The organism is Pseudomonas sp. GW458-11-26-14-LB4, assembly GCF_059423925.1.
Window position 1 is genome coordinate 53,653 of the sequence record NZ_JBWKYU010000004.1, and the last position, 56,606, is coordinate 110,258.

At 60.5% G+C, this 56,606-nt stretch carries 52 protein-coding genes (2 of these 52 only partly in view); 24 read left to right on the forward strand and 28 right to left on the reverse strand.

Features of this window, described 5'->3' with window-relative positions; all coding sequences use genetic code 11:
- The 9 genes from ribBA to AC07XZ_RS07000 all read left to right on the forward strand — a co-directional run.
- On the forward strand, positions 1–331 hold the 3' portion of the coding sequence (gene ribBA / locus AC07XZ_RS06960) for a bifunctional 3,4-dihydroxy-2-butanone-4-phosphate synthase/GTP cyclohydrolase II (protein ID WP_007955569.1). The gene continues 761 nt to the left of window position 1, outside the view; the window shows 331 of its 1,092 coding nt (coding positions 762–1,092); the start codon falls outside the window, past its left edge; its stop codon occupies positions 329–331.
- A 91-nt stretch (positions 332–422) separates the two neighbouring features.
- Positions 423–899, forward strand: a complete 477-nt coding sequence (gene ribH, locus AC07XZ_RS06965; protein ID WP_003228649.1) for a 6,7-dimethyl-8-ribityllumazine synthase — start codon at positions 423–425, stop codon at positions 897–899.
- On the forward strand, positions 896–1,396 hold the full coding sequence (gene nusB, locus AC07XZ_RS06970) for a transcription antitermination factor NusB (protein WP_024014489.1): 501 nt from the start codon (positions 896–898) through the stop codon (positions 1,394–1,396). Before ribH ends, nusB begins: the two co-directional genes overlap by 4 nt.
- Positions 1,397–1,423: 27 nt before the next feature.
- On the forward strand, positions 1,424–2,389 hold the full coding sequence (thiL, locus tag AC07XZ_RS06975; RefSeq protein WP_085747615.1) for a thiamine-phosphate kinase: 966 nt from the start codon (positions 1,424–1,426) through the stop codon (positions 2,387–2,389).
- On the forward strand, positions 2,386–2,889 hold the full coding sequence (locus AC07XZ_RS06980; RefSeq protein ID WP_085697647.1) for a phosphatidylglycerophosphatase A family protein: 504 nt from the start codon (positions 2,386–2,388) through the stop codon (positions 2,887–2,889). Before thiL ends, AC07XZ_RS06980 begins: the two co-directional genes overlap by 4 nt.
- 28 nt (positions 2,890–2,917) lie before the next feature.
- Entirely contained in the window at positions 2,918–3,643 is a 726-nt protein-coding gene (locus AC07XZ_RS06985) for a substrate-binding periplasmic protein (RefSeq protein WP_102686391.1), read from the forward strand.
- Positions 3,644–3,776: 133 nt separating this feature from the next.
- Positions 3,777–4,394: a GTP cyclohydrolase II gene (ribA, locus tag AC07XZ_RS06990; RefSeq protein ID WP_007955551.1), complete on the forward strand. Its 618-nt coding sequence runs from the start codon at positions 3,777–3,779 to the stop codon at positions 4,392–4,394.
- Positions 4,391–4,810, forward strand: a complete 420-nt coding sequence (locus AC07XZ_RS06995; RefSeq protein WP_102686390.1) for an MFS transporter — start codon at positions 4,391–4,393, stop codon at positions 4,808–4,810. The genes ribA and AC07XZ_RS06995 overlap by 4 nt, the downstream gene beginning before the upstream one ends.
- Entirely contained in the window at positions 4,810–5,610 is an 801-nt protein-coding gene (locus AC07XZ_RS07000) for a cobalamin-binding protein (RefSeq protein WP_102686389.1), read from the forward strand. Before AC07XZ_RS06995 ends, AC07XZ_RS07000 begins: the two co-directional genes overlap by 1 nt.
- Here AC07XZ_RS07000 and AC07XZ_RS07005 read toward each other — a convergent pair.
- The 5 genes from AC07XZ_RS07005 to AC07XZ_RS07025 form a co-directional block, all read right to left on the reverse strand.
- Positions 5,607–7,490 carry a TonB-dependent receptor domain-containing protein gene (locus AC07XZ_RS07005; protein WP_102686388.1) on the reverse strand — a complete coding sequence of 628 codons (1,884 nt, stop codon included), beginning with the start codon at positions 7,488–7,490 and terminating at the stop codon, positions 5,607–5,609. The two genes, AC07XZ_RS07000 and AC07XZ_RS07005, sit on opposite strands and share 4 nt — an antisense overlap.
- Before the next feature lie 154 nt (positions 7,491–7,644).
- Positions 7,645–9,543, reverse strand: a complete 1,899-nt coding sequence (gene dxs / locus AC07XZ_RS07010) for a 1-deoxy-D-xylulose-5-phosphate synthase (protein ID WP_102686387.1) — start codon at positions 9,541–9,543, stop codon at positions 7,645–7,647.
- Between the two features lie 91 nt (positions 9,544–9,634).
- On the reverse strand, positions 9,635–10,522 hold the full coding sequence (gene ispA, locus AC07XZ_RS07015) for a (2E,6E)-farnesyl diphosphate synthase (protein WP_102686386.1): 888 nt from the start codon (positions 10,520–10,522) through the stop codon (positions 9,635–9,637).
- Positions 10,519–10,761, reverse strand: a complete 243-nt coding sequence (locus AC07XZ_RS07020) for an exodeoxyribonuclease VII small subunit (protein WP_007894317.1) — start codon at positions 10,759–10,761, stop codon at positions 10,519–10,521. Before AC07XZ_RS07020 ends, ispA begins: the two co-directional genes overlap by 4 nt.
- A gap of 88 nt (positions 10,762–10,849) precedes the next feature.
- Positions 10,850–11,995 (reverse strand): Fic family protein, encoded by a 1,146-nt coding sequence (locus AC07XZ_RS07025; protein ID WP_085747623.1) that lies wholly within the window; start codon positions 11,993–11,995, stop codon positions 10,850–10,852.
- 277 nt (positions 11,996–12,272) lie between these two features.
- Between AC07XZ_RS07025 and AC07XZ_RS07030 the strand changes: the two genes are divergently transcribed.
- Genes AC07XZ_RS07030 through AC07XZ_RS07055 form a run of 6 tightly spaced genes read left to right on the forward strand, consistent with a single transcriptional unit; the run spans position 12,273 to position 22,462 of the window.
- Positions 12,273–13,064: a YfaP family protein gene (locus AC07XZ_RS07030; RefSeq protein ID WP_102686385.1), complete on the forward strand. Its 792-nt coding sequence runs from the start codon at positions 12,273–12,275 to the stop codon at positions 13,062–13,064.
- Positions 13,065–13,115: 51 nt separating this feature from the next.
- Positions 13,116–14,828, forward strand: a complete 1,713-nt coding sequence (locus AC07XZ_RS07035) for a DUF2138 domain-containing protein (protein WP_102686384.1) — start codon at positions 13,116–13,118, stop codon at positions 14,826–14,828.
- Positions 14,798–15,463, forward strand: a complete 666-nt coding sequence (locus tag AC07XZ_RS07040; RefSeq protein ID WP_173892709.1) for a DUF1175 domain-containing protein — start codon at positions 14,798–14,800, stop codon at positions 15,461–15,463. Before AC07XZ_RS07035 ends, AC07XZ_RS07040 begins: the two co-directional genes overlap by 31 nt.
- Positions 15,460–20,025, forward strand: a complete 4,566-nt coding sequence (locus AC07XZ_RS07045) for an alpha-2-macroglobulin family protein (protein WP_102686382.1) — start codon at positions 15,460–15,462, stop codon at positions 20,023–20,025. Before AC07XZ_RS07040 ends, AC07XZ_RS07045 begins: the two co-directional genes overlap by 4 nt.
- A gap of 1 nt (position 20,026) precedes the next feature.
- Positions 20,027–21,646: a DUF2300 domain-containing protein gene (locus AC07XZ_RS07050; protein WP_102686381.1), complete on the forward strand. Its 1,620-nt coding sequence runs from the start codon at positions 20,027–20,029 to the stop codon at positions 21,644–21,646.
- A 3-nt stretch (positions 21,647–21,649) separates the two neighbouring features.
- Positions 21,650–22,462: a YfaP family protein gene (locus AC07XZ_RS07055; protein WP_102686380.1), complete on the forward strand. Its 813-nt coding sequence runs from the start codon at positions 21,650–21,652 to the stop codon at positions 22,460–22,462.
- 23 nt (positions 22,463–22,485) lie between these two features.
- Here AC07XZ_RS07055 and AC07XZ_RS07060 read toward each other — a convergent pair whose 3' ends face one another.
- The 16 genes from AC07XZ_RS07060 to exaC form a co-directional block, all read right to left on the reverse strand.
- Entirely contained in the window at positions 22,486–22,920 is a 435-nt protein-coding gene (locus AC07XZ_RS07060) for a hypothetical protein (RefSeq protein ID WP_039772002.1), read from the reverse strand.
- Between the two features lie 15 nt (positions 22,921–22,935).
- Positions 22,936–23,496, reverse strand: a complete 561-nt coding sequence (locus AC07XZ_RS07065) for a hypothetical protein (RefSeq protein ID WP_102686379.1) — start codon at positions 23,494–23,496, stop codon at positions 22,936–22,938.
- A gap of 187 nt (positions 23,497–23,683) precedes the next feature.
- Positions 23,684–24,769, reverse strand: a complete 1,086-nt coding sequence (gene darG / locus AC07XZ_RS07070; RefSeq protein ID WP_085747631.1) for a type II toxin-antitoxin system antitoxin DNA ADP-ribosyl glycohydrolase DarG — start codon at positions 24,767–24,769, stop codon at positions 23,684–23,686.
- The gene (gene darT, locus AC07XZ_RS07075; protein WP_074691609.1) at positions 24,766–25,410 is read right to left on the reverse strand and encodes a type II toxin-antitoxin system toxin DNA ADP-ribosyl transferase DarT; all 645 of its coding nucleotides are present in this window, start codon (positions 25,408–25,410) and stop codon (positions 24,766–24,768) included. Before darT ends, darG begins: the two co-directional genes overlap by 4 nt.
- On the reverse strand, positions 25,407–25,988 hold the full coding sequence (locus AC07XZ_RS07080) for a DarT ssDNA thymidine ADP-ribosyltransferase family protein (RefSeq protein ID WP_085747632.1): 582 nt from the start codon (positions 25,986–25,988) through the stop codon (positions 25,407–25,409). The genes darT and AC07XZ_RS07080 overlap by 4 nt, the downstream gene beginning before the upstream one ends.
- Before the next feature lie 185 nt (positions 25,989–26,173).
- Positions 26,174–27,094, reverse strand: a complete 921-nt coding sequence (locus tag AC07XZ_RS07085; RefSeq protein ID WP_085747633.1) for a restriction endonuclease — start codon at positions 27,092–27,094, stop codon at positions 26,174–26,176.
- Between the two features lie 130 nt (positions 27,095–27,224).
- Positions 27,225–27,656 (reverse strand): hypothetical protein, encoded by a 432-nt coding sequence (locus AC07XZ_RS07090; protein WP_080770657.1) that lies wholly within the window; start codon positions 27,654–27,656, stop codon positions 27,225–27,227.
- A 453-nt stretch (positions 27,657–28,109) separates the two neighbouring features.
- A complete protein-coding gene (locus AC07XZ_RS07095; RefSeq protein WP_085747634.1) occupies positions 28,110–28,850 on the reverse strand; it encodes a S24 family peptidase in 741 nt (246 codons plus the stop codon).
- 221 nt (positions 28,851–29,071) lie between these two features.
- The gene (ppa, locus tag AC07XZ_RS07100; protein ID WP_007933577.1) at positions 29,072–29,599 is read right to left on the reverse strand and encodes an inorganic diphosphatase; all 528 of its coding nucleotides are present in this window, start codon (positions 29,597–29,599) and stop codon (positions 29,072–29,074) included.
- Between the two features lie 114 nt (positions 29,600–29,713).
- Complete coding sequence (locus AC07XZ_RS07105) at positions 29,714–30,526, reverse strand: M90 family metallopeptidase (protein ID WP_085747635.1); 813 nt, start codon at positions 30,524–30,526, stop codon at positions 29,714–29,716.
- 4 nt (positions 30,527–30,530) lie between these two features.
- Positions 30,531–31,181: a DedA family protein gene (locus tag AC07XZ_RS07110; RefSeq protein ID WP_011336118.1), complete on the reverse strand. Its 651-nt coding sequence runs from the start codon at positions 31,179–31,181 to the stop codon at positions 30,531–30,533.
- 227 nt (positions 31,182–31,408) lie between these two features.
- Entirely contained in the window at positions 31,409–31,870 is a 462-nt protein-coding gene (locus AC07XZ_RS07115; protein WP_074691599.1) for a GNAT family N-acetyltransferase, read from the reverse strand.
- A 118-nt stretch (positions 31,871–31,988) separates the two neighbouring features.
- Positions 31,989–32,822: an ethanolamine ammonia-lyase subunit EutC gene (gene eutC / locus AC07XZ_RS07120; protein ID WP_371921023.1), complete on the reverse strand. Its 834-nt coding sequence runs from the start codon at positions 32,820–32,822 to the stop codon at positions 31,989–31,991.
- Entirely contained in the window at positions 32,819–34,213 is a 1,395-nt protein-coding gene (locus tag AC07XZ_RS07125; RefSeq protein WP_102686377.1) for an ethanolamine ammonia-lyase subunit EutB, read from the reverse strand. The genes eutC and AC07XZ_RS07125 overlap by 4 nt, the downstream gene beginning before the upstream one ends.
- A gap of 80 nt (positions 34,214–34,293) precedes the next feature.
- Entirely contained in the window at positions 34,294–35,664 is a 1,371-nt protein-coding gene (gene eat, locus AC07XZ_RS07130) for an ethanolamine permease (RefSeq protein WP_102686376.1), read from the reverse strand.
- Positions 35,665–35,866: 202 nt separating this feature from the next.
- Complete coding sequence (exaC, locus tag AC07XZ_RS07135; RefSeq protein WP_007958625.1) at positions 35,867–37,387, reverse strand: acetaldehyde dehydrogenase ExaC; 1,521 nt, start codon at positions 37,385–37,387, stop codon at positions 35,867–35,869.
- A 301-nt stretch (positions 37,388–37,688) separates the two neighbouring features.
- On the opposite strand from exaC, the gene AC07XZ_RS07140 reads away from it, so the two are divergent.
- From AC07XZ_RS07140 to AC07XZ_RS07155, 4 genes are all read left to right on the forward strand, one after another.
- Positions 37,689–39,608 (forward strand): sigma-54-dependent Fis family transcriptional regulator, encoded by a 1,920-nt coding sequence (locus AC07XZ_RS07140; RefSeq protein ID WP_102686375.1) that lies wholly within the window; start codon positions 37,689–37,691, stop codon positions 39,606–39,608.
- Positions 39,609–39,906: 298 nt separating this feature from the next.
- On the forward strand, positions 39,907–41,256 hold the full coding sequence (gene mpl, locus AC07XZ_RS07145; protein ID WP_102686374.1) for a UDP-N-acetylmuramate:L-alanyl-gamma-D-glutamyl-meso-diaminopimelate ligase: 1,350 nt from the start codon (positions 39,907–39,909) through the stop codon (positions 41,254–41,256).
- Complete coding sequence (gene ubiX / locus AC07XZ_RS07150; protein ID WP_007958630.1) at positions 41,253–41,900, forward strand: flavin prenyltransferase UbiX; 648 nt, start codon at positions 41,253–41,255, stop codon at positions 41,898–41,900. The genes mpl and ubiX overlap by 4 nt, the downstream gene beginning before the upstream one ends.
- Positions 41,893–42,177, forward strand: coding sequence for a YceK/YidQ family lipoprotein (locus AC07XZ_RS07155; protein WP_102686373.1), 285 nt, complete (start codon positions 41,893–41,895; stop codon positions 42,175–42,177). The genes ubiX and AC07XZ_RS07155 overlap by 8 nt, the downstream gene beginning before the upstream one ends.
- A 43-nt stretch (positions 42,178–42,220) precedes the next feature.
- Here the strand turns inward: AC07XZ_RS07155 and AC07XZ_RS07160 are convergent, their stop codons facing one another.
- The 4 genes from AC07XZ_RS07160 to AC07XZ_RS07175 all read right to left on the reverse strand — a co-directional run bounded on the left by AC07XZ_RS07160 (position 42,221) and on the right by AC07XZ_RS07175 (position 48,013).
- Positions 42,221–44,806 (reverse strand): hypothetical protein, encoded by a 2,586-nt coding sequence (locus AC07XZ_RS07160; RefSeq protein WP_146024012.1) that lies wholly within the window; start codon positions 44,804–44,806, stop codon positions 42,221–42,223.
- 244 nt (positions 44,807–45,050) lie between these two features.
- The gene (locus AC07XZ_RS07165; RefSeq protein WP_007958634.1) at positions 45,051–45,692 is read right to left on the reverse strand and encodes an oxidoreductase; all 642 of its coding nucleotides are present in this window, start codon (positions 45,690–45,692) and stop codon (positions 45,051–45,053) included.
- Positions 45,693–45,719: 27 nt separating this feature from the next.
- Complete coding sequence (locus tag AC07XZ_RS07170; RefSeq protein WP_102686371.1) at positions 45,720–47,447, reverse strand: C13 family peptidase; 1,728 nt, start codon at positions 47,445–47,447, stop codon at positions 45,720–45,722.
- 110 nt (positions 47,448–47,557) lie between these two features.
- Positions 47,558–48,013 carry a MaoC family dehydratase gene (locus tag AC07XZ_RS07175; protein ID WP_085747645.1) on the reverse strand — a complete coding sequence of 152 codons (456 nt, stop codon included), beginning with the start codon at positions 48,011–48,013 and terminating at the stop codon, positions 47,558–47,560.
- 193 nt (positions 48,014–48,206) lie between these two features.
- Between AC07XZ_RS07175 and AC07XZ_RS07180 the strand changes: the two genes are divergently transcribed.
- The 3 genes from AC07XZ_RS07180 to AC07XZ_RS07190 are packed head-to-tail and all read left to right on the forward strand — an operon-like array spanning position 48,207 to position 49,886.
- Positions 48,207–48,569 (forward strand): CidA/LrgA family protein, encoded by a 363-nt coding sequence (locus AC07XZ_RS07180; protein ID WP_007958636.1) that lies wholly within the window; start codon positions 48,207–48,209, stop codon positions 48,567–48,569.
- Entirely contained in the window at positions 48,569–49,285 is a 717-nt protein-coding gene (locus tag AC07XZ_RS07185; protein ID WP_007958637.1) for an LrgB family protein, read from the forward strand. The genes AC07XZ_RS07180 and AC07XZ_RS07185 overlap by 1 nt, the downstream gene beginning before the upstream one ends.
- Positions 49,286–49,295: 10 nt before the next feature.
- A complete protein-coding gene (locus tag AC07XZ_RS07190; protein WP_085747646.1) occupies positions 49,296–49,886 on the forward strand; it encodes an LON peptidase substrate-binding domain-containing protein in 591 nt (196 codons plus the stop codon).
- A gap of 12 nt (positions 49,887–49,898) precedes the next feature.
- Here the strand turns inward: AC07XZ_RS07190 and AC07XZ_RS07195 are convergent, their stop codons facing one another.
- Positions 49,899–51,377, reverse strand: a complete 1,479-nt coding sequence (locus AC07XZ_RS07195; protein WP_256590511.1) for a hypothetical protein — start codon at positions 51,375–51,377, stop codon at positions 49,899–49,901.
- 196 nt (positions 51,378–51,573) lie between these two features.
- Positions 51,574–55,191 (reverse strand): calcium-binding protein, encoded by a 3,618-nt coding sequence (locus tag AC07XZ_RS07200; RefSeq protein WP_256590510.1) that lies wholly within the window; start codon positions 55,189–55,191, stop codon positions 51,574–51,576.
- On the opposite strand from AC07XZ_RS07200, the gene AC07XZ_RS07205 reads away from it, so the two are divergent.
- Positions 55,190–55,399, forward strand: a complete 210-nt coding sequence (locus AC07XZ_RS07205) for a hypothetical protein (RefSeq protein ID WP_219733473.1) — start codon at positions 55,190–55,192, stop codon at positions 55,397–55,399. The genes AC07XZ_RS07200 and AC07XZ_RS07205 overlap by 2 nt on opposite strands.
- Positions 55,400–55,447: 48 nt before the next feature.
- Positions 55,448–56,026 carry a hypothetical protein gene (locus tag AC07XZ_RS07210; protein ID WP_102686368.1) on the forward strand — a complete coding sequence of 193 codons (579 nt, stop codon included), beginning with the start codon at positions 55,448–55,450 and terminating at the stop codon, positions 56,024–56,026.
- On the opposite strand, the gene AC07XZ_RS07215 is transcribed toward AC07XZ_RS07210, so the two are convergent.
- Positions 56,023–56,606, reverse strand: the final stretch of a protein-coding gene (locus AC07XZ_RS07215) for a bifunctional DedA family/phosphatase PAP2 family protein (protein ID WP_102686367.1). It continues 733 nt past the right edge of the window; only the last 584 of its 1,317 coding nucleotides appear in the window; the start codon falls outside the window, past its right edge; the stop codon is at positions 56,023–56,025. The genes AC07XZ_RS07210 and AC07XZ_RS07215 overlap by 4 nt on opposite strands.

A 56,606-nucleotide genomic window follows, 5' to 3' on the forward strand; every position in this document is an offset into this window, starting at 1 on the left:
CAACATGGACCCGCTGCGTGACCTGCTGATGGTCAAACAACCGGGCCGCTGGAGCCTGCGCGCCGCCATGGCTGCGGTTGCCGAGGCCGGCAGCGGTGTGGTGCTGTTGCTCGGTCACCCACTGGATGGCGACGTGTTGCTGGCGCACATCCGCGAAACCGGCGATCAGGCGGCGGTGAAAAAACCGACCACCTACAGCATCGTTGGTGCCGGTTCGCAGATCCTGCGTGACCTCGGCGTGCGCAAAATGCGACTGATGTCGGCGCCGATGAAGTTCAATGCAATATCCGGTTTCGATCTGGAAGTTGTAGAATACGTGCCCTCCGAATAATGACCGGTTGTTTCCGGCTCCGAATTCGCGGCAAATAAATCACTGAGGGACGCGAAACAGACGCGTCCCGGCTCTTTAAGAGATCTGACGAATGACCCTGAAGACCATCGAAGGTACCTTCATCGCCCCTAAAGGCCGCTACGCTTTGGTAGTGGGCCGCTTCAACAGCTTCGTGGTTGAAAGCCTGGTCAGCGGTGCAGTTGATGCCCTGGTTCGCCACGGCGTGAGCGAAAGCGACATCACCATCATCCGCGCACCTGGCGCCTTCGAAATCCCGCTGGTTGCGCAGAAAGTCGCCCAGAAAGGCGAGTTCGCAGCAATCATCGCCCTGGGCGCGGTCATTCGTGGCGGTACTCCGCACTTCGAATACGTAGCGGGCGAGTGCACCAAGGGCCTGGCCCAGGTGTCCATGGAATTCGGCGTACCGGTCGCTTTCGGCGTCCTGACCGTTGATTCCATCGAGCAAGCCATCGAACGTTCCGGCACCAAGGCCGGCAACAAAGGTGCTGAAGCTGCCCTGTCCGCTCTGGAAATGGTCAGCCTGCTGGCGCAGTTGGAGGCCAAGTGATTAGCGACGAAAGCGATCGTTTCAACCCGCGCGATCCGAAACCTGCGGATGCCGGCAAGCCATCGAAAAGCGCCAAGCGCCGCGAAGCCCGTCAGCTCGCGACCCAGGCCCTGTATCAGTGGCACATGGCTCGGCAGTCGTTGAACGAGATCGAAGCGCAGTTCCGGGTCGATAACGATTTCACCGATGTCGACGGGGCTTACTTCCGCGAAATCCTGCACGGGGTTCCGCAGTTCAAGACCGAAATCGACACCGCGCTCACGCCTTGCCTGGACCTGGCGATCGAAGAGCTGGACCCGGTTGAACTGGCCGTTCTGCGCCTGTCCACCTGGGAACTGCTCAAGCGCGTCGACGTGCCGTACCGCGTTGTGATCAACGAAGGTATCGAACTGGCCAAGGTGTTCGGTTCGACCGACGGCCACAAGTTCGTCAACGGCGTGCTCGACAAGCTGGCTCCGCGCCTGCGTGAAGCTGAAGTGAAGGCGTTCAAGCGCTGATCCGCGCTTGAATACTTTTTCTCGGCCATGGGCGAGTTTGAGCTGATCCGCAATTTCTTCGCCGCCGCGCCTTGTGCGCAGGGCGGCGAAGGCGTTGCACTGGGGATCGGCGATGACTGCGCCTTGCTGGCGGTTCCTTCCGGGGAACAGCTGGCGGTTTCCACCGATACGCTGGTGGCCGGCGTGCATTTCGCCGATCCCTGCGATCCGTTTCTGCTCGGTCAGCGCTCGCTGGCCGTGGCGGTCAGCGACCTCGCTGCCATGGGCGCCACGCCCGTCGCCTTTACCCTTGCCCTGACTCTGCCGACGGTGACTGCCGATTGGCTGCAAGCCTATGCCCGCGGTTTGAACCGCATGGCGCAGGGCTGCGGCGTGGCACTGGTCGGCGGCGACACGACGCGCGGGCCGTTGAGCCTGACCGTCACCGTGTTCGGCCGCGTCTCGGCCGGCAAAGCGCTCACCCGCAGCGGCGCACAACCGGGCGATCTGCTGTGTGTCGGCGGTGAGCTGGGCAACGCAGCCGGTGCCTTGCCGCTGGTGCTGGGTCAGCGTGACGCCGAACCCCATATCGCCCAGCCGCTGCTCGATCATTACTGGTCGCCGCAACCGCAACTCGCCCTTGGTCAGGCCCTGCGTGGCAAGGCCACCTCGGCGCTGGACATCTCCGATGGCTTGCTCGCCGATTGCGGTCACATCGCACTGGCTTCGAAGGTTCGCCTCGAAGTCGAGCGCGAGCGTGTTCCGTTGTCGGACGCCTTGGTGGCGTTTCTCGGCCAGCGCGGCGCCGAGCGTGCGGCGTTGAGCGGTGGCGATGATTACGTGCTGGCCTTCACGTTGCCGTCCGACGAGTTGCCGGCGCTGCTCGCCGATGGCTGGCCGATCCATGTGATCGGCCGCGTAACGCAAGGCCAGGGCGTGGTGCTGCTGGATCGCGACGGGCACGACATCACCCCGCAAATCCGGGGTTATCAACATTTTCAGGAGTCACCGTGACAGATCACCCGAAACAGGTTCCGGCCGAATTCGTTCCGCCGTCGGTCTGGCGCAATCCCTGGCATTTCCTCGCGTTCGGCTTCGGCTCGGGCACCTTGCCCAAGGCGCCGGGCACTTGGGGCTCGTTAGTTGCGCTACCCTTTATCCCGTTGTGGCAGATGCTGCCCGACTGGGGTTACTGGCTGATGCTTGGAATCACCATGCTGTTCGGCTTCTGGCTGTGCGGCAAAGTGGCCGACGATCTGCGGGTGCACGACCACGAAGGCATCGTCTGGGACGAAATGGTCGGGATGTGGATCACCCTGTGGCTGGTGCCGGAAGGCTGGTACTGGTTGCTCGCCGGGTTCCTGGTGTTCCGCTTCTTCGACATTCTCAAGCCGTGGCCGATCCGCTGGATCGACCGGCATGTTCACGGCGGCGTCGGCATCATGCTCGACGACGTGCTGGCCGGCGTATTCGCCTGGCTGGCGATGCAGGGACTGGTGTGGCTTTTCGCCTGATTTCCAGGCGTGGATGAGGGACGCAGGGATGACTCGACGCTGGTTGGCGATAGTGGTTTTGACCTTGCTTGGCGCCATGGCCCAGGCACAGGACGCACCGCCGTCGGTCATTCACCTGGCCAGCGAAGACTGGGAAGACTACACCGCCGCCGATGGTCATGGCCTGGGCTGGGACGTGTTGCGCAAAGTCTTCGAGCCGGCCGGCGTGACCCTGGATATTCGCACCGTGCCCTACACCCGCTCGGTCGGGCTGGTGCAGTTGAAGGAAGCCGACGCACTGGTCGGTTCCTATCGCGGTGAAGCCGAACAGGTGCTGTACCCGAAATGGAATTTCGATTCCGACCACATCTACGCGCTCGGCCTGGCCAGCAATCCCTCGCCGACCCAGGCGACGCTGGGCAAATACCGACTGGCCTGGGTGCGCGGCTATCGCTACGAAACCTACCTGCCGAACGTCAAACGCTTCAACCAGATCGAGCGTCGCACCGGCATCCTGTCGATGCTCAAACAGGGGCGGGCGGATTACTACATCGATGCGCTGACGGAAATAGAAGCGGTGGTGAGAAACGCCGCCGACCCGTCGCAGTACCGTTATTCACATCTGGCGGAATTGCCGCTGTACCTCGGTTTCGCCGACACCCCGCAAGGCCGGGCGCTGATGTCGATCTATGACCAGCGCATGGAGCAACTGGTAAAGAACGGCGAGTTGAAGCCGATCTTCGAGCGCTGGAAGCAACCGTATCCCTTCGAATGAACGCGATAAGGGCGAGCCTGTTATCAAACTTTTTGATCGTTATGGCCGATAATTCAGCCTAAGCGCCTGCGGGAACCTGCTGTTACAATGCCGCCCAGCGAATCTTCAGACTTTTCAGATCAGGAGCACACCGGTGCCTGTCGTTTTTGTCGCCGCTTCCAAGCTGCCAACGCCTTTTGCGCAATTCACCATGCACGGTTTTCTCGATGAAGCCACCGGCCGCGAGCACGTCGTGCTGAGCCTGGGTGAGATTGCCGACGGTGCCCCGGTACTCGGCCGTCTGCACTCCGAATGCCTGACCGGCGATGCCTTGTTCAGCCAGCGTTGCGACTGCGGTTCGCAACTTGAGGGCGCCCTCAAAGCCATCGCTCGCGAAGGTCGTGGCGTGTTGCTGTACCTGCGTCAGGAAGGACGCGGCATCGGTCTGTTGAACAAGATCCGTGCCTACGAATTGCAGGACGGCGGCGCCGACACCGTTGAAGCCAACGAGCGTCTGGGCTTTGCCGCCGACCAGCGTGACTACGCCATGTGCCTGCCGATGCTGGAGCATCTGGGCGTCAAATCCCTGCGTCTGATGACCAACAACCCGCGCAAGGTCAAAGCCTTGACCGATATGGGTATCGTTGTTGCCGAGCGCGTGCCGCTGCACACCGGCCACAACCCGCACAACAAACTCTATCTGGCGACCAAGGCCAGCAAGCTCGACCATATGATGGGCAACGAGCATCAGGGCGAGGTAGACCGGGCGTGACCCGCGGGCAAGTGCGGCGCCGTCTGTCGATCGCCTGGTGGAAATACCTGGCGCTGGCGCTGTTGCCGCTGTTCGTGATCAACGCTGTGTTCGGCCAGGGCGAGGCGATTCTGCCGGTGCTGGCGATGCCTTTCTTTATCGCTGGCGTGGCCTCGATGTTTGTCAGCCTGAAGTTTTTCGGCCGCTACAAGCATGCGCTGATCGCCACACAAAAAGCCCTCGATACCCCTGAAGAACCCGCTGCCTGGATCGCCTTGGCGGCCTGCCTTCGCAATGCATTCATGGTCGCGGCGCTGCCGGCATGGATCGGCGCGCTGGCGGTGTTCGTCGGCCTTGAAGCAGTGCCGCTGATGTTGCTGGCGCTGTCCACGGCGGTGCTGTTCTACCTCTACCGTATCCCGCGTCAACTCGCTTGATGCGGCGTCTCTGGCTGGCGGTTCTGCTGCTGGCCGTCAGCGGTGAAACGCTGGCCGCCCTGCGTGTGGTCAGCCTCGCGCCATCCCTGTCTGAAATCGTGGTTGAACTGGATTCGGCCGACCTGCTGGTCGGCGTGCTGGATGCCGGTGAGCGTCCTTCCGCGATCAAGGACGTGCCTTCGGTGGGCCGTTACGGTCAGCTCGACATGGAACGGTTGCTCAGCCTCAAACCTGACTTGTTGCTGTTGTGGCCCGGCAGTGTCGGCCCGGTCCAGCGCGATCAGCTCAAGCGCCTGAACATCCCGACGTTCGTTGCCGAGCCTCACAGTCTCGAACAGCTGACTGCGCAGATTGAGGCCATCGCGATACAGCTCGGTCGTCCTGCGCGTGGGGTCGAAAGGGCTGGGGAGTTGCGGCGCAACCTTGATGAGCTGCGCCGGCGCTACCGGCGGGAAGCGCCGCTGCGGGTGTTTTATCAGGTCTGGGACAAGCCGCTGTACACCGTCGGTGGCGGGCAGATCATCAGCGATGCGCTTGAAGTGTGCGGCGCGCGCAATGTGTTCGCCGACCTGAGCCTGCCAGCGCCACAGGTGAGCATCGAAGCGGTTTTACAGCGTGATCCCGAAGTGATACTGGCCGGCGATCAGCCGCAACTGGAGGCGTGGAACGCCTGGCCACAAGTGGCAGCGGTGAAGCATCGGCAATTGCTGCTGGTCACCGATAAAGGCCTTGAGCGTCCGAGCGGGCAGATGATCGAGGCGACCGCCAAGCTCTGCCAGCTGATCGCGCCAGATCGTTAGAGCTGCGGCGTCCAGGTCACGCCGAACATGAACGCCCGACCTTCCTCGCGATAGCCAAACTGACTGCCGTCATGGCTGTACAGCGCCCGGCTGTAACCCTTGTCCAGCAGGTTGTCGACCTTGAAATCCAGTTTGATCTCTCGGTTCAGCGCCCAGCTGCTGCGCAATCCGAGCAGTGCATAACCGCCCAGTAGTTGCTGATTGTTCAGATCGTCATAACTGCTGCTGACGGCCTGCCAACTGGCGCCGAGGCCAAGGCGATCGAACTGTCGATCCAGATCCCAGCTCAGGGTGCGACGGGCACGCCGTGCCAAAGTGTGGCCGGTGTCGCGGTCGCGGGGATCGATGATCGCCACGCCGAGGTTGCTCTGCCAGCCGAACAGCTCCTGTTTCAGCGCTGCTTCGAAGCCGTTGATTCGCGCCGAGGCGACGTTTTCCGGGCGTGAGTTGCTGCCGAAGATGATCGCGTCTTCCAGATCGGTCCGGTACAGCGAGGCTTCGAGGCGAGTGCTGTCGCTCAACTGGCTGCGCCATTGCAGCTCGTAGCTTTTCGAGGTTTCCGGTTTCAGGTCGAGGTTGCTGAAGTCCGGGTAATACAGATCGTTGAAGGTCGGCGCGCGGAAGCCTTCGCTGTAGCTGAGCAGCAGATCGTTGTCCGGGTTGACCGGCAAGGTCAGCGTGCCGCTCCAGCTGTTCTGGCCGCCGAACTGCTGGTTGTCGTCACGGCGCAGGCCCAGTTCGGTGGAGAAACTGTCGGCCTGGAAGCGATGCTGGATGAAGGCTGCGCGGTTCCAGCGGCTGTCTTCGTCGAACGCGGTGCTGCTGTTGACGCGATCTTCGTACCAGTCGCCGCCAAGGATCAGGCTGTTGCGTGCATCGAGGGTCAGGTCGTTCTGCCAGGTCACCGAATCACGGTAGGTGTTGAACACCGAGCGCTCGTCGCTGAGCTTGTCGAAGGACTTCTCGCGGTTTTCGCTATGGCCGAGTTCCAGGCGCGACTTCCAGCGCTCGTTGATCCGCGCGTCGATGTAGCTGCTGAAACTGCTGACGGTGAAATCGCTGTACGGTTGCTGCTGCACAGAGTCGAAGGTCACCGGGTCGAAGCGTCCGAACGGGTTGTCGAACTCGCTTTTGCCACGGTTATCCAGCAGATTGGCGCCAACTTCGATGTCATCGGTCAACGCATGGCTGAGGCTCAGGCTGATGGATTTGTTGCGGTAGGCGTCGTGGTCGCTGTCGCTGGGGTAGGACTCGTGGGTGCGGTCGAGGCCGGCGGTTTCATCGAGGCTGGCGCCGAGGTTGAAGCGGGTTTTCTCGTCTCCGCCGGAGAGGCCAATACTGCGTTCCCAGGTCTGGTTGCTGCCGAATCCGAAATGCATCCGGGGCTGCAAGCCTTGTTCGCTGCCGCGCCGGGTGAAAATCTGAATTACCCCGCCAATCGCATCGCTGCCGTAAATCACCGAGCGTGAACCGCGCAGCACTTCCACGCGCTCGATCTGTTCGATGTTCAGGTGTTGCAGGTTGCTGTCGCCGGAGGTGGAATTGCCGATGCGCTGGCCGTCGACCAGCACCAGGCTCTGCGCCGATTGCGTACCACGAATGTAGATCCCCGGGAGGCTGCCACGTCCGCCGGTTTGCGCGACTTGCACGCCCGGCACCCGCTGCAGCAGATCGGTGACGCTGCGCGGTTGCAGACGCTCGATGTCTTCGCGGGTGAACACGGTGTTGGCGGCGCTGCTGTCGTTGCGTGCTTCGACCTGACGGTTGGCGCTGATCAGCATGTCCGGCAGCTTCAGGGCCTGATCGCGTTCGAAATTGTCAGCGAGGGCGTTGGCGGAGGGCAGCAGCAGGAGGGGCAGGGCGAGGCGCGAGAGGTTCATCGGTATTCCGTTGGTATTTCTGGTGTGCACTAGATTTCCAGCGACACAAAACACTGTGGGAGCGGGCTTGCCCGCGATGGCGTCGGTACATCCAACATCAATGTTGACTGTGCCGACCTCATCGCGGGCAAGCCCGCTCCCACAGGGATGGTGATTACTTGTTGAGCAGAGTCAGGCGCTCACGCACCGCCGCTTCGATCCCTACTTCATCCAGCCCGCACTCGGCCAGCATCTGCGCCGGCTTGGCGTGCTCGACGTAAACGTCCGGCAAGCCCAGGTGCAGCACCGACTTGAGGATGTTCTCGCGGGCGAGGAACTCGCTGACCGCGCCACCGGCACCGCCCATGATCGCGTTTTCTTCGATGGTCACCAGCAGGTCGTGGCTGTTGGCAATCTCGCGCACCAGCGCTTCGTCCATCGGTTTGACGAAACGCATGTCGACCACGGTTGCGTCTAGCGTTTCGGCGACTTTCAGGGCTTCGGCCATTTGCACGCCGAACACCAGCAGGGCGACCTTGCTGCCCTGACGACGCACCACGCCCTTGCCGATCTCGATCGGTTCGAGGTCTTTCTCGATGGTCGCGTTCGGGCCGGTACCGCGTGGATAACGCACCGCCGCCGGGCCGTTGTACAGGTGGCCGGTGGTGAGCATCTTGCGCAGTTCGTTTTCATCGCTCGGGGTCATGATGACCATGCCCGGGATGCAACGCAGGAACGACAGATCGAAACTGCCGGCGTGAGTCGGGCCGTCTTCGCCCACCAGACCGGCGCGGTCAATGGCGAACAGCACGTCGAGGTTCTGCACCGCGACGTCATGCACCAACTGGTCGTAACCGCGTTGCAGGAATGTCGAGTAGATCGCCACCACCGGTTTCGCGCCTTCGCAGGCCATGCCGGCGGCGAGGGTCACGGCGTGTTGCTCGGCAATCGCCACGTCGAAGTAGCGCAGCGGGAAGCGTTCGCTGAACGCCACCAGATCCGAGCCTTCCTTCATCGCCGGGGTGATGCCCACCAGACGCGGGTCGGCAGCGGCCATGTCGCACAGCCATTCACCGAACACACCGGAATACTTCGGCCCGCCGGCCTTTTTCGGCGCAGCGGCCGGGGCGTCCAGCGGTTCGAGCTTGGTGATGGCGTGGTAACCGATCGGGTCGACTTCCGCCGGGGCGAAGCCTTTGCCTTTCTTGGTGACGATGTGCAGGAATTGCGGGCCTTTCAGATCGCGCATGTTGCGCAAGGTGGCGATCAGGGTCGGCAGGTCGTGGCCGTCGATCGGGCCGATGTAGTTCCAGCCCAGTTCTTCGAACAGGGTGCCGGGGACCAGCATGCCCTTGGCATATTCTTCGGTGCGACGGGCGATTTCCCAGGCGCCGGGCAGGCGCGACAGCACTTTCTTGCTGCCTTCACGCATGCTCGCGTAAGTGCGGCTGGAAAGGATCTTCGCCAGATAGTTCGACAGCCCGCCGACGTTGCGCGAGATCGACATGTCGTTGTCGTTGAGGATCACCAGCATGTTGGCGTCGACTTCCGGCGCGTGGTTCAGCGCCTCGAACGCCATGCCGGCGGTCAGTGCGCCGTCGCCGATCACCGCAATCGCCTTGCGATCGCTGTTCTGCAGGCGGGCGGCGATGGCCATGCCCAGCGCGGCACTGATCGAGGTGCTGGAGTGACCGACGCCGAAGGTGTCGTACTCGCTCTCGGAGCGGCGCGGGAAGGCAGCGATGCCGTCCTTCTGGCGCAGGGTTTCCATGCGCTCGCGACGACCGGTGAGGATCTTGTGCGGATAGGCCTGATGACCGACGTCCCACACCAACCGGTCGTCCGGGGTGTCGAAGACGTAATGCAACGCGATGGTCAGCTCGATGACGCCCAGGCCGGCACCGAAATGCCCACCGGTCTGGCCGACCGTGTAGAGCAATTCCAGGCGCAACTCATCAGCCAGGGTTTCCAGCTCGGCTTCGCCTAACCGGCGCAGGCCGTCCGGCGTGTTAGCGCGGTCGAGCAGGGGCGTGGTCGGGCGCTTGCGGGGAATCTCATGAAACGTCGTGGGCATCAGGCGAATCGTTATAGGTATAAAAGATGCGGCAGTTTACCTGATGCATCGCCCCCTGCCCACGCGTTGGTCTTTTTTGGCTGATTAGCCTTCAGTTACGCCGATCGACGATATACCGGGCCAGATCGCGCAACGGCTCGGCAGCCGCGTCAAACGGTCGCAGCGCGTGCAGGGCCTGATCGCGCAGCTCCAGCGCATAGGTCTTGGCGGCGTCGAGGCCGAGCAGGGCCGGGTAGGTCGGCTTGTCGCGGGCGATGTCGGCGCCCTGGCGCTTGCCGAGGGTTTCGGTATCGCTTTCGACGTCGAGGATGTCGTCCTGGACCTGGAATGCCAGACCGATGGCCTGTGCATAAGTCTGCAGGGACTTGAGTTCATCCTTCTCGGCACGGCCGCTGGCCAGGGCGCCGAGCTTGACGCTGACTTCGATCAGCGCGCCGGTCTTGTGCCGGTGCATCTGTTCCAGCGCTTTCTGGTCGAGCTTGAGTCCGACCGAACCGAGGTCGATGGCCTGACCGCCGACCATGCCCGCCGGGCCCGCCGCGTGCGCCAGCGCCGTGACCTGTTGCAGGCGGATGTCCGCGCTCAGATCGCTCAGACGCGGATCGAGCAGGGCGCTGAACGCCAGACTCTGCAAGCCGTCACCGGCGAGGATTGCGCAGGCTTCGTCGAATTTCTTGTGCGTGGTTGGCTGGCCGCGGCGCAGATCGTCGTCGTCCATCGCCGGCAAATCGTCGTGCACCAGCGAATACGCGTGGATCAGCTCAACCGCAGACGCTGCGCCGTTGGCCTGTTCGGCCTTGCCGCCAAGGGCTTCGCACGCCGCGTAGGCCAGCAATGGACGCACGCGTTTGCCGCCGTTCATCACGCTGTAGCGCATGGCTTCATAAAGGCGTGCCAGTTCTGGCAGCGGGGCGTTGAACAGGGTTTCCAGTGCCGCGTTAACGCGCGCCTGGCTGGTCGCCGAATACGCTGCAATCATTCTGGCTGATCCGCGTCGAAGGGTTCCTCGGCGAGTTCGCCATCGCGCTCCAGCAACACCTGGACCTTCTGCTCGGCCTGGGCCAGCGCCGCCTGGCAGTCACGGGTCAGGCCGATGCCCTGCTCGAAAGCGGTCAGCGAGTCTTCCAGCGACAATTCACCGTTCTCCAGACGCTCCACCAGCGTTTGCAGGTCGGCGAGGGACTGTTCGAAATCCAGTGCAGCTTTTTTGCGGGCCATGGCGGCTAATTCCGGTTGACGTTAAACCGGCGCGACACTAGCAGATAGGGGGGGTATGGGCAAATGAGCGGGCCGACGGACAAGGGTGTCAGTCGGTCAATTCGCCAGGATATTGAATCTGATACCGAGTGCTGCGTCCGCCGCCCGGAAGACGTTGCAGGCAGCCCTTTTCCAGCAGTTCCGCCAGATGTCGGGTGGCCGTGGCTTTGGAGACCTTGGCCACACTCTGGTATTGCGCTGCGCTGATACCGTGCTCGAAACCGCGCTCACCACCGTCGAGCAAACGATTGAGCACTTTGATCTGCTCCGCCGACAGCCCGGATTCCCGGTGCGCCTGCCAGAAGCGTGATTTTCCCAACACACTTTCAATCCGCGCAATGGCCTGTTGCAGGCTGCGCAGCAGGGTTTGCAGGAACCATGCGAGCCAGTCGGTGATGTCCAGCGTGGCTTTCTGGCTGGATTCGAGAATCCGGTAATAGCCCGCGCGGTCGTCGAGAATGCTGGCGGACATCGCATAAAAACGAATCGCCTGCGCTTCGCCCTGAGCCAGTGCCAGATCGGTGAGCGTGCGGGTAAGACGGCCGTTGCCGTCATCGAACGGGTGCAAGGTGACGAACCAGAAGTGCGCGATGCCTGCCCGCAGTAAAGGATCGAGGCCTGCCTGGTGCTGACTGGCGTCGAACCACTTGAGAAAACTGTCGAGTTGTCGCTCAAGCCCTTGTCGCGGTGGCGCCTCGAAATGCACGGTCGGGCGGTCGATTCGCCCGGAAACCACCTGCATTGGCTCATCGCCGCGTAGAGCGCCGACATTGATTGCTCGCGAAAGGAAACCACTCTCCTGTTCTGGAAACAGCCATGAATGCCATTCCAGCAATCGTTCCAGCGTCAGCGGTTCGGCAAAACGTTGAGTGGCATCGAGCATCAGTTGCGCCAGCCCCTCGCTGCGCTTGCTGACGTTGTCGCCATCCGGTGATTCCAGCCCCAGACGTCTTGCCAATGAAGAGCGCACGGATTCAACATTCAACTGCTCCCCCTCGATGGCCGAGGAGGTCACGATGTTTTGCAGCAAAGCGTCCAGCTCTGTCTGCGCGCTCAGTGAATGGCTCACCGATCCCGCCATGCCCATCAATTGACCTTGTGCCTGAACACACTCGCGCAACAACGGTGCCAGGCATTCCGCCTGCCAGTTGAAGTCCGGCCAATCAGGCTGCTGCCAGATCCAGTGAGTCGCCATTAATTGCTGATCCTGAGTGCGTGAGCCGATTGGAAACGCTATTCGGCTCATTTCGTGAGCCGAATATGACGCCTAATCGGCTCATCGTCCACTGGTCGCCGTGATTCCCACCGCAAATCCAGATGTATCCGATTGTTAAAAAACTGCCGAATCGCTAACCTTCGCGCCTTCTACGACCCGACAGTCACGGGTCTTTCAGACGAAACGCAGTTTTCACCGCTGTGAAGTACCGAGGATCGGGTGCAAGGTTTCGTTCAGGCATGGCAGGAGGCATCACATGCGTTCACTTCTTTTGCTGCTGATCGGGTTGGCCTGCGTACCCGCGCTGCTGGCGGCGCCGAGCGCGGAGCTGTCGGAGCCGGTGGGCGGCTGGCGCTATCACGGGCTGCTCGATCGCACGGAAAACCCGCAAGTCGCCTATCCCACGCCGCCGATCGATCGCGGCATCCAGCGCAATCGCACGATGATTGAAGGCCAGCTCAAGGCGATCGGCCATTTACGTCCGCCGCACAGCCTGGCGGTGAATGGCAATCCACTGAATCTGTACACCGACGACCAGGGCCGTTTCGCCCGGCCGTATGCGTTCGGCGCCGGTTCCAACAGCGTCGAGGTGATCAGCGCCGACGGCCAGTCGCTCAAGCGCGTTCAATTCTACGAAGCCAATAACCTGCGCACGCCGGCGCGGATCCGCGTGGTGCTCGGTTGGGACGACCCTAAAGCCGAACTCGATCTGCACGTCATTACGCCTGACGGCCAGCATGCCTTCTGGGCGCGTCCGGCGATGAGCAACGGTGGTGGCCTCGATCCGGACGGCGTCGATGGCCCTGGCCCGGAAATGTTCACCATGACCGCGCCGTTGCACGGCACCTATCTGGTTTACGTCAACTATTGGGGCAACTTTGGCAACGGCGGCTATAACTTCGAGGAGACCAGCAACCAGAACGAGGTCATCACCTCGCAGATCACCCTGGTGCTGAACGAAAACACCGTCGACGAAAAACGCGAAACGTTCATCGTACCCCTGCGGGCCATCGGTGATCTGCTGCTGGTCAAGACTTTCAACTATTAAGCATCCCGCACCACGGATGAACTGCCGAGCTTTGGGAACATGAGCGAGAAGATGAGCGATAACACTGCGACCCCGGCTACCGATGCGCCCGCCGCCAAACCTTCCCGGCGCTGGCCGCTGCTGGCGGTCGGGCTGTGCCTGGTGGCCGGCGTGGCGGGCGGGCTCGGCTGGCTGATGCACAAACCGAAGGCGCCGCCGGCGGAACTGGCCAGCGACAAGCTTGGCTTGAGCCGCCCGGACGCACTGCTGGAAACCCGCTCCCTGAGCCAGTTGCCCAAGGACTTGCTGACGGTGCCGTTCCTCAAGGCCACGCTCACCGAGGATTTCGTCTTCTATTACGAAACCCACGCCGACCGTCTCGGGTTGATCGGCAGTCTGCGGCGGATCATCTACGAGCATGACCTGAAGCTGCAGGACAGCCTGATCGAGCAGCTCTTCGATCAACCGGCAGACGTGGCGTTGTGGCGCGGCGCCGATGGCCGGCTGAAGGATTTCCTGCTGGTGATGGATCGCGGCGGGCTGGCCAAGGTGCTGGAGCCGCTGGCGAAAGTCGCCCTGGATGATTCGCAACTGAGCGTGCTCAGCACCCTGAAAGTCGGCGGCGATGAAGTACCGCTCTATCAGCTGACCTACAACGCCGGCAAATCCCTGTTGTTCGCCTCCCGTGGCGACAAACTGGTGGTGCTGTCCAACCCGACCAAATTCTACGACCCGGAAAGTGGCGCTTCCGAAGAGTCCGGCCACGTCTCGCCGCAAGCGCTGGCGGCGCTGCTCAACGGCGAAAAACTGTTCCCCGAAGCATTCGGGCTCACGGCCAAGACACCTGAAACCAAACAGCGCCTGTCGGTCAATTCCAGCGTCTTGGCCATGGGTTACCAGCGTTTCATCCCGAACTTCGCCGGCCTGCGTTTCGACATGGACGACAAGGGCTGGCACAGCTATCTGGCCATGGATGAGCTGGAGAACCAGCCGGACTTCGATTTCAAACCGGTCTGGCAAGCCATGCCGCTGGGCGCCAGCGCCTGCGTGGCCTTGCCGGTGGCGGCCGAGCCGCAGAAGCCGCTGCTGGTGAAACTCGGCGCCGAAGAAGCCGTGGCGCAGAAACTCACCGAACACGTGGCCGGCGCGGCGGGCCTGTGCTGGTACGCCGATTCGCGGCTGTACACGCCGTTGCTGGTGGCCAGTCTGAACGACGAAGACAACGGCAAACTCGACGCTGATATCGGCACGCTGTTCGATTCGATGGTCGGCGCTTACGAAGGCAAGGTCGACGAGCACGCGTTCCCGGTGGTGGAAAAACAGGAAGGCCAGAGCCACCTCTGGCAGCGTCAGGTCAGTTCCAACTTCGGCCCTTACGCGGCCAAGGATGCCGAGAACCCGGACGCGATCACCGGCCGTGCCTTCATGAAAGTCAGCCTGGCGCGCCACGGTTCGACGCTGCTGTTTTCCCTCGACGACAAACTGGTCGACAAGGCCCTCGGCACCCTCGACAAGCGCTTCCCGCCGATGGCCGACGTGCTGCCCAAAGACGTGCTGATGCCGATCTACTTCGGCCCGGATTCGATGGCGCAACTGATCCAGCAGGAAACCCTCGACAGCCTGCCGCAGGACATGGAGCCGGTGTTCTACAACGCCGCGCAAACCTACCTGATCCCGAAACTGCGCACCCTCGGCGGCATGGGCAAATACGCCCTGACGTTGCCGGAAGGCAGCGAGCCTGACGGTCACTGGCAATGGCTGCCGCTGGAGTGGAAAGCGCTGTGACCGGACTCATTCGCAGCCTTGGCCTTCTGGCGCTGTTGCTCAGCGCCGGTGCCCGAGCCGTTGAGACTCCAGCCCTTGATCCGCAGCAATCCCAGGTGTTTCGCGCCTGGTTCGTGCGCATCGCTCAGGAGCAGTTGAGCAAAGGCCCGAGCCCGCGCTGGTATCAGCAGGACTGCGCGGGGCTGGTGCGTTTCGCCGCCAACGAAGCGCTGAAAGTCCACGACGATAAATGGCTGCGCAGCAATGGCGTGTCCAACCGCTACCTGCCGCCGGAGCTGGACCTGAGCGCCGATCAGCGCAAGTTCGCCCAGCAATGGCAGCAGGGCGGCGGCAAGGTCGGGCCCTACGTCAACGCGATCAAACTGATTCAGTTCAACAGCCATCTGATCGGCCGCGACGTGTCCCAGGCACGGCCCGGCGATCTGATGTTTTTCGATCAGGGCGACGACCAGCACCTGATGATCTGGATGGGCCGCTACATCGCCTATCACACCGGCACGACCACCCCAACCGACAACGGCATGCGTTCGGCAAGCCTGCAGCAACTCATGACATGGAAGGACACCCGATGGATACCCGACGCAGCCAACCCCAACTTCATCGGCGTCTATCGACTGAATTTTCTCTCCCAATGACCGGTGCCCGCATGCTGCGTTTACTGCCTTTTCTGTTGCTGTTGACCCTACCGTTTTCGGCCGTGAATGCCGAAGACACCGTGGAGCCAAGCGGCTATACGCCGGTGTCCGGTGAGAGCTTTTTCCTGCTGGCCGACAGCAGTTTCGCCGCCGACGAACAGGCGGTGGTGCGCCTCGAAGCACCGGGTCGCGACTATCGCCGTTTCCGCATGGAACCGTACGGCGGCGCCGATATCCGGGTGTACAAGATCGACAAGCCGCTGGACTTCCTCAAGCGCCAGAAGAACCTGCACCGCGTGGTCAGTGACGGCCAGTTCAAGGGCGAAGGCCTGTCGAACACCCTCGCGTACCTGTGGGATAACTGGTACCGCAAATCCCGTCGGGTGATGCAGCGTGCGTTCTCTTACGAGTCGCGCCAGCAAGTCACCGAGGAGGTGCCGGAGCTGAAGATGGGCAATGCCATCGCCGCGCCGACGCCGTACGACGCGCAACCGCAGTTCGCCCTGATTCCGGGCCTGCCGGTGGTCAGCCAGTTCCGTTATCCGCTGTGGCAAGCGAAGCCGATCCAGCCGCCGACCGGCGTCAATCTGGCCGGGTCTTCCAGCGAGTTCGTCAGCGTCGCGCCGGGTAACGTCTACATCCCGTTGGGCAATCTGAAACCTGGCCTGTATCTGGTCGAAGCGCTGATCGGCAAGTACCGCGCGACCACCATGGTGTTCGTTTCCAACACCGTGGCGGTGAGCAAGATTGCCGGTGATGAATTGCTGGTGTGGGCCGCACGCAAACACGAAGGCAGCTCGGTGCCGAAGGTCAATGTGCTGTGGACAGACGGCCTCGGCGTGATGAGCAGCGGCGCCACCGACACCGATGGTCTGCTCCGCCTGAAACACGTCAGCCCGGAGCGTTCGTTCGTGATTGGCGAGGACGAAGAGGGTGGCGTATTCGTCTCGGAAAACTTCTATTACGACAGCGAAATCTACGACACCAAACTCTACGCCTTCACCGACCGGCCGCTGTATCGTCCGGGTGATTGGGTGTCGCTGAAAATCGTCGGCCGTGAATTCAGGAACGCGCGGGATTCGGTATTGCCGGGCGCGGCGGACGTCAATGTCAGCGTGCTCGATGCTACCGGCACCGAGTTGCAGCGGCTCGATCTCAAACTCGATTCCAAGGCTGGCACCCAGGGCCGTTTCCAGTTGCCGGACAATGCGGTGGCCGGTGGTTACGAGCTGCGTTTCAACTACAAGGATCAGGCCTACAGCAGCGCGTTCCGGGTGGCGGAGTACATCAAGCCGCACTTCGAAATCTCGCTGAATCTGGCCAAGCAGGATTACCGCACCGGCGAACCGGTGAAGGGCAGCCTGGTGCTGCTTTACCCGGACGGCAAACCGGTGGCGAACGCCAAACTGACCCTGAGCCTGCGCGCCCAGCAACTGTCGATGGTCGACAACGAGCTGCAATACCTCGGTCAATTCCCGGTGGAGCTGACCAGCACCGAACTGACCACCGACAGCAAGGGCAACGCGACCCTAGACCTGCCTGCCGCCGACAAACCGAGCCGCTACATGCTCACCGTGTTTGCCAGCGATGGCGCAGCGTATCGGGTCAAAACCACCAAGGAAATCCTCATCGACCGCGGTGCCGCCAGCTTCCGCCTGACTGCGCCGCAGCGCTTCAGCGCGGTGGGTGACAAGGTCGCGTTCAGCTACGCCAACGAGGGCGGCAGCCAACAGGCCCAGGCCGTTGTGCCGAGCAGCTACAGCTGGGTTCGCCTGGAAGACCAGACCACCGGCGAAGGCAAACTGGCGGCGAAAGACAAAGGCTTCAGCGTGGCGTTCGATCGCCCGGGCACCTACAACCTGTCGCTGAAAGATCAGCACGGCCGAGTGCTCGGTGCGACTGGTCATTCCGTCACTGGTGACGGCGTCAAGGCTGTGCCGGGCACCGTGGAAATCGTCTTCGACAAACCCGAGTACAAGGCAGGCGACGAAGCGCTGGCGCTGATCACTTTCCCGGAACCGGTCAGCGATGCGCTGCTGTCGCTGGAGCGTGACAAGGTCGAAGCCACCGCGCTGCTGACCAAGGGCGGCGACTGGCTGAAACTGGAAAAACTCAGCAACACCCAATACCGCGCACGCATCCCGGTGAAGGACAACTTCGCGCCGAACCTGACGTTCTCCGTGCTCTACACCAAGGGCGGTCAGTACAGCTTCCAGAACGCCGGGATCAAGGTTGTTGCGCCGCAGATCGACGTGGCAATCAAAACCGACAAAGAGACCTATCAGCCGGGCGATACCGTGACGGTCGACCTGACCACGCAGTTCGCTGGCAAGGCAGTGCCGGCGCATCTGACGGTCAGCGTCGTGGATGAAATGGTCTACGCGCTGCAACCGGAAGTCGCGCCGACCATCGACCAGTTCTTCTACCACCCGCGCCGCAACAACGTGCGCACCAGCGCCAGCCTGTCGTTCATCAGCTACGACGTGGCGTTGCCGGGCAGCCCGGGCGCACCGGGCAAAGCCAACCGCAGCGAGCGTGGGGTGAAAGTGCTGGAGCGGCCGCGTCGCGAAGATGTCGACACCGCTGCATGGCAACCGGAATTGCTGACCGACGCTGATGGCAAAACCCGTTTCACCTTCAAGATGCCGGACTCGCTGACCCGCTGGCGCATCACCGCGCGAGCGATTGCCGATGACGGTCAGGTCGGGCAGAAGAAGCAGTTTGTCCGCTCGGAAAAACCGCTGTACCTGAAGTGGAGCGGCCCGAGCAAATTCCGCAAGGGCGATCAGCCGCAACTCGGCGTGTTCGCCTTCAGTCAGGCCGAAAAACCGGTCAAGGCTGAGCTGGTGACGCATTACGCCGGCGCCGAACAGCGCCTGCCGGTGACCCTCAACAACGGCATCAACTACCTGCCGCTACCGGCCTTCGCATTGGCCTCCGGCGAATGGACCGCCGAACTGGTGCAGGACGGCAAGACCGCCGACGCCCTCGCGGTACGCCTGACCGCCACCGGCGAAGGCTGGCAAGTGACGCAGACCCAGAGCCTCGATGTGGCCAGCGGTGACACACCGCTGAGCCTGCCGGCAGACGCCACCGACATTCGCCTGCGTCTGGATGACAGCCCGCAAGCGCTGTTCCGTTCGGCCCTCGACGATCTGCTCAGCTATCCGTACGGCGGCGTCGAACAGACCGCCAGCCGCTTGCTGCCGCTGAGCATCGCCTATCCGTCGCTGGCGTCGAGCCCGCAGATCCGCGACCGCTTGCGTCTGATCATGCAGAACAGCCGTCTGCGCCTGGTGCAAATGGCCGGGCCGTCGGCGAGTTTCACCTGGTGGGGCTTTGATGGTGAGCCGGATGCGTTCCTCACCGCTTACGCCTATTACGCCGACTGGAACGCCAGTCAGGTGCTGGATCTGACCTTGCCGCCGGAGCACTGGCAGCGGGTGCTGGAGGTCTACGCCAAGCAGGCGCCGAACACGCCGTTGCTGCAACGGGCACTGATCCTGTCGTTCGCCAAGCAGATGCATCTGCCGGTCAACACGCTGCTCAGCGGTTTGATGGACGATCTGGCGAAGGCCGGGGAAGGCAATGCCGAAAACCTGATGGACGACGGCGAAGACAGTCTGGTGATGGGCGATCCGGATTCGGCGCTCGGTCTGGCGGCGGCGCGGGTCTTGACCGCATCGCTGGCCACCCAGTCGAAAGTTGCTCTGCCGGATGCGTTCAATCGTCAGTTGGGCGCTGCGCAACAGCGCTTGTCCGTCAGTTCGCAGCCGTTTGCCGAAGCGCTGAACCTGTCGCTGCAACCGTTCGATCAGGCTCGTGCCACGGCGTTGTTGCAACGCCTGTTGCCGCAGCAATCGACCCTCGAACGTGCGCTGGCGCTGACCTGGCTGCAACGCAGCATCGCCCAGGCATCGCCGACCATCGCGCTGGCCCCGGGCGAAGGCTGGAAGAAAAACTACGGCGCGACCGGCGAGATGTATTGGACGTGGCAGGGTGCTGCGCCGGTGCCGAGCGTGTTGTCGGTGTCGGGCACTCAGGAGCGTCCGTTGCGTGCCGCGCTGAGCTTCCAGACCCAACAACCGGCGGTCGATCCGATGGCGGTGACCATCACTCGTCGCCTGTCGCGTCTGGTGCCGGGTGACGAAGCCTTCACTTTCAAACTGGAGCCGGTCGGCACCAAGCCGTTGTCCAGCGACAGTCTGTATCTGGACGAGGTGATCCTCACCAGCAAGGCACCAAAACCGTTGCGCTACGGCATGCTCGAAGTGCCGTTGCCGCCGGGCGCCGATGTCGAGCGCACCACGTGGGGCATCAAGTTGCAGGGCAAGGACGGCACCGAGCCGACCGCGCTGGAGAAGGCGCGGTTCGAACCGGGCCAACTGGCCTACGCGGTTCCGGTGGATGCACTGAGCGGTGAATTGCGTCTGCGCCATCTGGTTCGGTTCTCGCAGAAGGGCCAGTTCAACCTGCCGCCGGTGCGTTTCACTCAGGTCTACGCGCCGCAGCATCAGGCCCGCGAAGCGAAAGCGGCCCTCGGTCAGGTCACGGTCAACTGACATGACCCGGCCGCTGGTCTGGCTGCTGATGTGTGTGATTCCTGCGCTGGCGACGGCGCAGGATGAACCGTTGCGCGTAGCCTACAAGGGCGAATTGCTGTCGCTGAACACCACGCAACTGACCGCCCGCGAGCCATTGCCTTCGTCGCTTGATACGCCGCTGGGCAGTTTGTGGAAGATGTTCGTCTACGCGTGGCTGGTGGATACCGGCGCGCAGGAACCGGCTTATGAATGTCGCGGGCAGTCGAAGGAAGAAGTCTATTGCTGCACGGCGGGCGGGAAGATCGAGCGTGATCAGGCGCTGGTAAAATCCTGCGGGCTGTATTTCGAGCCGGCGCGGTTGGGCATAACCGCTGGCGATTGGAGAACCTATTGGCAGGCGCGACAGGCGCCGTCGTGGTTGCTGGATTTGCCATCGGTGCAACCGGCTACTCGGGTGTCCGTGGCTGACCTGCTGAAGGTTTTGTCTCTGCTGCCGGCTCAGGATCAGATGCGCCGTGTGCTGCTCGACGTGGTGCTGAATGCGGCGGACGGCAATGTCGTCGGTGAACTCGGCGGGCGCTTGCGGGTGAAAACCTGGAGCTGGCTCGGCGATCAGGACCCGCAATCACGTCAGGGTGGATTCGCTGGGTGGACGGCGGATGGCTCGCCGATCTGGGCCGGTGGCCGGGGCTCCAGTCAGATGGTTCTGCGGCATTACGGTTCGGCGTTGGCGACGGTGTTGCCCGCATCATGGCCAGCGGAAGCGGGGCGATGCGTTGAGGTCGGACTGTTCTCGCGTTATCCGGTTTCGCGGGTTCTGGTCGGTGATCGAGTGGTGAGCTCCGGCCCGTTGCAGGGCGATTACCGCGTCGAATTCGTTAATGGCAATACGCTGGATATCCACAGCGATGGCGAGCTGTTTCTGCTCAACGACAAGCTTGTGGCTCGGCTGGATCGCGAAGAGTACGTCGCCCGTGTGCTGGAGCGTGAAGCCAAACCCGAGCCGGCCGAAGCCGCCAAAGCGTTGGCCGTGGCGATCCGCACGTATCTGCTGCAAAACGCCACGCGCAACGGCGAATGCCTGAGCATCGACGACAGCAGCACCCGCCAACGCGTCGCCCCGCGCCCGGCTTCCGCCGAATCCCGCAACATCGCCGCATGGACGTCGGATCTGGTATTGGCCGGCAGCACCGTCACCTATCACTCCGATCAACCTGGCCCCGACAAACTGGCCTGGCAACAAGCCGTCGAGCAAGCCAATGCCGGGCAGCGTTACGACGCGATCCTGCTGCACGCCTATCCACGAGCGAGCCTTAGCCGCTGGGACAACCCGGTGGCGTCCTGCGAAGCACTGCCCGCCGCGCAGGACTGGCTGCAAAAACAGCGGCGCGGCTGGCGTCCCAGGCTGGAAAGCGAAACCGGCTACAACGAAGTCAGCACGTTCGCCGTCTGCAAACTCGCCTTCGGCCGCCCCTTCGTCGACCGCGAACGCCAGCGCATCTATGTGCGCGGCGTGCTGTCCTTGCAGGACCGCCTCGACCTGACTCACGAATACCTGCACCTGGCCTTTGAAGCACATCCCAACGGCCAGGATGAAACCTATATCGAAGGGCTCGCCCGTCACCTTTTGCTGGAATAGACCATGACACTCCGTTATCCACAGGTCTTGCTGTTGCTCTGCGCGCTTAATGCATTGCCAATGGCGATGGCCGCCGACAGCGTCAAACTCGACACCCCGGTCGGCGGCTGGCGCAGCGGCGCACCCGAGGGCGAAGGCGAAAACTTCCGCCAGACCGTCAACTATCCGGCCTCCTCGGTGAATACTCCGCTCGGCCAGGCCAACACCGCGCGCATCAGTGGCGAAATCAAAGCCACCCCGAAAAACAAAGAGCCCGGCCGCCTGATCGTCAACGGCGTCAGCATGCCGCTGAAAATCGACGACAGCGGCCGCTTCGACCGCCCGTTCTCCTTCCCCAACGGCAGCAACAGCGTCGAAGTCCGTAGCCCCGACGGCCAGCAACGGCACCGCACGCAATTTCTCAACACCAGCGGCGGCGCTACTCCGGCGAAACTGCGGGTGTTGCTGGCGTGGGACAGTGACGGCACCGACCTCGACCTGCACCTGATCACACCCGACGGCGCGCACATCTGGTACGGCGATCGCGTCGCGCCCAATGGCGCTGCTCTGGATGTCGACGTGACCACCGGTTACGGCCCGGAAATCTTCGCCATGCCGGCGCCGATCAAGGGTCAGTATCTGGTGTATGTGAATTATTTTGGCGGTGGGTATCGCGGGGATGATGAGGGTGGAGAAGAGGCGGTGCAGCCGTTGACTACCGCGCAGGTGACGGTGATTACGGAGGAGGGGACGCCTAGCGAGAAGATGGAGACTTTCATCGTGCCGATGCGGGCGGTGGGGGAGTTGACGTTGGTGAAGTCGTTTAGTTATCCCTGAGCAGGAGCCTGCTCAGGGTTGCATTAGAAGCCGGGTGGAATGTAGCCGGGCACGAACGGAACGTTGATGCACTTCCCGTGAATGATCTTCCCGTCTTCAATCCTGAACAGCACGATCTTCTTGGCCTTATTGACGGTGGCCTCCAGTTTGCAATCCGAACTGTGACCGACTGTCTCGTAGTACTCGGTGTAAACCATGCCGTTGCCGGTATGGTTCATTGAAGTCCCGGCCGCTTCTGTAGTGGTCCAGCTGGAGGATTTGAACCAGGTGAGAACCGCCAGATTCTCACCGTTGGCACCGGTCTGTTTTTTCATCGAGTCGGGTTTGCCGAACAGGTCGAGTGCTTCCTGGACATCGCGTCCTTCCCATCGAGACTGAGCAATCAGGTGGCAGCCATGCAGCAGCAATAGTGTGGGTGTCAGCAGCACCGCCAGTAACGTTTTAGTCCATTGATTCATCATGCGTTCCGCCGCTTACTTGTTACCGAGGATCGAATCCAGGTTGTCCATCATCTGCCCCTTCTCCTGAATCGGTGCCAGCTTGAAGAACATCTGTTGCATGCCCTGAATCATCTGCAAGGGCTCCATCTTGCCCAGCGCGATCATGTCCTTTTTAGCGGGGGAGCAAACAAACTCGGCGGCGCGCTGTACCCAGAACTCCTTCGGCTGCTGCCATTGGTCGTTAACTTTCAGGTGCCGCATCATGTAGGCAATGCGATCTATGGATTGCCCATTAAGAAAGCGGACCTTGTTCGTCGAGCACTGCACTTCGAGGTTGTAGGCATCGATCATCGGTTTGCCGGGTTCTTCATACACCAGCGTCACGGCCACCAACTTCGCACCCTTGGTATGGTTCGACGGCACCACTGAAGTGCTGTCGGCTACATACATGATGTTCTTGTTGGGAATGCCGTTGCCGTAAATGATCCACCAGTCACCGACGGGGTTCGGTTCTTCTGCCTGCGCGCAAATAGTGGCGGTCAGAAGTGCGGTTGCTAGAACAAGGGATTGATTGAGTTTGAAAAACGACGACATGGTGTTGCTCCATTCCTTGGTGCTTTTGCAATGCACAAAAACAGAATGGAAATTTAGTGGCGAGGTTGGGTGAGGGGCAATTAGGGCAGATGTGCTAATGGCTTATTGCGATGGTTCAATAATCGCCTGAGCCGTCTACTCATTGCACGTGCCAAGCGGACAGGCAAACTCGCATTTATTGTCTGCGTCAGGCCGCTATTTTCGGGCTGAAACTGCTGGAGATCAGGCGATTAATCGCGATTTCAAGAGCTTGATCATCGAATAGTTTATTTTTGCGCACCGCAGCTCCACCCCCGCCGTCCCAGTTTCTCAGTGCTTCACGTACCGCAGAAACGGTCGGAACAACCCCTTCCTTAATCAGCAACCAATCGACGGTCGCGAGTAATTCCATTCCGAAGGGGGATTCAAAGCCATCGATTAATTCAGCTGTGCGCTCTAAAGCTTGGGAATATTCCCTGGCTTCAGTCTTTAGGTAGGTCTGCAAAAAAGCCTTGCGATCTTGATCAAACCAAATCACATCGGTGATTTCCGCATCACTGATACGCTTGTCGCAATGTAGATAGCTACCATCCAGATTGTTGAGCAGATGCTCCAGTCGATTGGCGTATGGCCCGAATTTATGAGCGATAAATTTCAGGTTTAGCGGGTTCTCTGTACTTGGAAGTTTTTCAATTGCCCGCTCAAGAAACCAAGCCAGTTTTTGAATCTCGAGCAGACTGCATTCCATGCCCAACACCCAATAGCGTCGAACCAGTTCAGCGATAAGGGCACGGGCCGGCGTGAGCGTCTCTACACCGTTGCGCTTGGCGACATTCAGATATTGATTGGTCGGCTCGAACACCAGCACGTCGACATCCAGATCCCCCAAAACCTCAACGATCTGTTCGCGGACTTCAGGCCACTTCAATCCACCGTTACCAGCACCCAGTGGCGGGATAGCGACTGATTTCACGTCATTCTCAATTAGAAACCGACGCAGGTCGTGCAGACCTTCTGTTATCCAGGCCATTTGCGAAGGTGAACGCCAGTGACGTTTGGTCGGGAAATTGACGATCCAGCGAGGTCCTTCAAGTTCGTTGGTGGCGGTCACGTGCATCTTGCCGGTTTCAACTTCCTTGGCCTTGCACGCCGCTGCGTACAGACGATAGTTCTGCGCAAAGCGTTCTTTGAACATCAGCGCGATGCCTTTTCCCATCACGCCCACGGTGTTCACCGTGTTGACGAGGGCTTCGGTCTTGGCTTCCAGCAGGTTGCCTTGGGTAAATCTGATCATTGGAAATACCATTTGGGACGCGCATGGACAGACAACGTCAGGCCTCGAGCGGCGACGTCTTGTTCTATGCGTTCTTTCATTGCATCGGTGTGGCACATGATGCCCAGTAGTCCCGTAATCGGTAAGTGATGGTGGATCAGCGCTTCCGCTTGATAACGCTCAATTTTACGAGGGTCATCAGGATCGCGCTTGAAGTCGCGCCGTTGAAGGATAGTCCAATCGATCTGGTCGAGATTCGCCAGATCGCTGTAATAGTCTGTCCAACTCGGATAGGCATGTGCGTTTGTAAAGACAAACGGTAGGCCGAGCTCTTCAACGCGATGGAGGCTTGAGACCAGAATGACGATCTCGTCATTGCTGCGTTGCTGCACGCTCCACCCGGAGTGGATGTTCTGCATCATCACCGAGAAGGGCGTGAAATAGAAGGGCACGTAGTCGGCCAGGACGCCTTCGGGTGCGATAGGCACCTGACGGGAACGGCGCTTGTCGATCAAGTCGACGTTGCCGATGTTCACGTAATGAGGTGCCTGTACTTCCGAGTTTGCGCAATGCAGGCCGTTGTCCAGAATCCAGGGCAGGTTATCGCGATGGACGATACGCCAAATCAGAGCTTTCTCTGGATTCAGGCTGGTGTAGTTCATTGATAAAACATTCTCTGATTCACGCTGGTCTGCACATTAACATCCGCTGCCTGCAATTTAGCTACGCAAAGTGCATCGACTTCTTCGCTGGGGGTAAAGATTTTGAAGAAGGCCTCAGGTTTAACAACCCCCGGTGCGAGACACTCGGCCATGCAGATGCTTTTGCAATGAGGGTCCAGGTAATCGCGACTGCTCATGACATCCCACTCGATGGCTTCGAAACCCTGTTCGTAATCAAGTAGCTGTATTGAGTCGCCTGCTAACGGGTGGCGTGGAATGATTTTCCAGCCGTATTGCCTGGCCGTTGATCTGTAGACCGAGATCAGTACAAATTGGGCCTCTGGCCTGTTGCGCTGGACGCTTCCGTCAAATGGATTCTTCGCAAACCAGTGGAAGGGCACGTAATTGTCGAGCTGCAGAGCCTGCCGCTTTTTCAGGATTTCAGCATCTGCGACGTCTTTGAAACCCGAGAGGCCAGCGCGAGGTTTCAAACCATCCTTGAAAATTCCATCCAGGTTTTCAACTGAAGTGAGATGGTAGAGAAGCTTCTGATCCTTGATGCTTTTAACGTCCGACATAGTGGTCTCCTTGACCTGCACATCAACCTAAACTGGATTCAGTTCCGGCCTCGCCCCGTGCTGATGTAACCCTCGATCCGTAGGGGTTGGTAGAACAATCGCTGCGATTCTAGTGTGCCATCACTTTTGGCCACAAGCCCACTAAGGAAATTGGTTAGCAGGGTCAAGCAGCAACACGCCCGAACTCACTCTTCATCAAAATAATCGCGATCCAGCGTCGGCAACCGCAACAAACGCGATGTCACGCCCACCTCATGATCCATCATCAGATGCACCAGTCGCGTCCCGTCTACCAGCACAATACCGTCCACCGATTTGGCGAAGTCGACGGCGTGCGCCGTAAAACCAGAGGTGGTAATGAACACACCGCGCTTGGCCTTTTGTCCTGCGAGCGCGCCATAGAACGCCTGTAACTCAGGTCGGCCAACCGTGTTCTGCCAACGCTTGGCCTGTACGTAAACCTTCTCCAACCCCAATTTATCGAGCGAGATAATGCCGTCGATGCCGGCATCACCGGAACCTCCGACACGTTGCAAGTCGTTGCGACTGGCGCCGTAACCCAAGCGATGAAGAACATCCAGCACGATTACTTCAAAACGGTTAGGGCTTACTTGCAGCAAGTTGTCCAAAAGGTCGGCCGCCGTGGCATCGCGTAATTCCTTAAGCGCTCGCTCCAGTCGGTCGTCGGGGCTCTCGGTGGCGGAGGCTAGATCGGGCTCCACATTTGGTTGGTCATCCAGTGGCTCGGCGTCAGGCGCGACTTTCAGCTTCACATTCATGTAGCCGATTGCTAAGTGCTCCACATCCGTGGTCGACAGTGGAAATGCATGCTCCTTGGCGTACTGCACGCCTGCGTCGGTCAACTTCCAATAACCGCGTTTGGCACTGCTGGAAAGACCTGCGCGCTTGAGTCGATCGTGTGCCCAGCCTGATCGGTTCTTGTAGGTAGCCTGACCACTGGCGATCAGTTCTTCGCGCTGAGCTTCACTCAGTTGCAGCATTTTTGCTGCTGATTCATGAGCGTCCCGAGCGATTGCACCCTCGGGTTTTGTGGCGAGAAAGCGAAGGATCGGCTCAATGAACTGATCGTAGGTTGGAACGGACATGGGCGCATCCCTGTGCTGAAAGTGTTTTCGTGCCGATCGGATGGCGATTGTAAATCAACGGTGGATATGGAGGGCTTCGCGACTAAAGCGTCTGCAGGTGAAAGCGTAAGTCGCTATGTCAGTTTCACCATCAATCCGCAAAAACACCGCAAAGCGCATTGCCTTGGTAACCATGAACGATCGGTCCCAACATCATGAATGGGCCGCAAGCGTAGAAAGGGGATGGGACTTTTTGCTGCGAGTCGAGCAGAACGGCTTCGTTTCCGAACTCGTCGTTGCCGAAGGACTGCTCGAAATACGATGTGCACACCGGTAGTTTCAATGGCACCGGAATGATCAGTGCCCAAACGGTGATCCCGCACCATTCCCGTGTAGGCGTCGACGTGACCGTTCTGCTGATTTGCGGTGTGATTGATCGATAGCTTTGCGCTTTGTAAGCGTCTGTCTTGACGGTTGTTTTTTCCGGGAGCGATACGATTGCTCCAACACATCCTGAAAGACAAAGGCACGAGGCGGCTGTCAGGCCAACTGATTTCATGTTTGAAGTGATGGTTTTGGGCATCAATGTTGAACGTCCTTGTGGGGTGACTTGAGCAATCTAAGTTGCCGTCGCTTCCAGCAGGCGGGGCTCTGTTATGCGATGAGTTGTGCAAGCACCATTACACAGCGCTCTGCCCGTAAACCGACCCCCGGCCGGTTTTTCAGCAGGCATTAAAAAGCCGGCTTGTGGCCGGCTTCTCGGGGACTGGCTTGGTTTATTTTTGGTAAACCGCGCCAGCCTTCAAAACGTACATCCGGATCTTGCGTCCGGCTGTGGGACTTGGTCAGACAGTGGTCTGCCGCGTCAGGCGTCATCCGGGCCGCTTGGCGGGCCGATGCGCGAATGTGGGGCGCAGGATACTGAGTTTTGTTGGGGATTCCCAGTGCGAAGTGCGGGATAGAGCGTTCTATCCATGAAAAATCCCGTATTTGTACCGACTATCCGGGCCGGTTGCCCCTCACGACAGAAGCTGGCTCAGAGAAACGGCACCACCGGCCGCCGCTTGCCCAGCGTCGACCACCAGAACACCCACCCCAATACATGAATCCTCTGCTCCTCGATCTGCGCCGCGCGGAAGATCTCGTCCGGGTATTCGGCGCTGTTGTGGCTGCGCAGGCGCAATGCGTTGCCGGGCATGCGGTGCAGGTATTTGATGCGCAGCATGCCGTCGTGTTCGATGGCGTAGATTTCGCCGTCCACCACCTGGGTGAGGCCGCGGTCGATGGCGAGGGTGGAGCCGTCTTCGATTTTCTCGGCCATGCTGTTGCCGATCATGTGGGTGCAGATGGCGTCGGTGTGGCGGATCTCCAGTGTTTCTAGGTGGCTGCGGGGCAGGCGGATGGTTTGTTCCGGGTCTTTGATGACATGGGTTTTGTCGGAGCCGGGGGCGACCGGGGTTTCTTTGTAGAGCGGCAATTCGATGTCGTTGGTTTCGAGCACCGTGTAGACGCCGCGAATGGCATGCGCATCGAGGATGTCGCCCGAGTCCGTATGCAGGTGCGGGGCGTCTTTCGGGCCTTCGCCGGTCTTCAGCCATTGGCTGTTGACGGACAACAGGCGCGCAACTTCTTCCATGCGGTACGCGGGTACGCCCCGGGTGTACCAGTTATGAACGTTTTGGGCTTCCGTGCCCCAGAACTTTGCGAATCCCGTGGTGGTGATGTTCGCAGCTTCCAGGAGTGCCTTGAATCTTGGACCGCTAGTGTTCTTTCTCATAAACACGAGTCTACGACCGGCCTAGAGCGGTTTGAATAAACCTTGCGTTCAAAATCAGGGCAAATTTTGCGACGGGATGTAAGACGTCCTTGTGGGAAATTACACACACCAAAACTTTTCTGTAGGTCGCTATAAACAGGCTGTTTAAGCACTTATCTGGCAGGCACAAAAAACCCCGGATCAACCGGGGTTTTCTTCAAGCGTGTCGCAGGTCGCGAGACTTAGCCTTTGTAGGCAGCAACCGACTTGGTGATCGCGGCGCGGGCAGCGTCAGCGCCGTCCCAGCCTTCGATTTTCACCCATTTGCCTTTTTCGAGATCTTTGTAGTTCGCGAAGAAGTGCTCGATCTGCTGGATCAGCAGGGCTGGCAGGTCGGTGTATTCCTTCACGTCCACGTACAGCTGGGACAGCTTGTCGTGTGGGACTGCGATGACTTTGGCATCGCCGCCGCCGTCGTCGGTCATGTTCAGGATGCCGACTGGACGCGCGCGGATCACCGAACCTGGAGCAACCGGGTAAGGGGTTACGACCAGCACGTCCAGGGGATCACCGTCGTCAGCCAGGGTGTTCGGGATGTAACCGTAGTTGGCCGGGTAGAACATCGGGGTGGCCATGAAACGGTCAACGAACAGGCAATCGCTGTCTTTGTCGATTTCGTATTTGATCGGCGCGTGGTTGGCCGGGATCTCGATCGCGACGTAGATGTCGTTCGGCAGGTCTTTGCCAGCCGGAATCTTGCTGTAGCTCATTGGGCGTTGCCCCCGTTAGTTGACCAAAAACACTTGGCCGGATTGACCAAAAAGTGGCGGCGATTATAGGCATATTCTGCCGTGGACGCCATGTACCGGAAGTCGTGCAGACCTTTACTCGTGAGCCTGATAGACCGGGTCGCTGGCCTGAAGTTGCTTCAGGCGCGCCAACGGATCCTGGCGGTAGAAAAGCCGCAGCTGCGCATACACCTGTGGATAAGCTTCGTGCAGCAGATCCGGAGCGCTGAAGAAGTACTCGCTGGTGACGGCGAAGAACTCGGCCGGGTTCTCGGCGGCATACGGGTCGATGGCGGTTTCGGCGTCGGGATGGCGGTCGAGCTGGCGATTGAGGTCGTCGTACGCCGCCTGCATCACCTCGGCCCAGTCGCTGACCCGCATGTCGGCATGCAGCGGTGGCAGGCCGTTGGCGTCACCGTTGAGCATGTCCAGCTTGTGCGCCAGTTCGTGGATCACCAGGTTGTAGCCTTCCCAGCCACCACTGGCCATCACGCCGGGCCAGGCGAGGATGATCGGCCCTTGTTGCCACGCTTCGCCGCTGTGTTCGCCGTCCCACTCATGCTCGACGCCGCTGGCATCGCGATGGCGCTGGGGGCTGAGGAAGTCGTCGGGGTAGAGGACGATTTCATGAAAACCCTGATACCAGTTCAGATCGCCGAGATGCAAAAGTGGCAGTTGCGCCTGGGCGGCGAGCAGCAGGCGTTGTTCCTGATGCAATTCGACACCGGGCAGGGCGGTCAGGTGTTTGTCTTCGAGGAACAGCACGCTGGTTTCGCGCAGCCACTGGTCTTCAGCGGCAGTGATGCCATCGAGAAAACTCAGGTGATGGCGCACCCGCTGCCACATATCGTCGGCAATCGGGTACTTCGCCAGAATGCGCCGGCGTCGCCAGGCGCTCAGCGACCACATCGGCTTAGTGCGATTGGGCTTTGGTGCCGCCGAAACGGCTGCGAACCACGCCGATGATCATCGGAATCAGCGACAGCAGAATGATGCCGACCACCAGCAGCGACAGGTTCTTCTTGATGAACGGCACGTTGCCGAAGAAGTAGCCCAGCGTCACCAGACCGCCGACCCACAGGACCGTACCGAACACGCTGAAACCGAAGAACCGCGGGTAAGGCATCTTCGCGACACCGGCGACGAACGGGGCAAAGGTACGGATGATCGGCAGGAAGCGCGCCAGGGTTACAGTCTTGCCACCGTGTTTGTCGTAAAAGTCGTGGGTCTGTTGCAGATAGTCGCGGCGGAAGATCTTCGAATTCGGATTGCTGAACAGTTTTTCACCGGCCGTTCGTCCGATCACGTAGTTGGTGCTGTCGCCGAGGATCGCCGCGAGCATCAGCAAGCCCGCCAGCAATACCGGATCCATACCGCCGCCCGCAGCCACTGCGCCGGCGATGAACAGCAGGGAATCACCCGGCAGGAATGGCATCACCACCAGACCGGTCTCGCAGAAGATCACCAGAAACAGGATGGCGTAGATCCAAGGCCCGTAATTATTCACCAGCAGGTCGAGGTAAACATCGAGATGCAGGATAAGGTCGAGCGGGTTGAAATCCATGGAGGCACCTGTGGTGATGGCCTGACTCGGCAGACCTGTGCGGATGACTTCGTGTAAGCCTACAAGCGGGTGTAGTTTTTCTTACAAGCCGGAAAGATCGGGATTATACGGGCAGAGGGGTGAAAAGCGCGTTGGTTTTGTAGCGGGGGATGTCGGTGTGAATAAATGTCGGGTTGGCATTCATTTTGGGGAGGGAGTCTGCTCCCTCCCCGCAGGGCACCCCGCGATCAGAGTTCTTCGCTGATCGGCAGCACGTAGTTCTTGAACTCGGTGTCTTCCTTGAACCCGATGGATTCGTAGGTTTTCTGCGCCACTTCATTGTCGGCGCTGGTGGAGACGCGCATGCGCACGGCCTGGGTTTCCTTGGCCATTTTCTTCGCGGTGCGGATCAGGTTGTCGGCTACCAGCTGGCGGCGGGCGTCTTCGGCGACGTAGATGTCGTTGAGGATCCACACGCGCTTGAGCGACAGGGAGGAAAAACTCGGGTAGAGCTGGCAGAAGCCCATGAGCTTCTTGTCGTCGTCATCGGCCAGGGCCAGGTAGATCACCGATTCCTTGCGTCGCAGGCGCTTTTCGAGAAAGGCCCGGGACGAGTCCGGGTAGGGCAGGGAGCCGTAGAACTCGCGGTACTTAACGAACAACGGGGTCAGCAAATCCAGGTGTTCGAGGGTCGCTTGGATAATCCGCATGGTAGGTCTCGTCCTTCAAGTGGCTGTCTTCACGTGGGGCTGACGGCAACGGGAAACCTTGGGCGGCCGTGCGTCGATCCTGCCTCAAACCGGCGCAGAAAGGCAATGCGGAAACGGTTCAGGCTGGGGGCGGATCGAGTAGGAAATTACTCTTCATGTCTGCACCGGCTTCCGATTCCAGCGTCCGAACCTGCGCTTCGTCCTTCAGATTGACGCCCGACAGCTGTCGCCGACAGGCTTCGCGCATCAGGTACAGCAAGCGATGCGCCGCCATGCCGTAACTGAGCCCTTCCAGCCGCACATTGGAGATGCAGTTGCGGTAAGCATCCGTGAGGCCGACCTTTGGATTGTAGGTGAAATATAAACCCAGGCTGTCCGGCGAACTGAGGCCCGGACGCTCTCCAATCAGCATCACGACCATTTTCGCGCCCAGCAACTGGCCAATTTCATCGCCAATCGCCACCCGGCCCTGTTCCACCAGTACCACCGGCGCGGTCGACCATTCGTCGGCGCTCATCTGTTCCTCCAGGCGGGTGAGAAACGGCAGGGTATGCCGATGCACCGCCAGCGCCGACAGACCATCCGCCACCACAATCACCAGATCCACACCGCCCGGATGCGCCTGGGCGTATTCGCGCAGGGTCTGGGCCGATTGATCGCTCAATTTGCGCCCCAGGTCCGGGCGTTGCAGGTAGCTGTTGCGATCCACCGCCGCGCTGTGCAGCAGCAGGCTGTCGCGCTGGCGCTCGGTCAGTTGGGCGCTGAGCCCGGCGTGATCGAACGGCAAATGCACCGCGTCCCGAGCCTGGGCGTGGGCGAACTGGAAATCCAGCTGTGCACGGGTCGGCAGGCTGGTGCCGGTGCGGCCGAGGGCAATGCGCGCCGGGGTCAGACGACGCAGCTCCAGCCACGGGTTTTGCGGATCGACGGGCGGTTTTTCCATCTGACTCATCCCAGTTGCGCCAAGGCCTGGCGGAAGGCCGGCGGCAGGTTGTTGCCAAAGCGGACCTTGCCGTCCGCCTGGGTGAAGATGCCCATGTTCGCCAGCCACTGTTCGAATTCCGGCGCCGGTTTCAGGCCAAGTGTCTGGCGCGCATAGAGCGCGTCGTGGAACGAGGTGGTCTGGTAGTTGAGCATGATGTCGTCGGAGCCGGGGATGCCCATGATGAAGTTGATCCCGGCCACGCCGAGCAGGGTCAGCAGGGTGTCCATGTCATCCTGGTCGGCTTCGGCGTGGTTGGTGTAGCAGATGTCGCAGCCCATCGGCACGCCGAGCAGCTTGCCGCAGAAGTGGTCTTCGAGGCCCGCGCGGATGATCTGTTTGCCGTTGTACAGGTATTCCGGGCCGATGAATCCTACGACGGTGTTCACCAGAAACGGCTTGAAATGGCGCGCCACGGCGTAGGCCCTTGTCTCGCAGGTCTGTTGATCGACGCCGTGGTGGGCATTGGCCGACAGGGCGCTGCCCTGGCCGGTTTCGAAATACATCAGGTTCTGCCCGAGCGTGCCGCGATTGAGGCTCAGACCCGCTTCATAACCTTCCTGCAAGATGTTCAGGTTGATGCCGAAACTGGCGTTGGCCGCTTCGGTGCCGGCAATCGACTGGAACACCAGATCCAGCGGCACACCACGGTTGACCGCTTCTATAGAGGTGGTGACGTGGGTCAGCACGCAGGCCTGGGTCGGAATGTCGTAGCGCTGGATGATCGCGTCGAGCATTTCCAGCATTGCGCAGATCGAGGCGATGCTGTCGGTGGCCGGGTTGATGCCGATCATGGCGTCGCCGTTGCCGTACAGCAGACCGTCGAGAATGCTCGCCGCGATGCCGGAAGGTTCGTCGGTCGGGTGATTGGGTTGCAGCCTTGTGGATAACCGCCCACGCAGGCCGAGGGTGCCGCGAAATTGGGTGACGACGCGGATCTTCTGCGCCACCAGCACCAGATCCTGCACGCGCATGATCTTCGACACGGCAGCGACCATTTCCGGTGTCAGGCCGGGGGCGAGGGCGCGCAGGCTCTGCTCATCGGCCGCTTCGCTCAGAAGCCAGTCGCGAAAGCCGCCAACCGTGAGATGGCTGACGACTGCGAAGGCCTGTTTGTCATGGCTGTCGATGATCAGTCGGGTGACTTCATCGGATTCGTAGGGGATCAGCGCTTCCTGCAAAAAATGCGTGAGCGGGATGTCGGCCAGCGCCATTTGCGCGGCCACCCGTTCGCCATCGTTGAGCGCGGCGACGCCCGCCAGGAAGTCCCCGGAACGTGCAGGGCTGGCCTTGGCCATCACTTCCTTGAGGCTGTCGAAGCGATAGGTCTGGGCGCCGACGGTATGGGCAAATGCAGCCATGGGGCGCGTTCCTCCTGAATGAATGCTTTTAGTGCGGGCACCGAGCCCGAGGCCCGATGCCGGTGCAGCTCAGTTAGCGTTTAGATACCTTCGAGCATAGCGTCTGCCGGTGCTTCGGAGCGTTGCTTGGCGGTCAACTGGAAGTACAGGTAGCCGGCGGCCATGAAACCCAGGAACACACAGCCGATCAGCGTGTTGAACCAGGCCATCGCCACCAGGCACACCACCGCCAGGAACAGCGCGATGGCCGGCACCACCGGATAGCCCGGTGCGCGGAAGGTGCGCTCCAGATTCGGCTCGGTTTTGCGCAGTTTGAACAGGCTGAGCATGCTGATGATGTACATCACGATGGCGCCGAACACCGACATGGTGATCATCGCCGCCGTCAGGGTCATGCCTTGCAGGTTGACCAGACCGTCGCTGTAGATCGCCGCGATGCCGATCACGCCGCCGGCCAGAATCGCCCGGTGCGGGGTCTGGAAACGCGAGAGTTTGGCCAGGCCTTTCGGCAGATAACCGGCCCGGGCCAGGGCGAAGAACTGCCGCGAGTAGCCGAGGATGATCCCGTGGAAACTCGCTACCAGCCCGAACAGGCCGATCCACACCAGCATGTGCATCCAGGTCGAGTTGTTGCCGACCACCGCTTTCATCGCCTGCGGCAGCGGGTCGTTGATGTTCGACAGTTGACGCCAGTCACCGACGCCGCCGGCCATCACCATTACGCCGATGGCCAGGAATACCAGGGTCAGGATGCCGCTGACATAGGCCCGTGGAATCGTGCGTTTCGGGTCCTTGGCCTCCTCGGCCGCCATGGCCGCGCCTTCGATGGCGAGGAAGAACCAGATCGCGAAGGGAATCGCCGCGAAAATGCCCGGAATCGAGCCCATCGTGAACTCATTGGCACCCGACCAGCCGTTCAGCACGAAGTTGCTGAAGCTGAAGCCCGGTGCGACCACGCCCATGAACACCAGCAATTCGGCGACGGCGAGCACGGTCACTACCAGCTCGAAGGTCGCGGCGATGCTGACGCCAAGGATGTTCAGGGCCATGAACACGAAATACGCGCCGACTGCCGCGAGTTTCGGATCGAGCCCCGGATATTGCACATTCAGATAGGCGCCGATGGCCATGGCGATGGCCGGCGGGGCGAACACAAATTCGATCAGGGTGGCGATGCCGGCGATCAATCCGCCTTTCTCGCCGAACGCCCGACGGCTGTAGGCAAACGGCCCGCCCGCGTGGGGGATCGCGGTGGTCAGTTCGGTGAAACTGAAGATGAAGCAGGTGTACATGGTCGCGACCATCAGGGCCGTGACCAGGAAACCCAAGGTTCCTGCGGTGCCCCAGCCATAACTCCAGCCGAAGTATTCGCCGGAAATCACCAGGCCGACGGCAATGCCCCAAAGGTGCAGGGTGCCGAGTGTGGGTTTGAGCTGTGTGGTGGAAGTCATAAGTCCTCTCTGTCTTTTTTATTGTTCGATCTGTTGGACTTTCGGGTGCAGCGGTTGAGTGAGTGGATGCTGTTCACGCAGCGGCAGTGTTCACGCAAATCCTGAATGACGGGTACGCAAGGCCCGTGCCAGAGCGGCCAGGCCAGGAAGTGTCATCGGGATTAAAAGGGCGACACCGATATTTCGGTGCCGCCCTTGGTTTTTAGAAGAAGCCCAGCGGATTGATGTCGTAGCTCACCAGCAGGTTTTTGGTCTGCTGGTAGTGGTCGAGCATCATCTTGTGGGTTTCACGGCCGACGCCGGACTTCTTGTACCCGCCGAACGCGGCGTGCGCCGGGTACAGGTGGTAGCAGTTGGTCCACACACGACCGGCCTTGATGGCGCGGCCCATGCGATAGGCGCGGTTGATGTCGCGGGTCCAGAGGCCGGCGCCCAGGCCGAACTCGGTATCGTTGGCGATCGCCAGGGCTTCGGCTTCGTCCTTGAACGTGGTGATGCTCACCACCGGGCCGAAGATTTCTTCCTGGAACACACGCATTTTGTTGGTGCCCTTGAGCAGGGTCGGCTGGATGTAGTAACCGGAAGCCAGGTTGCCTTCGAGTTTTTCCACCTTGCCGCCGGTCAGCAGCTCGGCACCTTCGCCCTTGGCGATTTCCAGGTACGAAAGGATCTTGTCGAATTGCTGCTCGGATGCCTGGGCGCCAACCATGGTGTCGGTATCGAGTGGGTCGCCACGTTTGATCTGGCTGACTTTCTTCATCACCGCTTCCATGAACTGCGGATAGATCGACTCCTGAACCAGTGCACGGGACGGGCAGGTGCAGACTTCGCCCTGGTTGAAGAACGCCAGCACCAGGCCTTCGGCGGCTTTTTCGATGAAGCTTGGCTCGGCCTGCATGATGTCTTCGAAGAAGATGTTCGGCGACTTGCCGCCCAGCTCAACGGTGGACGGAATGATGTTTTCGGCAGCGCATTTCATGATGTGCGAGCCGACCGGGGTCGAGCCGGTGAAGGCGATCTTGGCGATGCGTTTGCTGGTGGCCAGGGCTTCGCCGGCTTCTTTGCCGAACCCTTGCACCACGTTGAGCACGCCCGGCGGCAGCAGGTCGCCGATCAGTTCCAGCAGCACGCTGATGCCCAGCGGGGTTTGCTCGGCAGGCTTGAGCACCACGCAGTTGCCGGCGGCCAGGGCCGGGGCGAGTTTCCATGCGGCCATCAGGATCGGGAAGTTCCACGGGATGATCTGGCCGACCACGCCCAGCGGTTCATGGATGTGATAGGCGACGGTGTTGCCATCGATCTCGGCGGCGCTGCCTTCCTGGGCGCGCAGGCACCCGGCGAAATAGCGGAAGTGGTCGGCAGCCAGCGGGATGTCGGCGTTGAGGGTTTCGCGGATGGCTTTGCCGTTGTCCCAGGTTTCGGTGATCGCCAGGGTTTCGAGGTTCTGTTCGATGCGGTCGGCGATTTTCAGCAGGATCAGCGAGCGGGCCTGGGCGGAAGTGGAACCCCAGGCATCGGCAGCGGCGTGGGCGGCGTCCAGGGCTTTTTCGATGTCTTCGGCCGTGGAGCGCGGGAATTCGGCAATCGGTTGGCCATTTACTGGCGAGGTGTTGGTGAAGTACTGACCTTTGACAGGCGCGACGAACTCGCCGCCGATGTAGTTACCGTACTTGCTCTTGAACGAGACTTTGGCGCCTTCAGTACCGGGGTGAGCGTAACGCATGATGATGTTCTCCTTGGCTTTGTACTTATTAGAGAAACGCGCATGAGCGCTTGCTATAAGCGTAGAGCAAAGGTCGGGCCACTGCCGTGCAGGTCAGGCAAATCAAGGCTTTGCGAGATTTGTGTCGGACAAGTGGCAAGCGTCTGTGGCGGTATCGGTACAGCCTGGGTGACAGTTTGTACCGCTTCTGGCACAACCCGTGACCGGGCGGTCTTGCCAGCATTGCAAAGACCGGTTGGCTGGAGGATGCTGGTCACCACTTCACGCATGGGCCGATGAGCCTCGGGGAGAATAATAAGAAATGCACGACAACCATTTGAGTCGCCATGCCCAACAGGTTCTCACCGTCACCCAGGGCAAGCCGCACCTGCATGGCCCCGGTGCCGACCCCTCGATTGCCCGCTCGTGGCTGCGTTGTCTTGAGGACTATCACCTCGACCCGGCCCTGACCATGGCGCCGACCGTGCTCGAACACGGTCGAATCCTGGAAAGCCGCGAACGCTTGCAACAGGTGTTGCAGATCGCCGGCAATGAAATGAGCAGCCTGCATCAACAACTCTCCGGCGCCGGCCACGCGGTGCTGCTGACCGACGCGCGCGGGGTGATCCTCAACTGCGTCACCGCTCCCGCCGAACGCAAGATTTTCGAACGCGCCGGCCTGTGGCTGGGTTCCGACTGGAGCGAGGCCTGCGAAGGCACCAACGGCATCGGCACCTGCCTGGTGGAACGTCAGGCCCTGACGATTCATCAAGACGAACACTTTCGCGGTCGTCACACCGGCCTGACCTGCTCGGCGAGCCCGGTGTTCGACCCGCACGGCGAGCTGCTGGCGGTGCTCGATGTTTCCTCGGCTCGGCATGACGTCTCGCGCCAGAGCCAGTTCCACACCATGGCGCTGGTCAATCTGTCGGCGAAGATGATCGAGAGCTGCTACTTCCTGCGCTGCTTCGATAACCAATGGTTGTTGCGTTTCCACCTTCAGGCTGAGTCCGTCGGGCTGTTTAGCGAAGGGTTGCTGGCGTTTGACGGGGAAGGGCGGATCAGTGCGGTCAATCAGAGTGCATTGAACCTGCTCGGGCACATCCGTGGCGGCTTGCTCGGTAAACCGGTGGAGGCGTTTTTCGATTGTTCGCTGGATGAGTTGCTCGGGCGCGCCAGTGCCAATGCCAGCGCCAGTTGGCCGCTGCGTACTCGCGATGGGCGGCATCTGTTTGCGGTGCTGCGCGGCGAAACCCGTCGGCCGCTGCCAGCAGTACCGGTTCCGGCGCCTTTGGAAGCGCCGCGTCTTGCGGGCATTTGCCTTGGTGATGCGGCGTTGCAGTCGGATTTCCGCAAGTCGCTGCGGGTGTTCGAGCGTGACGTGCCGCTGCTGATCAACGGCGAAACCGGTTCTGGCAAGGAAGCATTCGCCAAGGCTGTGCATAACGCCAGTCAGCGCGCCGGCAAAGCGTTCGTCGCCCTCAACTGCGCGGCAATTCCCGAAAGCCTGATCGAGAGCGAACTGTTCGGTTATCGCGGCGGCAGCTTCACCGGCGCGCGCAAGGACGGCATGCGCGGCAAGCTGCAGCAGGCCGATGGCGGCACGTTGTTCCTCGATGAAATCGGCGACATGCCGCTGGCTCTGCAGACTCGCCTGTTGCGGGTGCTGGAAGACCGGCAGGTGGTGCCGATCGGCGGCGAGCCGGAAGCGGTCAACGTGCGAATCATCAGCGCCACCCACCGCAATTTGCTGGAGCGGGTCGGTGATGGCAGTTTCCGGGAAGACCTTTACTACCGGCTCAACGGGCTGGAAGTGGCGCTGCCGCCGTTGCGCGAGCGCAGTGACAAGTCGCAGCTGCTGGATTTCCTGCTGGCCGAAGAGGCGGGCGGGGAAACGATCCTGATCGACGAACCGGCGCGCCAGGCTTTGCTCGGGTTCAACTGGCCGGGCAATGTGCGGCAGATGCGCAATGTGCTGCGCACGCTGGCGGCGTTGTGCGATGAGGGGCGGATCGGGCTGGATGATCTGCCGGCGATGTTTCGGCATGTGCAGCCGCTGTTGGTGAAAGCCGATGAAACTGCATCCGAACATCCGCTGGAAGATGCCGAGCGGCTGGCCTTGCTCAGTGCGCTGGAACACACGCGCTGGCATATGACCCATACGGCGCAGCAACTGGGCGTCAGTCGCAATACGCTCTATAGAAAGTTGCGCAAGCACGGGATTGAGCGGCGTGTCAGTTAAAAGCCCCTCACCCTAGCCCTCTCCCAAAGGGAGAGGGAACTGACCGCGGTGTCTTTTGGCATACATCGACCTGAGCGACCGAGTCGATTATGGATTCGGGCTGGAGTTCACCGTGATGTGTCAGGTCGGCGTACCTCGAGAGAACACGACGGTCGGTTCCCTCTCCCTTGGGAGAGGGCTAGGGTGAGGGGTGCGATCTCAAGTCGGACACAAATCCAGACCTCCACCCTCAATCACCTAAAGAGTGCCATTTCCCCCTCCCTGCGCTAACCTGCGGCCATGTTTTACGAGGTCGACTATGCACATTCATATTCTGGGTATCTGCGGGACTTTCATGGGCTCGATGGCGGTTCTGGCCAAAGAGCTGGGCCATCACGTCACTGGCTCCGATGCCAACGTCTATCCGCCGATGAGCACCCAGCTCGAAGCCCAGGGCATTCAGCTGACCCAGGGTTACGACCCGGCGCAGCTTGATCCGGCACCTGATCTGGTGGTGATCGGCAACGCCATGTCCCGCGGCAATCCGGCAGTGGAATATGTGCTGAACAAAGGCTTGCCGTACGTGTCCGGCCCGCAATGGCTGGCCGACCATGTGCTGCAAGGTCGCTGGGTGCTGGCGGTTGCCGGTACGCACGGCAAGACCACCACCAGCAGCATGCTCGCCTGGGTACTGGAACACGCCGGCATGAGCCCGGGCTTCCTGATCGGCGGAGTGCCGCAGAATTTCTCGGTGTCGGCACGTCTGGGTGGTACGCCGTTCTTCGTGATCGAGGCTGACGAATACGACAGCGCGTTCTTCGACAAGCGCTCGAAGTTTGTCCACTACCGTCCGCGCACCGCGATCCTCAACAACCTTGAGTTCGATCATGCCGACATCTTCCCTGATCTGCCGGCCATCGAACGGCAGTTCCACCACTTGGTGCGGACCATTCCGAGCGAAGGCCTGGTGATCCACCCGACCACTGAACCCGCCTTGCAACGTGTGATCGAGATGGGCTGCTGGACCCCGGTGCAAACCACTGGTGCCGGCGGTCAGTGGCAGGTCAAGTTGCTGAAGGACGACGGCTCGGCGTTTGAAGTGATGTTCGAAGGCGTGTCCCAAGGCGTGGTCGAGTGGGAGTTGACCGGTCAGCACAACGTTGCCAACGCCTTGGCCACTCTGGCTGCCGCGCGCCATGTCGGCGTTGTTCCGTCGATGGGCATTGGCGGGCTGAGCGCATTCAAGAGCGTCAAGCGCCGTATGGAGAAAGTCGCGGAAGTGCGCGGCATCACCATCTACGATGACTTCGCCCACCACCCGACCGCGATTGCCACCACCCTTGATGGCCTGCGCAAACGTATCGGCGATGAGCCGCTGATCGCGATCATCGAGCCGCGCTCCAACTCGATGAAGCTCGGCGCCCACCGTGACGGTCTGCCGGACAGCGTGGTCGATGCCGATCAAGTGATCTGGTACGCCCCGGCCAACCTCGGTTGGGATCTGGCAGGCACCGCCGCGTTGTGCACCGTGCCGTCAATCGTCAGCGATTCGCTGGAAGGCATCATCGAACGCGTGAAGAGCCAGGCCCAGCCCGGCACCCACGTGGTGATCATGAGCAACGGCGGTTTCGGCGGCCTGCACGGCAAACTTGCCGAGGCGCTGAAATGAACACGCGTCTGGCGAGCAATGGCCCGGAACGCATCACGCTGGCGATGACTGGCGCGTCCGGCGCCCAGTACGGCTTGCGCCTGCTGGATTGTCTGGTGCGCGAGGATCGCGAGGTGCATTTCCTGATCTCCAAGGCCGCGCAACTGGTTATGGCCACCGAGACCGACGTGTCGCTGCCGGCCAAGCCACAAATGATGCAGGCGTTCCTCACCGAATACACTGGCGCGTCCGCCGGGCAGATCCGTGTGTACGGCAAGGAAGACTGGATGTCGCCGGTGGCCTCGGGCTCCGGCGCTCCGGCGGCGATGGTGGTGGTGCCGTGCTCGACCGGCACCTTGTCGGCCATTGCCACCGGCGCCTGCAACAACCTGATCGAACGGGCGGCGGACGTCACCTTGAAGGAGCGTCGCCAGTTGATTCTGGTGCCGCGCGAAGCGCCGTATTCGAGCATTCACCTGGAGCACATGCTCAAGTTGTCGAACATGGGCGTGACCATCCTGCCGGCCTCGCCGGGCTTCTATCACCAGCCGCAGACCATCGATGACCTGATCGATTTCGTGGTGGCGCGGATTCTCAATCTGCTGGGCATTCCCCAGGACATGCTGCCGCGTTGGGGCGAACACCATCTGAGCAGCGATGAATAAGCTGCTGGCGATCCTGCTGATCTTGCAACTGACCGGCTGCGCCACCGTGCGCACGCTCGATGCTGCCAAGCCCGGCGCGCCGGTGGTGTATTCCGGCACGCGGCTGGATCTGTATGCGATGAATGGCGGATGTTGCGCGATGGATCGATTCGGCGCCGAGGCACCGAGCTATCCCGGTGTGGATCTGCCGGCCAGCGCATTGCTCGATACGCTGCTGTTGCCGTTGTCGTTGCTGACGGTCATCGGTGTAGGGTTTCAGGCGACTGGCGGGCTATGAAAATCAATGGCACGACCCCGCAGGGGCGTGCCATTGAAGCTCCCTATAACGTGATCGTTTCGGGCGGAAAGACGATGTCGTCGGAGAATATGTCCTGTCCCGCCGGCAATTCGATAACGCGCTTGCCGGCGTTCGCCACTTCATCGATCAACCCGTCATATTCGTCCCGGTTCAATTCTCCTGCCCGCGTGCGGGACTCGATGGCGTCGGCAGGGTTTTGATCCGATCCCGTGGCGTGCTTCAACGCCTGCAAATGGATATCTTCCACTGTCGCCGCGCGGGTCATGCCCGAGTTGACCAGCCAGACGCGCCTCGACGTGAAGCCGATCGACGACATCGATACATGGCCTTCCATCTTCATGCTCGGGAACCACGTTTTGCCATCCGCAGGGCTTCGTTCGAGCCGCGTCGGGTTGTAGACGCGATTGTCCTGCCCAGCAACGACTTCCACATTGCGGGTATCGAGCAGGTAGCAAAACCGGATGCGTTGAGCGGGGGGCGTCGAAGTGCCGCTGGTTGTCTGGTGCGCCTCTATGCCTGTCACTCCTCTGGTTTCATTCGCAAAGTCCATGGCGCTCTTCAGGCTGAACATTGCACTGACGGGTGTCTCGCTCGTGGTGCCCACAGCCGATACCACGCGTGGGACCATGGCCCCGGGCCGGGCTATTTCGAAAGGTGTCCGGTCATCCACTTTGAACACGGCAGGAATGTCGGTTCTGTACAGATAATTGTGCGTATTGCGCTTGAAGCCGCTGAGCCGCAACAGCTCCTGAAAGAAGGGTTCGGTCAGACTCGCCTTCAGCAGGCTGGTGCCTTCTCCCTGATTTCTCAGCTGGATGATTTCAGCATCGATTTCCGGCAGAAACGGTTCGAAGAGTTTTTCGTTGGTTACCAGCCGGGTGCGATCCTGATAGGTCTTGACCCATCCAGGCATTTCATCATTGATCAGGTTCTTGAACTGCCCTGTCGGCGACAGCTCCTTGCACAGTCGTATTAGTTGCTGGACGGAAAGATTGTAGGGCTGGAACCGGGCGAGGATTTGCTCTCGTGTTTTAAGCGGAGAATCAGGGTTGGTCCACAGCCGCAGGTAGTCGAACAGTTGTTCACGCTGGGAGGGGTATTCCCGTTGTTTGACCCAGGCAGGCGGTTTCTGATGGCGCGCAACCTCCCGACGAAAGCGCACGATGTCGGGTCCTTCGATCCGATAGAGGTTCCAGATGTCGATGTCCCGCCAGAAGGGGCGCAGAACATTCTCTTTGTAGATCGGATAATCGGTGGCTTTGACGACAATCAGGCTGGCGCCTTCACGAAACGCCAGTTGGGTGAGAGGTCCATGATTGTCATTCAAGCCAGGCTTGCGTTGCATTTCGACATAACCATGGAAATTCGACTTGTCGAGATCCCAGGTGTAGTGGCGCTGATCACCGTAGGCAAGCGTGGCGTCCGCTGTCCCGGACGTGTCGGGTGTTGATGTGCGTGGAGAGGGCGAGCCGGGTGTTGGCGGGCTTGGCAATGGCGTTTGTGGGCCAGATGGGCTGCGGTGCAAGGTGACGGACTGGAGGTGTTCTGCCCATTGGGCGGGCGTGCGGTGCTGATGGTTCAGGAGGCTGTTGAACAGGTCGCGATCCATGTCCATGCCAGACCAGCGGTACAGCTCGTCAAACAGGTAGGCGTTTTCCATCCGTTGTGTCCGAACGGTAGCCCATAGAGGTTTCTTCCCGGTGCTGTGCGCTTCGCTGCGGAAACGGGTGATTTCTGCGCCCTGTATCCCGTAGAGATCCCAGATATCGCGGTCTGTCCAGGCTGTTAACAGTTCGGCTGGCTGATCGATTCGCGAAGCGGAAGGCTCGACACTGACAAACGAGCCGCTTTCGTCCATGAATGCATGATGCAGCGGCGGTCCCACCTCTTCGGTCCGGCGCATTTTTCGGTGCAGGACCACATAGCCATGGTGATTGTTGGCCTTCTCGTTCCATACGTAATGTTGGGTATCGACGTAAATCGGTGCAGTGTTCGGCTGCGTCCTGGCCGGTCCCGGCAGGTGGGGCTGTGCTGCGTTATCGTCGGTATTGTCTGCCTCCCGGTGTACCGTGGACTCGAGGGCCTGACTGATAACCCGCGGCTCAGCGACCCGCCAGGTATTGCTTTCGGTGTCGAATTGCAGGACGGGGCCCGAGGGCTGCGCTTCCTGTGGGCGCATCGCTCGGTAGGTTCCTAGGCCTTCGTCCCAGGCCACCATGACCGTCGTGGTCGTGGTGTATTGCACCTCGGCATAAATGCGTCCCCTGTGAACCCGCAACCCTTCGGTGTTGACGGCGGGTAATCGCGTTCGCAGTTGCGCCGGTAACTCGTAGTGACGGATCGATCCGCTCGCGTGTGGGTCGCTGGATGAGCTTCCTTGAGTGTCTCCAGCCGGGTGGGTCAGATCCTGAATCTGTATCGCGGGCAATGTGTCACTTGAAGAAAGGGGGGCAGGCGCCTCCGTGGGGCGGCTGGCGCTGTCTGTTTCCGGGGATCGAATCAAACCCGGGAAATCATGACGCTGGGTCGGCGATGTTTCCGGAGTCGACCTGTCGAGGGTGGGTGGCGTTTTGCTGGTGCCTTTCGACGTTTTTGTTTGCGGTGCCATCAAGGAGTCCTTTCATTGATTGCCTGACGTGCTGTGGTGTCATCCCATGGCGGAATGGCCGTAGACGCAGGTGTGCTGGAGGGCACGTTATCCATGAAAGGGAAGGGGCACGTGGTAGATAGCTACGACATGCGGGTTGATTCGATTCACTTTATTTCGAATGTCGGCCAGTTCACGCAAGATCCTCGGGCTTCATTGGAAATGGTTACCCGGGATCCGCGTTGAACCGCTGTGGCGAGTGAGCTTACTTGCCGAGTTTTCTCAGTTCGTCCGACTCGACAATCCGCACACCATCCTGCTCCTCCAGCGCCAGACGCCACATGGCGCGGGCCAGTTGGCAGGCTTCGATGCCACGGTATTTGCCGGGGATCAATTTAGAGAATGGCGCGGCGAGCTGTTCGCCCAGACGGGGCTCGCTGCGTTCGCCGAGCAACAGCGATGGCCGGCAGATGGTCAATTGCGGCCAGTCCTGCGCGCGCAATGCGTATTCCATTTCGCCTTTTACCCGGTTGTAGAACACCGAGGACCGGCGATCGGCCCCCAGGGCGCTGATCACGATCAGGTGCCGTGCTCCCATCTCCCGGGCGCGCTTGGCGAACGCCACCACCATGTCCAGATCCACGGCGCGAAACGCCTCTTCGGAGCCGGCCTGTTTGATCGTGGTGCCGAGACAGCAATAGGCGATGTCGACCCGACCGGCCAGTTGCGGCAGGAAGGTCTGTGGATCGCCGACCGGGTTTTCCAGATGCGGATGTTCAGCCAGCGGCCGGCGTGAGGGGGCAAGGACGCGGCTGATCGTCGGCTCGTTGAGCAGGCGGTCGAGCAGATGTTCACCGGTCAGTCCGGTGGCTCCTGCAAGCAAGACATGCTGAGGCGTCAAGTACATAGTGTCTCTCCCTTGATACTGTTCAGCTTAGTTGCTCTTTATCGCTCCGTCGTTCAACGCAGCACTTTGCAATGCTTTTCTCGCTTGCTGTTTACGCAGCAGTTGCCAGTGCGCCAGCACGGTTTTCGGCGCCCAGATCTGCGGTTCAGAGGCTTCGAAGTTGTCCGCCAGTTCCCGTTCGGCGACGGTGGCCTTGGCCAGTTTGAAGGCTTGCTCCAGGTCGTCGGTCTGGTTCAGCGCCTGGGCAAACAGGGCATCGCCGAAGTAGGTGAAGTTGGCCTCCTCGGAGCAACCGAACGACACGCGATCGGCGCGCGAGGCGGTCATGATCAGCGTGCGCTCGTCCTTCAGCGCCGGAATGAAGCCGCCGGAATAGCACGAAGAGATGACGATGATCTTGTCGCGATTCTTCAGCGGTGCGAGCACGGCGGCGAGTTCGTCGGCGGGCAGGTCGGCCAGTTCCATGCGCGGCTGGTCGAGCACCAGTTCGTGTTCGGCGGTGCCGTGGCTGGTCAGGTAGATGAACACCAGGTCTTCCGGGCCGCTGCGTTCGGCCAGGGTCAGGGCTGCGCGGCGCAGGTTCTCGCGGGTGGCCATCGGCCGGTCGCCGAGGTGGTCGCGATGGTTGACCAGGCGAATCTGGCCAAACGCGCCGAAACGGCTGGTGAGCATGTTGGCCACGTAATCGGATTCGCGCAGGAACACGCTCTGCTTGCCGTCGCCGCCGAGGGTCAGGGTGTACAGCTCCACTGCCGGGGTCGAGGCCGGCACATTGGCCAGCGCTTCATCGAGCAGGCGACCCTGGGCCAGCAGGCCGAGTTCTAGGGTGTCCGGCAGCAACTTGCCGTCGGCATCGCGTACCCGCTGGCCGTTGATCCAGGTGCCGCTGAGCACGCTGCCATCGGTGAGCACCAGGGTGCCGCGTCCGGAATAACTGTCGCTGTCGAATCCACCGACGTAGAAGCTGCCATCGGACAGGTTCAGGCGACCCTGACCGCTGAAGCGCCAATCATTGAAGTAACCGATGTAGTGGCTGCCGTCGGCGCCGATCAGTTCGCCCTTGCCGGTCAGCGCGCCTTCCTTGAACTGCCCGAGCCAGACATCGCCATCGGCGTTTTCGTAGCGACCCTTGCCGTGCAGTTGATTGTTCTTGAAGCCGCCGACGTAGATGTCGCCGTCGGCACTGTTGAAGGTGCCGTTGCCTTCGAGCTGGCCGTTGACGAAGTGGCCGGTGAACTGATTGCCGCTGGCATCGCCGCGCTGGCCTTCGCCGTTGGGTTTGCCGTGGGCGAACTGGCCCTGATAGGAACTGCCGTCATCCAGCTCGAGGCGACCGAGCCCGGAATACTGGTCGGCCTTGAATTCGCCGCGATAGGTCATCGCGTTTTCTTTAAGGGTGCCTTCGCCGTCACGTCGGCCCAGCTTGAAACCGCCGGTGTAGCTGCCGGCCGTGGTGGTCAGCGTGCCCTGGCCGTCGAACAGCCCTTGCTGGAAGTTGCCGCGATAGACCTCGCCATTGCTGCCGTGCCATTCGCCCTGACCATGCCATTGCCCCTTGTCGAACGCCCCGGCGTACCAGCTGCCGTTGGGGTAGTCGACCCGGCCCTGGCCTTGCAGCAAACCATCGACCAGTTCACCGCGATAGCGGCCGCCGTCGGGCAGGCGTGCATCCGGCGGCAACAGCGATTCGCCGTCGCCACACGCGGCCAGCAACAGGGTCAAGGCAAGGGGAGCAAGAGGAGCGAATGAGCGCATAGCGGGATCCGGGCAATTAGGCGACCGAGTATGCCGCAGCTATGTGACCTAATACAGCCGGCGGGGAGGAGCGGATGCGAAACAGCGTGAGCCGCTTCGCATCCAGGCGCTTAAACGAAGCAGAGCGACAGCGGTTCGGCGATGTAGGCCGGTTTGTCCGAGCCTTCGATCTCCAGGGTGGCGGTGGCCTTGAGCAGCCACTGGCCAGGTTTTTTCTCGGTCACTTCACCGAGGTCGACCTTGAGCCGGACCTTGGAGTTGACCTTGACCGGCTGGATGAAACGCACGCTGTCCAGGCCGTAGTTGACCACCATCTTCACGCCTTGCGGCAGGATCAGGATGTCTTCCATCAGTTTGGGGATCAGCGACAACGACAGGAAACCGTGTGCAATGGTGCTGCCAAATGGCGTTTGCGCGGCTTTGATCGGGTCGACATGGATGAACTGGTAATCCCCGGTGGCTTCTGCGAACAGGTTGATACGCTCCTGATCGATGGTGAGCCATTCGGAACGTCCGAGTTCCTTGCCGACATAATCTTTGAGCTCTGCAACTGGAACATAGGGCATTGAGACTCTCCTTGGGTTCATCGGTTTTATAGTTTTTCAGGTGGGGGATTTGACCGCCCTGCGAACCACTGTAGATCATCATGGCGATTTGCTCAGGTCAACCGACCATGCTTTTGGCGAATGCCGATCCATAGCGCAGGCGTGCTTATAATGCGGGCGACTTGCGAGGCGAAAAGTAAGACGGAGATGACGGATGTTGCTACGCGGCCTGACCATGCTGGTGCTGTTTCAATTGCTCGGCACGGCCCTCAATCATTTGCTGTTGCCGGTGCTGCCGGGGCCGATCATCGGCCTTTTGCTGTTGCTGGTATTCCTGATCGTACGCGGTGAAGTCGGCGAGCCGCTGAACCTCGCCGCCGGCAGCCTGCTGCGTTATCTGCCATTGCTGCTGGTGCCGCCGGCGGTGGGCGTGATGGTGTATGCCACGGCGATTGCCGCGGATTTCTGGGCCATTGTCGGTGCGCTGGTGGTCTCGCTGATTCTGTCGATGGCCTTCGCCGGCGTGCTGATGCAACGGCTGGTCAAGCGCCACGCGCCGCATTCGGAGGAGTCCTGATGCTGTTCGACTGGCAAGGTGCCTGGGCTTCGGTGATTCACCATCCCCTGTTCGGCATCGGCATCACCCTCGGTGCCTATCAACTGGTGCTGGCGGCGTTCGAGAAAACCCGCTGGATCTTTCTGCAACCGGTGCTGGTCTCGATGCTGTTGGTGATCGGCGTGCTGGTCGGCTGCGGCCTGACCTACGCCGAGTACCGCAAGAGCACCGAGATCCTCAGTATTCTGCTGGGCCCGGCGACCGTTGCGCTGGCAGTGCCGCTGTATCTGAATCTGCGACGCATCCGGCAATTGTTCTGGCCGATTTTTACTACGCTGGTGATAGGCGGCGTGGTCGCCACGGGCATGGGCGTGGCGCTGGGCTGGTGGTTCGGTGCCGATCACATGATCCTGATGACCATGGCGCCCAAGTCGGTGACCTCACCGATCGCCATGCTGGTGGCCGAACAGATCGGCGGTGTCGCGGCACTGGCGGCGGTTTTCGTGTTGATCACCGGGGTGATCGGCGCGATCTTCGGGCCGGCGCTGCTGACCCGTCTCGGTGTGCACAGCCCGGAGGCGCGCGGCATGGCGCTGGGCATGACGGCACATGCGGTCGGCACCTCGGTGGCGTTGCAGGAAAGCGATGAGTGCGGCGCCTTCGCGGCGCTGGCGATGAGTCTGATGGGCGTGGCCACGGCGGTGTTCCTGCCGTTGGCGGTGTCGATGGTGGTGTAAGGAAATGTCTATGAGTCTGCCGCTTTTTCCGCTGAACACGGTGCTGTTTCCCGGCTGCAATCTGGATCTGCAGATCTTCGAAGCACGCTACCTGGACATGATCGGCCGCTGCATGAAACAGGGCGGCGGGTTCGGCGTGGTGTGCATCCTGGAAGGCAGCGAAGTCGGCGTCGCGCCGGAAGGTTTCGCCATGGTCGGCTGCGAAGCGCGCATCACCGATTTCCAGCAGCAGGACAACGGACTGCTGGGCATCCGGGTGCAGGGCGGGCGGCGCTTCATCGTGCAGAGCACCGACGTGCAGCGCGATCAATTGATCATGGCCGAGGTCGAGTGGCTGGACGAAGAACCCGAGCAACCGCTGCAGGATGAAGACGCCGATCTGGTGGCGCTGCTCAAGGCTCTCGCCGAGCACCCGATGGTCGAGGCGTTGAACATGGGCATCGAAGCGGCGGGGCAGCAATCACTGGCCAATCAGTTGGCGTATCTGCTGCCGTTCGCCGAGGAAGACAAGATCGATTTGCTGCAACTCGACGACCCGCAGCAGCGACTGGATGCGATCCAGGCGCTGCTCGATGAATTGCAGGGCGAGTTGTTCGCTTAAGACTCGACCCGGTTATACGGGCCAGACGATGTCATTGGCGAACCAGTCCCGGCCACCTGGAAATGCAAGAATCGGCTTGCCGGCCCTGGCCACCGCATCGATCAAAGCGTCGTATTCATGTTGATTGGAAATGCCGCTGTGGGTCCGCGCCTCGATGTCATTGCCGATGTAGCTGGTTTGGGCTTGAGCGGCGACATCGTCGACCTTGGCGGCACGCGTGAAGGTCGAGTCGAGCAGCCACAGACGCTCTGATTCGATACCTCGCTTGGACGTTGAAATCAGGGCTTCGAGTTCGTCATCTGGAAACCAGGCATTCTTTTCCCGTGCCGCCAGATTGAGCAAATGGTTCTCTTCGTTGAGGACCACCTCCATCCTTCGGGTATCGATGACGTAAGAGAAGATGAACTGCTGATCGTGGCGGATCGTCTCGTAATTGCGTTCGGTGTCCAGTTCTACGTCCGATGCATCGGACCAGTCGTTGTCGGAGTTCCCTGACTCGTTGTCCGATTCACCCGGTTTTTTGCCGGGATATTTGTTTCTCTGGCTGTTGTAGCGCAGGTACTGCGGATCGGGAGCCTCGGTGCCCCTGGCGCCATATCTCTTGACCAGCTGATGGCTGACCGTGGCACTGATCGGTTTTTCGGTCGTGGCGCCGCGCGGGTGTTTCAGGCGAGGCAGCATGCGTCCGTCGTTGTAGAACTCGAAAGGCGTGCGTTCATCGGCCCTGAACAGACCCGGAATATCCGTGCGATACAGGCAGTCGCTGCTGTTGCGCAGGTAACCGAGTCGGGTCAGAAAGGCGTCGAGAAATTCCCGGGTGACGCTTTTGTCGAAGTCGATCAGGTCGCTGCGCAGTGTTCCGTTCCGCACGGGCAGTAGCAGCGGTTCGATTTCTTCATACAGTTGATCGAAGCGGGTCGGATCGTTCTCGTCCCGAGAGCGTAAGTGATGCTGCTCGGCCCACTCCGGCATCACCCGGGGATCGGCGGTCAGATCACTGTGCAACCGGATGTGTTGTCGTGGCGACAGGTTATAGGCGCGCAAAAACTCGACGCGCTGGCCGAGCGTCATCAGTGGATGCATCGTGAGCAACGAGTCGTTCAGCAGTCGGGTGGTGGCTTCATGCGCCGACAAAGGAGAGGTCTGCGCTTGTTTGGCTGGCTCCGGCGTATCAACGTCACTGACCTGGGAATGGGGGCGTTTCGAGGGGGTATGTGAGGCCGGGCTCCAGGTCGATTCACCGGTATTTCTGTAGAGCGCCGGCCCGGGAGACAGCTTTTTGTACAGATCCATGGCCCGAAAGGTGCCCAGGTTCGCATCGAATTCCACATACACCGTGCCGCTGTCTTTCACATCGACGAACGCGCGTCCGACGATGTAGCGCAGACCCTCCTCGTTGGGCGGTTGCAGGTTGCGCAGCAATCCGGGGTTCAAACGGTAACTGTCCAGTCCGGTCGCCGTTTCACGGGAGGCGACCGGCAGGTCAGACACTTCGATTTTCGGTGTGTCCGCGAGGGGCGGGGTGTGTCCCGGGTTTCGCGGATGCGCGGCTGTCAGGTCTGGCAACGAATGCGGTAGCTGTGGGTCTGGCGCTTGCGGTCGCAATCGTGGGAGTTCAGCAAGCGAGTCGGCGGGCGTATTACCCTTGGAAAAGCCTGGCGGTGAGGGTGGTTTTGGTCGCATGGTGTCATTCCTTGACGATGATCAGGTGCTCGACAGGTATCGAGCGGGTCGGAGCGGTTTCGCTGCTCCAGACGTTGGTGGCAACGTTGTATGAAATCTTGCCGGCAGCGGTTTCGCTCAGGCGAATGTGGTGAACGGACACTTCGTCGGACTCAAGCTCTTCACGCCGTTGATGCTCACGAATGTCCTGGGCGATGGCCTGAACCGATGGGTAGGCTCGGGCATTGATGGCGCACAGACCGATCACCTCGAACAGTGCATTGATCCGATAACGGTTTCCCGAGGAGACCACGACTTCGATGGTTTCCAGTGGCGTCAGCGGATCGTTGCTGTCCGGCAGTTGAATCCGGATGCTGCCGATTCTGAGCAGGTTGTCCTTGATGGAAAGATCGCGGTGGCTGATCTGCTCTTGCAGATGTTGCGTGTGAATGAACCAGGTGGAAGAGCCCGAGACGTTGGCATCCGCTTCTGCGGTGGACAGCCGGATGGACGTGGCGCTGGCGGGAAACAGTTCATAGCTCGACGATCGTCCCTCCAGCCAATAGGTCGTATTGTGCTCGGCTGCCTGAAAGTCTACCCGCTGCGAGGTTGCCTTCAGCGTGCGCTTCTCGACAGAGGGCCTGACGAAAATATACCGGCCGGCTCGCTCGCGCAGCGAGGTGCGGCTTTGCACTACGGTATAACCCGGGTTCCTTGCGTCGTTTAGATACGTGGGATGCGGAAAGTCGAGGTGATAGGAAATCCCGTCTCGCATGACCAGCGTCATCGGGTGAATCATCTGCCAGCCGGAGGCCAGGATTCCGGCTCCCATGTCGCGTTTCTTGCCCGGATTTTCTCTTGCAGCACCGTGCAACGAAAGCAAGCCACCACCCTGGTGGAATGTGATGGTGTAGTGAATGTCCGAGTAGCTGAGCTGCGTGAATGCGTTTGGCCTTGTTTTTGTAACCGTATAAATCGCCCTGACTTCATCGATTTCCGTGCTGTCGCGGTCGACGTACAGAGTGCTTCGGGTCGGTGTTTCGTTCAGCGTTGCCCACAGGATCGAGTGATAGACCTGGCGCGAGACGAAGTAATACGAGTGCGGTTTGTTCGAGATTCTGCAAGGGCGATCATTGACCGGCACCGGCGAGGATTTCGTTGTGCCGACGGTCAGAACGGTCACTTTCACGGTCAGGTCGGCCAGGTCCGGGGTATCGGCAGGCCACGCCGGCAGCAAGTGGTAGCCGTCCTGTGTAATGAACGTCCATTTGTCGTTGCGCAAGGTGCGTTTGCCATCGACCGTCCGGTACACCGCCTCCAGCACCAGTTCCCGGCTTGGCGACCGGATGTCGTCGTCGCGCAGGGATTCAATGACCAGCGCGTCATTGCGCACGTACCAGCGCTGGATGGCTTCGAGTGTCACGCCCAGATAGACCTTGCTCGGTTCCTGACCATCCTCTTGGAGGGAAACCTTGAGACAGTTCGGGGCAATTTCATAGGTATCGCTACCGCTGCCGCCGTCGACCGTGCCTTGAAGACCGCTGACGGAGATGCGGTCATCGCCGGCGCCTGCGTCGACGCGGTCATCACCATTGGCGGCAATGGTGTCGGCGTGGTCGGAACCGGTCACGCGGTTGAGCGCGCCGGCCAGTGTCTCGACCTTTTCGATGGACTTGAAGGTTGAATGCAGCACCGGTTCAGCCGCTGGGTCTGCAGGACGCACCGCCAGCCTGCCGTTTTTCAGGTCGATGTCAAAACCGATATGGCGCGGCGGTTTGGCGACAGGGTCTTGGTTTTTGTGTTTGCCTTGCAGCCAGAGCAGATCGGTGCCGTCACCGCCGGACAGCTCACTGACGGTGGTCGGGTCTTCAGACAGCGCTTCGGATGCCGACTGAAACAGAAAGGAGTCATCCTTGTTGCCGCCGTCGAGGGTTTTACGGCCGCTGGCATAGCTGAAGAAATTCGGCTTGTCCTCAACGCCTTGCACCGTGTCATGGCCGCCGCCCAGGTTCCAGAAGACCCCTTTCGCCGGGTCGCTTTTGGTCCGCGCGATGACGGCGTCCGAGCCTGATACGCCCTTCCTCGCATCGCAGGTATCGTCCGTATCACTGATGACGGGGAGATTTTCGGTGATATAGGGTGTTTCTCCTTTGGCCTCATCCCATTGGAAGCGATAAAGACGAGTTGGCTGCAACGTGACCTCGTAACGGCCATTGACGATCGCATCGACACTTTCCTTGAATTCATTGTCGAGCCAGCCAAGGCTGCGGGTTTTCAAGGCTTTGGCATAATCGCTCGTGGTCTTGGCGACCAGGTAGCGCTCCATCAGAGCCTTGTCCTGGCTTTGTCCGGTGAACGCGAACCAGCCGGCACGCCAGCGTTCGTGCACGGTCAGCTCGATGTAATCGTCGATATCGTCGACCATGCGCGCGGCACCGTAGATTCGGGCACCGACAATCATGATCGCCGCCGCTGCAATCCCCACCGGGCCAGCAGCTTGAAAGCCCATCAGTGCTGCGCAGCCAAGGGCAATGGACAGGGCACCGCTGAACACGCTCAAGCCGCCGGTGACGTACAGATCCTGAGCTTCCTTGCCTTGGGCCTTGGCCGCATCGTTGAAGGATTTGATGGCGGTGTAGATATCGAAGGGCAGCGTCAGCACGCTGGCGATCAGGCCTGCGCCCCGGCTCAGCCATTTGCCCATGGCGGTCTTGCCGAATTGTTCGAGGGCCATGGAGCCCTGGCGGATCATCTGTTCGCCGGTCTTGTTCAGCGCGTATTCGAGGCCCAGTGAAGTGATCTCGGCGAGAGCGCCGCCCACATTGATCAGCACTTCTCCCATCTGACCTTTCTTGAGGCCGTCGATGGCGCCCATGTAGGCGCTGTACAAACCGTAGGCCTGCAGCCCGGCGCCCATACTGGTCATGCCGCGACTTTTGGCCTTGTCTACCCAGCCCGGCAGGTGTTCGGGCAGCGGGCTTCTGTGGATATCCAGCTGTTGAGTGGCGGTCAGCAGTTTGCCGATTTTCTGCATGGGGTGCTCAGTATCACTGGCGGATATTTCGCGCAGAAGCGGTGCTGCGTCGGGGGAGCGCAGAGTGGCGATTTCGTAGAGTAATTCCGGTACCCGTTGATGCTCCTGACCATCGACTGACTTGATCCGCTGCTCAACCTGGGCGGGATCGAATTGCAGCCCATCGATAAAGGCCTGATCGGGCTCGGGGAAGTACGTGTTGGCTGCTGTAATGGCCTCGCCGTTGACCCGGGCACCCAGCGCCTGAAGTGTCTGGCGGCTCACGGTCAGCTCGCCGAGTCGCATGGCCCCGAACAGTTTGTCCAGATCACTGAGGTCGGGAACTTTACCGGGCGTTGTATCGGTTTCGGCCGCTGTTGAATTTGATGGAGTGATAATGTCGGAAATTGTTATGGAGGCTGTAAGAATAGTTTCAGGATTGATGTTAAAGGGTTTGGCCAAAATCAATACTCTTTGATGAAGTGTCGGGTGACTTTGGCATGAAGGATGGTTGTGTTTGGTTGTTATTGTTTTGCTGATTGTATTGTTGTTTTTTGTATTGCCTTTGAAGTGGTCCGTCGGGTGTTTTTGATTTAGCGTTGAACCCGACTCGCAGGAAGCGGGTTTCATGAACAAGGAGAACAATGTGACAATTTATGAAGATGAATGGGCGTTCTGGGATGATATTGCCGGGAAGTATATTTTTAAACATGCAGGCGTTGATCTGAATACCGACATTGTCCTCAAGGCCGCCGGCTACTACGCGGATTCCATGGTGCTTGAACGCCGCAAACGCAGACGTGTGAAGAACGATCCGGCCCAGGCTGCTGGTAAATGAAATCCTGTCTGTTGTTCAGTCCGTTTTTAACAAGAAGAGAACCTTCACATGTCTGATGCCAATAATATTATCTTCACGGGGCAACTGTTCGCGGATGGACTTCCGCTGGTGCTCAATTATCAAGTCATGGAACAACGTTTGAAGCAGCCGCGGATCACCACGGGGCAGAGGTTGAATGCGGAGATTTCCCTGAATGACGAAATCAGTTCGCCAATCGTGACACTCGCGGATCATGATGATGCCGAGCCGCTGTTATTGGAGTTTGTTCCGGATTATCAGGGGCGATATGCCCTTAATGTCAAAACGGCCGGTCGTTACTTTAATTGGCAGCTGCGACTTGATCAAAGTACAAGGCATCTTCTGGCCGCGAAAAGTGGCGGTAGTTACTTTGAGCTGGAAACGTATGCCGGAAAGCTCAAGTCGTTTGGTGACCTGCCGTCCAATCCGGTTTCTGTGGCGCTGTTCAGCGTAGAGAAGAAGATGCGCCTGTTTCAGCATGAGACAAAGGAAGGGCTCACCTACTTCCTGGACAAGAATCCGAACGACACCGGGCACAATGCTTACAACCCTTCGTCGGTATCGTTCGTTTTGAGGAGCAATCCTTCGCTGCTGTCTGCCGTCGCCTAGTACGAATAGCGCAGCATGGTATGCGGCAAGTGTCGCAGCACGAAGAAACCGAACAGGGCGACCAGCGCCGGCAACACCAGCCACCAGACTCTCTGCGGCATGGCGCCGAGCGGCGATTGCCGTTGGCTGAGCCAGAGCCCGGCGGCGCACACGCACGCGGCGAGCATGGCGCCGGCCAGCACATCCGTCGGCCAGTGTGCGCCCAGATACACTCGCGACAGGGCAATCGCCAGTGCCGGAATACAGCCGACCAGCAACCAGGTCAGTCGCAACCTCGGCGGCTGCCCGCGTCCGGCCAGCACAGCCAGAGTCAGGAACAGCGCGAACGATCCGGACGCATGGCCGCTGGGCATGCTGTAACTGGTGAGCGGGTCTGTCAGTACTTCCGGGCGCACCCGGGCGAAAAACATCTTGGTGCCGGTGTTGGCCAAGGCCGTGACGAGCAGGGTGCCGCCCACGAAGATTGCGTGGCGCCACTGGCGGCACAGCAACAGCAGCGCAGTCAGCAGGGCGCTGAACAGCAGCATGTTGCGGAATTCACCGATCAGGGTGAAGACCACCGCCACCTCATCCAGCGCCG

What these genes read in the sequence shown, in the direction of transcription:
- AC07XZ_RS07170 (WP_102686371.1), bottom strand. Translation starts at nt 47,447, where the DNA reads ATGCGCTCATTCGCTCCTCTTGCTCCCCTTGCCTTGACCCTGTTGCTG.
- exaC (WP_007958625.1), bottom strand. Translation starts at nt 37,387, where the DNA reads ATGCGTTACGCTCACCCCGGTACTGAAGGCGCCAAAGTCTCGTTCAAG.
- ppa (WP_007933577.1), bottom strand. Translation starts at nt 29,599, where the DNA reads ATGAGCTACAGCAAGATTCCGGCTGGCAAAGACCTGCCGAACGACATC.
- AC07XZ_RS07140 (WP_102686375.1), top strand. Translation starts at nt 37,689, where the DNA reads ATGCACGACAACCATTTGAGTCGCCATGCCCAACAGGTTCTCACCGTC.
- ispA (WP_102686386.1), bottom strand. Translation starts at nt 10,522, where the DNA reads ATGATTGCAGCGTATTCGGCGACCAGCCAGGCGCGCGTTAACGCGGCA.
- AC07XZ_RS07050 (WP_102686381.1), top strand. Translation starts at nt 20,027, where the DNA reads ATGACCCGGCCGCTGGTCTGGCTGCTGATGTGTGTGATTCCTGCGCTG.
- eutC (WP_371921023.1), bottom strand. Translation starts at nt 32,822, where the DNA reads ATGAGTCAGATGGAAAAACCGCCCGTCGATCCGCAAAACCCGTGGCTG.
- AC07XZ_RS07035 (WP_102686384.1), top strand. Translation starts at nt 13,116, where the DNA reads ATGAGCGATAACACTGCGACCCCGGCTACCGATGCGCCCGCCGCCAAA.
- AC07XZ_RS07045 (WP_102686382.1), top strand. Translation starts at nt 15,460, where the DNA reads ATGACCGGTGCCCGCATGCTGCGTTTACTGCCTTTTCTGTTGCTGTTG.
- AC07XZ_RS07105 (WP_085747635.1), bottom strand. Translation starts at nt 30,526, where the DNA reads ATGTGGTCGCTGAGCGCCTGGCGACGCCGGCGCATTCTGGCGAAGTAC.
- AC07XZ_RS07155 (WP_102686373.1), top strand. Translation starts at nt 41,893, where the DNA reads ATGAATAAGCTGCTGGCGATCCTGCTGATCTTGCAACTGACCGGCTGC.
- AC07XZ_RS07005 (WP_102686388.1), bottom strand. Translation starts at nt 7,490, where the DNA reads ATGAACCTCTCGCGCCTCGCCCTGCCCCTCCTGCTGCTGCCCTCCGCC.
- AC07XZ_RS07030 (WP_102686385.1), top strand. Translation starts at nt 12,273, where the DNA reads ATGCGTTCACTTCTTTTGCTGCTGATCGGGTTGGCCTGCGTACCCGCG.
- AC07XZ_RS07095 (WP_085747634.1), bottom strand. Translation starts at nt 28,850, where the DNA reads ATGAGAAAGAACACTAGCGGTCCAAGATTCAAGGCACTCCTGGAAGCT.
- AC07XZ_RS07000 (WP_102686389.1), top strand. Translation starts at nt 4,810, where the DNA reads ATGCGGCGTCTCTGGCTGGCGGTTCTGCTGCTGGCCGTCAGCGGTGAA.
- AC07XZ_RS07065 (WP_102686379.1), bottom strand. Translation starts at nt 23,496, where the DNA reads ATGTCGTCGTTTTTCAAACTCAATCAATCCCTTGTTCTAGCAACCGCA.
- dxs (WP_102686387.1), bottom strand. Translation starts at nt 9,543, where the DNA reads ATGCCCACGACGTTTCATGAGATTCCCCGCAAGCGCCCGACCACGCCC.
- AC07XZ_RS07160 (WP_146024012.1), bottom strand. Translation starts at nt 44,806, where the DNA reads ATGGCACCGCAAACAAAAACGTCGAAAGGCACCAGCAAAACGCCACCC.
- AC07XZ_RS07180 (WP_007958636.1), top strand. Translation starts at nt 48,207, where the DNA reads ATGTTGCTACGCGGCCTGACCATGCTGGTGCTGTTTCAATTGCTCGGC.
- thiL (WP_085747615.1), top strand. Translation starts at nt 1,424, where the DNA reads ATGGGCGAGTTTGAGCTGATCCGCAATTTCTTCGCCGCCGCGCCTTGT.
- AC07XZ_RS07175 (WP_085747645.1), bottom strand. Translation starts at nt 48,013, where the DNA reads ATGCCCTATGTTCCAGTTGCAGAGCTCAAAGATTATGTCGGCAAGGAA.
- eat (WP_102686376.1), bottom strand. Translation starts at nt 35,664, where the DNA reads ATGACTTCCACCACACAGCTCAAACCCACACTCGGCACCCTGCACCTT.
- AC07XZ_RS07040 (WP_173892709.1), top strand. Translation starts at nt 14,798, where the DNA reads ATGGCTGCCGCTGGAGTGGAAAGCGCTGTGACCGGACTCATTCGCAGC.
- AC07XZ_RS07125 (WP_102686377.1), bottom strand. Translation starts at nt 34,213, where the DNA reads ATGGCTGCATTTGCCCATACCGTCGGCGCCCAGACCTATCGCTTCGAC.
- AC07XZ_RS07080 (WP_085747632.1), bottom strand. Translation starts at nt 25,988, where the DNA reads ATGTCGGACGTTAAAAGCATCAAGGATCAGAAGCTTCTCTACCATCTC.
- AC07XZ_RS07185 (WP_007958637.1), top strand. Translation starts at nt 48,569, where the DNA reads ATGCTGTTCGACTGGCAAGGTGCCTGGGCTTCGGTGATTCACCATCCC.
- mpl (WP_102686374.1), top strand. Translation starts at nt 39,907, where the DNA reads ATGCACATTCATATTCTGGGTATCTGCGGGACTTTCATGGGCTCGATG.
- AC07XZ_RS06985 (WP_102686391.1), top strand. Translation starts at nt 2,918, where the DNA reads ATGACTCGACGCTGGTTGGCGATAGTGGTTTTGACCTTGCTTGGCGCC.
- AC07XZ_RS07115 (WP_074691599.1), bottom strand. Translation starts at nt 31,870, where the DNA reads ATGCGGATTATCCAAGCGACCCTCGAACACCTGGATTTGCTGACCCCG.
- darG (WP_085747631.1), bottom strand. Translation starts at nt 24,769, where the DNA reads ATGATCAGATTTACCCAAGGCAACCTGCTGGAAGCCAAGACCGAAGCC.
- AC07XZ_RS07020 (WP_007894317.1), bottom strand. Translation starts at nt 10,761, where the DNA reads ATGGCCCGCAAAAAAGCTGCACTGGATTTCGAACAGTCCCTCGCCGAC.
- AC07XZ_RS07110 (WP_011336118.1), bottom strand. Translation starts at nt 31,181, where the DNA reads ATGGATTTCAACCCGCTCGACCTTATCCTGCATCTCGATGTTTACCTC.
- ubiX (WP_007958630.1), top strand. Translation starts at nt 41,253, where the DNA reads ATGAACACGCGTCTGGCGAGCAATGGCCCGGAACGCATCACGCTGGCG.
- AC07XZ_RS07055 (WP_102686380.1), top strand. Translation starts at nt 21,650, where the DNA reads ATGACACTCCGTTATCCACAGGTCTTGCTGTTGCTCTGCGCGCTTAAT.
- AC07XZ_RS07165 (WP_007958634.1), bottom strand. Translation starts at nt 45,692, where the DNA reads ATGTACTTGACGCCTCAGCATGTCTTGCTTGCAGGAGCCACCGGACTG.
- AC07XZ_RS07090 (WP_080770657.1), bottom strand. Translation starts at nt 27,656, where the DNA reads ATGCCCAAAACCATCACTTCAAACATGAAATCAGTTGGCCTGACAGCC.
- AC07XZ_RS07190 (WP_085747646.1), top strand. Translation starts at nt 49,296, where the DNA reads ATGAGTCTGCCGCTTTTTCCGCTGAACACGGTGCTGTTTCCCGGCTGC.
- AC07XZ_RS07205 (WP_219733473.1), top strand. Translation starts at nt 55,190, where the DNA reads ATGAACAAGGAGAACAATGTGACAATTTATGAAGATGAATGGGCGTTC.
- AC07XZ_RS07060 (WP_039772002.1), bottom strand. Translation starts at nt 22,920, where the DNA reads ATGAATCAATGGACTAAAACGTTACTGGCGGTGCTGCTGACACCCACA.
- darT (WP_074691609.1), bottom strand. Translation starts at nt 25,410, where the DNA reads ATGAACTACACCAGCCTGAATCCAGAGAAAGCTCTGATTTGGCGTATC.
- ribH (WP_003228649.1), top strand. Translation starts at nt 423, where the DNA reads ATGACCCTGAAGACCATCGAAGGTACCTTCATCGCCCCTAAAGGCCGC.
- AC07XZ_RS07200 (WP_256590510.1), bottom strand. Translation starts at nt 55,191, where the DNA reads ATGAAACCCGCTTCCTGCGAGTCGGGTTCAACGCTAAATCAAAAACAC.
- AC07XZ_RS07025 (WP_085747623.1), bottom strand. Translation starts at nt 11,995, where the DNA reads ATGGCGACTCACTGGATCTGGCAGCAGCCTGATTGGCCGGACTTCAAC.
- AC07XZ_RS07210 (WP_102686368.1), top strand. Translation starts at nt 55,448, where the DNA reads ATGTCTGATGCCAATAATATTATCTTCACGGGGCAACTGTTCGCGGAT.
- AC07XZ_RS07085 (WP_085747633.1), bottom strand. Translation starts at nt 27,094, where the DNA reads ATGTCCGTTCCAACCTACGATCAGTTCATTGAGCCGATCCTTCGCTTT.